Below are 56181 nucleotides of genomic sequence, written 5' to 3' on the forward strand. Positions count from 1 at the left end.
GTTCCGGTAGTCCTCGCGCATGCCCTTCCAGTCGATGCCATGACGGTCACCCAAGGTGGCCTCGGCGATGCCGGTGAGGATGGCCACCTCGGACCGGAGGTGCGCACTGGCAGGCTTCAACGGGCCGCGAGAAGAGTGCACCGAGCAGGTGGAGTCCTCGACGGAAATCCACTGCGGACCCGAGGCTTGCACGTCCTGCTCGGTGCGGCCGAGTGTCGGGAGGATGAGGGCAGTCTCGCCACAAACGAGATGCGAACGGTTGATCTTCGTCGAGATGTGCACGGTCATGCGCATACCGCGCATCGCCTCGAAGGTGACGTCGCTGTCCGGCGTCGCCTGAACGAAGTTGCCGCCGAGTCCGAGGAAGAAATGGGCTTTACCGTCACGCATCGCGCGGATCGAGTCGACTGTGTCGAGACCGTTCTCGCGCGGTGGATCGAAACCGAATTCGGCCTCGATGGAGTCGAGGAAGTGCTGCGGGACTCGCTCCCAGATCCCCATGGTGCGATCGCCCTGCACGTTGGAGTGGCCGCGGACGGGCAGCAGGCCGGCGCCGGCCTTGCCGATATTGCCCTGTGCCAGAGCCAGATTGGTGAGCTCTTTGATGGTGGCGACGGCGTTGCGGTGCTGGGTCAAACCCATGGCCCAGCAGAAGACGGTGGCCTTCGAATCACGAAGCATACGTGCAGCCTCGGTGATGACTTCCCTTGTCAATCCGGTGGATTCGGTGACGACGTCCCAGTCGAGGGCGCGCACGTTCTCGCGCCACGCGTCGAACCCTGCGGTGTGGGCCTCGACGAACTCGTGGTCGAGTGCATCCCATTCGACGAGCAACGACCCGAACGCTTGGAACAGCGCCAGATCTCCGTTGACTCTGATCGGCAAGTGCATGTCGGAGAGGTCCGTACCGGGACCGACCATTCCGCGGACGGTCTGCGGGTTCTTGAAGTTCACCAGACCGGCTTCACGCAGTGGGTTGATCGAGAGGATCTTCGCGCCGTTCTGCTTCGCCTTCTCGAGCGCCGACAACATGCGGGGATGGTTGGTGCCCGGATTCTGGCCGGCGAGGATGATCAGCTCGGCGTCGTATACGTCGTCGAGCGTCACGCTGGCCTTACCGATGCCGATGGTCTCCTGCAATGCGATCGAGGTGGACTCGTGGCACATGTTGGAACAGTCGGGCAGATTGTTGGTACCGAATGCCCGCGCGAAGAGTTGGTAGGTGAAAGCCGATTCGTTCGATGCTCGACCCGAGGTGTAGAAAATTGCCTCGTCGGGGTCGGGGAGCGATCGAAGTTCCTCGCCGATGAGCCCGAACGCGTCGTCCCACTCGATCGATTCGTAATGCTGACTGCCTGGCCGCTTCACCATCGGATGGGTGATGCGCCCCTGCTGCCCGAGCCAGTGTTCGCTGTGGCCGTCCAGGTCGGCGATGGTGTGAGAGGCGAAGAACTCGGGGGTCGCACGCGTCGTCGTCGCTTCCTCGGCCACCGCCTTGGCGCCGTTTTCGCAGAACTCGGCGACGTGACGATGGCCGGGGTCGGGATCCGGCCATGCGCAACTCATGCAGTCGAAGCCCTCGGCCTGGTTGAGATCGAGAAGAGTCTTGGCCGTCCGAACCGGACCCATGTGGCCGAGCGCGCGTTTCATCGACACCGCGACGGCGGTCAGGCCCGCAGCATGAGTCTTCGGTGTGCCGATGTCGAGCTCGGTTTCGTGACGCTCCATGCTGAGTCCTTTCGGGTCGGGCGAAGCCGCTACTTGCCGAGCATCCTGGCAACCAAGTCCACGTAGGACTGTTTCGCCGAATCCTGGCTCGTTCCTTCGAGCTTCGCCCATGCGTCGAACTTGGCGCGATTGACCATGTCCAGTCTTCCCGGGCGCTTACCCTCGGCATCGCCTTTCGAACCTTGCTTGAACAACGAATACAAGCTGAGAAGGTTGTCGTTGCTGGGCTTGGAGGTCAGCGTCTTCACGTCGATCTGGGCCTGCTGAAACGACTGCTCGAGATCGGACACTGTTCGGCTCCCTTGTTTTGCGACGCAGTTTTGCGACACATGCTCCTGTCGAACGATCATGGCACGCGAGCGGCGTGCTGATGGGCCGTTCGTCCGGCATCGGCGACGAGGCGGACGCAATGAGCGAGAAACTTCTCCCGCGTCGCAGTGACGGTTCCGTCGAGGTATCCGACGAACAAGGAGGTAAGCGCTCCGACGACACCGATGGCGACCAAATGCTGGTCTTCGGCGTCGAGGCCGGTCAGTTCCGTACGAACCAGGTCGACGAAGGTGGGGACGAGGGCGGTTCCGCTTCGGCTGATGGCAGGCTCGGACAGTGGTGCCAGCAGTAAGACTCGGCCCACGGCGGGATCGTCGAGGACCAGTTCGACGAAGACGCGGACCGGTGCTGCGGCCCTGTCCTCTTCGGTGGAGGTCGCGACGGCGGTCTCGATGGCAGCACGGGCCCGAAGGCCGACGTGGGCGTAGACGGCTCGGACGTACTCGTCGCGGTCGGTGAAGCTCTCGTAGAAGTATCGCTCGGTCAGGGAGGCGCTCCGGCAGGCCGCACGGACGCTGACTGCGGGTCCGCCCGGGGAGCCGAGGAGTGCAACACCGACGTCGAGCAGCGTCGTGTAACGGTGCCTTCGGCGTTCGTCGATGTTCACGAGTCACCTCGTCTCTATTGACTACGGATGTTGTCGAATCCTAGTCTGACAACATGTGTAGTCAGTCTGGGGTCGATCGGCCGATTCCGCTGGGGCCCGAGTCGTTGACGTGGAAGTACTTCGGCGATTGGCGCGGCATGCTGCAGGGGGTATGGGCCGGATCCATGCAGAACATGCATCCCGGGCTCGGTGCAGGCGTCGAGGAGCATTCGATCTTCTTCGACGAACGTTGGCAGCGCTTGTACCGATCGCTGTATCCGATCGGCGGCGTGGTCTTCGACGGCGATCGGGCCGAACGAACTGCGCTGGCCGTCCGTGGATATCACGACAACATCAAAGGCGTCGACGCCAAAGGTAGGCGCTATCACGCGCTCGACCCGGACACCTTCTACTGGGCGCACGCAACGTTCTTCATGGGGACCGTTCTGACGGCGGACCACTTCATGGGTGGCCTCGGTGAAGAACAGAAACGCCAACTGTTCACCGAACATGTTCAGTGGTACCGGTTGTACGGGATGAGCATGCGGCCGGTCCCCGAGACTTGGGAGGACTTCCAGGTGTACTGGAGGTACATGTGCCGCGAGGTATTGGAAGACAACAAGGCCACTCGCGACGTCCTGGATCTGTCGGGGCTCGGGCCGCCGCCGTACGCGTCGTGGATTCCAGCGCCGATCTGGGCCGTTCTCCGGCGACCGGTCGCGCGAGGTTTCGTGTGGCTTACCGTCGGTCTCTACGATCAATCGATACGAGATCTGTTGGGCTACAACTGGACCGAGCGTGACGTGCGAATCTTCTCCACCGTGGGAAAGCTGGTCGACAAGGCATTCGCCGTGGTGCCTCGTCGATACCGTATGCACCCGAGAGGACGAGCCGGTTGGGACCGCGCGACCGGACGCATTCCGGCCGACGCGGCACTACCCCAAACCCCGGCACGCAATCTTCCGCCGATCGGTGAGCGGAACGATCCGAAGCACTACAGTCCTCGGGTCTAGAGGTTCCGCTCACCTGTCCACAGAAGCGGCCTAGGCATCCCACCAGGGCCGCAGTGGGAGACCGGCTTCACCCTTGGGTCCGAGCTTGACGCCCAGAACCTGGTGCAGCTGAACGACATTGCGTTCGAATCCCAGACGTGAGCCGGCCATGTAGAGGCCCCAGATGCGGGCGGTTCCTTCGCCGGCCTCGGCGACGCACGCGTCCCAGTTGTCGACGAGATTGCGGCACCACGCGGCCAGCGTGAGGGCATAGTGCTCGCGGAGGCTCTCCTCGTGCCGCACTTCGAGGCCGACATCCTGCATCTCGCTGATGATGCGCCCCGAGCCGGTCAGCTCACCGTCCGGAAAGACGTACCTGTCGATGAACGATCCGGCTTTGGCGTGGCTTCGATTGTCGGGGCGGGTGATGCTGTGGTTGAGCACTCGGCCACCGTCGCGCAACTTCGACTGGATGAAGCTGAAATACGCTGGATAGTTGCTCACCCCGATGTGCTCGGTGAGGCCGATCGAAGACACCGCATCGAAATCGGTCTCGGCGATGTCGCGGTAGTCGGAGAAGCGAACCTCGGCGAGTTCGGAGAGCCCTTCGTCGGCAATGGCCTTCTGTGCCCAGTCTGCTTGCTCGCGTGAAAGAGTTGCGCCGATGACCTTGACGCCACGTCGTGCGGCATAGCGGACCATCGAGCCCCAGCCGCACCCGATATCGAGCAGTCGGTCGCCTTCCTTCAATCCGAGCTTCTCGAACACCAGCCGGTACTTGTTCTCCTGTGCCTCCTCGAGGGACTGCTCCGGTGAGGTGTATGCGGCACAGGTGTAGGTCATCGATTCTCCGAGTACGTACTCGTAGAACGTATTCGACACGTCGTAATGGTGCGAGATCGACTCGGCGTCACGAGTCTTGGAGTGGCGCAAGCCCTCCGCGATTCGACGCCACCGCGGAATCGCCTCCTGTGGCGGCGGCGCGATGGGACGCAACAAGTCCCAGCCCAGAGAGCGGGTGATCGTGGCGAGTGTGAGGGCGGACGGCCTGCGGAAGTGCAGCTCGTCTCCCATCACCCGCAACAACTCGTACGGATCTCCCGGATGTACGCCCTCGGCCTCGAGGTCGCCGGATACGTAGGCGCGGGCCATGCCGAGGTCACCGGGGGCGGTCGCCAAATAGGTGGTGCCGCGCGGACTCTTGAGCTTGAGTCCGAGCGCGGCATCCTCCGGACCGGCGGCGCTGCCGTCGTAAGCGCTGAAACGGAGGGGGATGTTTCCGTCGGAAAGCAGCTCGAGAATCTCCGAGATGGTGAGCTTGTGGGTGCGGCTCGCGTCGCTACTGGTGGATTCTTTCAACGTTGTCATTTTCCTTGCACCGCTTTCGAGTACATGTCCAACAGACGTGACTTCGGATCGTACTTTTTCTTCAGTTCTTCGAACTTCTCGCCGCCGTACAGCGCGGCAAACTCTGCCTCGGAGTAATAAGCATCCGAGTAGAGCGATTTATGCCCATCGAAGTCGGTGACCTTGTGTTCGATGGCACGATTGGTGGCACCTTCCGGTTGGCCGGGAACGATAGGGACCGAGGACCAGAAACCGATGTTGACGTACGTCTTGTCGGGTTCGAGGGGATACAACGGCCATGGTCGCGCACCCTCGGCACCGTCCGGTGCCGGATCGCGAAGGCGCAACGGGCACAACCACAATGGCTCGATGGGGATTTCGTCGAGGAACCAGCGCAGAAACGGAGCGGTGTTCTCGATGGGAACTTCGACGTCCTGAACGACGCGCTCTCGCGGTGGGTTTCCTTTGCGGGCCTCGAGGCGGTCGGCGATGTCGTATTTGCGGTCGAGGCCGATGAGCTTCCAGTAGAAGCTGGAGCGTCGATACTTCTTCGGCCAGAGGCGTCGAATTTTCGGGTTCTGGGTGCCGAAGGCACGTGAGCACCAGAACCAGTCGGTATCCCAACGCCACAGGTAGTCGTGAATCGTCAGTCGATCGGTCTTCGGTTCGGGGCCGTCGTGCTGGATCGAGCGGTAGAAGACGTCGGGGCCGGCGTGGTACTCGCTGACCGGGCCGGGCTCGGCCGTTTGGGTGCCCAGTGTCAGGTAGCTTTCGTCGGCGGAGAACACGACGCCGTCGAGGTAGTGGACTTCGATGCCGTCGTACGTACGCTCGGAAACGATGGTGTCCATCGTCGACTGCATCGTGTCGAGGTCGTGGAAGCGCACGTGACGGAGAGCGACGAACGGCTTTACCGGTTCGAGTTGAATTTTCAGTCGGGTCGAGTATCCGAGGGTGCCGTACGAGTTGGGGAAACCCCGGAACAGTTCGGCGTTCTCACCGCCCGGCGTCGCGGTGATGATCTCGCCGTTTCCGGTGAGGACGTCGATCTCGAGAACGGATTCGTGTGGAAGTCCGTTGCGGAAAGAGGTGCTCTCGATCCCGAGGCCGGTGACGGCACCGCCGAGCGTGATGGTTTTCAGCTGGGGAACGACAAGCGGGGCCAGGCCGTACTGCAGCGTCGCGTCGACCAAATCCTCGTAGGTGCACATTCCGGCCACATCGGCTGTCCGATCCGTCGGGTTCACCGTGATGACTCCGGTCAGCCCCGATACATCGAGTCCGGGGGCGGTCGAGCCTGCTCGTGCTCGAAAGAGATTCGAGGTCTTCTTCGCCAGGCGCACCGTCGCGTCCTCGGGGATTGCTCGGTAGCTTGCGAGTAGTGCGTCGAACCCGGCGCGATACGCGGCGAATCCGATCTCTCGAGGTTCGGGTCGTCGTCTCGTCAGCACGTTCACGGAAGCCACAGGCTGACGCTATCTCTACTGCAGGTCGAGGGCCACCGAGAATGCGTCCTCGTACGTAAAATTTCACGTAAACGTTGCTCGAAAGCGTCATTGTAAACGGACTAATCGGGCAAATAGATTCGTCTTGCATGTCTTTTGCACGGCTAAATAAAAGTTGGTGAACCCTGTCACATCGCCGCATACCGCTGGGCTGGCGCTGCTTCGACGAAGGGCAGGATGGTGCTTCGATCTCGAAACGGATTCATCGAAGGGGACAGATCATGGCTCGGGTAAGTGCAAGTAGCTCCATCACCGTCGCTCAGGGGCCCGACAAGGTATTGGCCGCGCTCGCCGACTACGAAACGGTGCGCCCGCGCATTCTTCCCGAGCAGTACCTCGACTACGTAGTTGTCGAGGGTGGTCAGGGCGACGGCACGGTGGCCAAGTGGACACTGCAGGCAACCTCGAAGCGCTCGCGCAACGTCCTGGCCACCGTGACGGTCGCGGGATCGAAGATCACCGAGCGGGACGCCAACTCCACGATGGTCACGACCTGGACGATCACCCGGTCAGGTACGGGGTCCGAGGTAACGACGACAACCGAGTGGAAAGGCGCAGGTGGCATCGGCGGATTCTTCGAAAAAACTTTCGCACCGCTCGGACTGAAGAAGATCCAGGCGCAGACGTTGGCGAACCTGGAACGCGAAATTCGATAGAACGCCGTACGGCGACACGCACGTGTATGGATGCTGGGCCGCGCTCCCCTGAGCGGGGCGCGGCTAGGCTGAGATGTGTAACCGAACCGAGAGGACACCACAGTGCAACCCGGTGAGCAGCCCGACATCGCGTCGATCATGCAGCAGGCGCAACAAATGCAGCAGCAACTGATGGCCGCACAAGCCCAGATCGCGGAGATCGAGGTGAGCGGGCAGGCGGGCGGAGGATTGGTCACCGCAACGGTGAAGGGCACAGGCGAACTCGTCGGCCTGACGATCGACCCGAAGGTCGTCGACCCGGACGACGTCGAAACACTGCAGGATCTGATCATCGGTGCGATCGCCGACGCGTCGAAATCCGCTCAGACCGTAGCGGCAGACAAGCTCGGTCCGCTCACTGGTGGGCTCGGTGGCGGTTCGCTCGGCCTTCCCGGCTTCTAGGGCCGACACGTGTACGAAGGTCCTGTTCAGGATCTGATCGACGAACTCGGAAAACTTCCAGGTGTCGGACCCAAGAGCGCTCAGCGCATTGCGTTTCATCTGCTGAGCGTGGAACCACCCGACATCGATCGGCTACTGAAAGCACTGCAACGGGTCCGCGACGGCGTCCAGTTCTGCACGGTGTGTGGCACTGTCTCCGACAAAGAGCTGTGTCGAATCTGTGCCGACCCTCGACGCGATCGCAGCATCATCTGCGTCGTCGAAGAGCCCAAAGATGTTCAGGCAGTGGAAAGAACACGGGAGTTCAAAGGCCGTTACCACGTGCTCGGTGGTGCCCTCGATCCCCTGAACGGCATAGGCCCCGACCAACTTCGCATTCGAGAGTTGTTGGTGCGAATAGGAAACCAGGACGACGGCGTCGATGTATCCGAGGTGATCATCGCCACGGATCCGAACACCGAGGGTGAGGCAACGTCGACGTATCTGGCCAGGACGATGCGCGACTTCCCAGGTCTGTCGATCACCCGGCTGGCCTCGGGTCTACCGATGGGTGGGGATCTCGAGTTCGCGGACGAGCTCACCTTGGGTCGGGCACTGACGGGGCGTCGAGTGCTCTGACCTGATCAGCGCGTTCGATTCCGCCGGCCTTTCACGGACCAGCGGGAGGCCCTAGCGGCTGAGCCGCTCCTTCCGCAGTTGGGTGACCTCGGGGAGTTCCAACGGCGCCAGCGGCGATCCGAGCGCACGTTCGAGGAGGTAGTCCGCCAACTCGGGATTGCGCGCGAGTACCGGTCCGTGCATGTACGTCCCGATCACAGAACCCTGTACGACGCCTTCGCGGCCGTCACCGACACCGTTGCCGACGCCGTGCGTGACCTTCCCCAGTGGGGAAGCGTCGGCGCCGAGTGTCGTTCCACCACGGTGGTTTTCGAAGCCGGTCAGATGCGAAGTGAGCCCGGAGAGCACAGGTTCGGTGACGACCTCACCGATCGACCGCGTCGCCTGCGGCTTGGTGGTGACGTCGAACAGTGACACGCCGTCGACGCGCTCGCCGGAGGATATTTCGTACCAGTGTCCGAGGACCTGAATGGCCGCGCAGATCGCGAGGACGGGAACACCGCGTGCGGCCGCATTCTGCAGTCCGGGGTATCGGGAGAGGTGACGCGTCGCCAATCGTTGCGCCGAGTCCTCGGCCCCGCCCAAGGTGTAGACGTCGAGTGACTCGGGGACAGGGTCCTGCAAGGTGATGTGGACGACTTCGGCATCGATACCGCGCATGCGAAGACGCTGCCGGAGAATCAGCGCATTGCCGTTGTCTCCGTAGGTTCCCATGACGTCGGGCAGGACGAGCCCGATCCGAACGGTGGACTCAGACATCGTGCACCTCGCGTGCGAGCGCGCGGCCGAGGTCGCGGAACGCGGTGTAATTGGCCAGCACTTCCACGCGTCCGGGCGGACAGGATGCGATGGCCCTCAGTGGATCTGTCACGGTCGTGTGTGGGGAACCGGCGTAGAGCAGGCGGACGCCGAGATCCGTGGCGCGTTCTCCGGAAGCAACGACGGCGACGTTCTCGAAGTGTTCGAATCGTACGTCCCACAGCCAAGAGAGGTCTTCCCCATCGGGAACCTGACCGTTTACGGCGATGACCAGACCGTCCACGGTGGGGTCGATCATCGACATGGCTTCCTGCCATCCCGCGGGATTCTTGGCGAGAAGCAGACGCACGGAATGACGTCCGTACTGGACTGTCGAGTAACGGCCCGCGACCTCGTCCACTCCTGACGCCGCGGCAACGGCCTCGACCGCGCTCGCACCGAGAGTCACGGCAGCGGCGACGGCTTGAGCTGCGTTACCGCGGTTGGCTCTACCCGGTAGAGCCAGGCTCATCGGAATCTTCAGACTGTTCGGCCCGTACAGATTTTCGTCGTCGAGCCACCAGTCGGGCGTCGGACGCTCGAAGGCCACGCCGTTTCCGACGTCGCCGCCGGTGCTGTACCAGTGGTCGCCGTCCCAGACGATCGGTTCTCCGGTCCTCGGGCAGCTGACGGAGTCTCCAGCCCAGCCGCCTCCTGCCGCCACCCATACGACGTTGGGGGCATCGAACGCGGCAGACGTGACGAGGACGTCGTCACAGTTGGCGATGACGACGGTCTCGGGATGCCGTGCGAGACCGGCGCGCAGCTTGCGCTCGATCATGTTGATCTCGCCGACGCGATCGAGCTGATCGCGGCTGAGGTTCAGTAGTACTACAGCGTCGGGGGATACCGCGTCGCACACGTGGGGGACGTGGAGTTCGTCTACTTCCAGCGCAGCGATCGGTGCATCGAGATGCGCGAACAGGGCCGCAACGATTCCGGCATCCATGTTGGCGCCGTCGGCCTGGGTGGCTACTTCTCCGAGGGGAGCGAGTGCCGCCGCCGTCATCCGCGTCGTCGTCGACTTTCCATTGGTACCCGTCACCACAACCGTGCGACGGCCGGAGCCGAGGCCGGTCAGGATGTCGGGGTCGATCTTGAGGGCGACGAGGCCCCCGATCATCGATCCCTTGCCCCGGCCTGCCTTGCGTGACGCCCACGTTGCAGCCTCGGCTGCTCGTAGTGCCAGCCTTCCGCGTGCACCTATCGCCGCTCTGCGCTCACCCGCTCGAACCATGCGCCGAGTCTGGCACAGACTGGCCGATGAACTCTCCTCGGAAGTTGCCTCGGACCGCTATCTTGATTTTGGAACATGTTCTAAAAACGATGAAGGGACTACTTTTCATGGCTCCAACTGCCGATGTCATCCGCAAGACGGTCGACGCATACGTCCAGGCCGTCGCGCACGGCACTGTCGACGACGTCTTGGCCTTGTACGCGAAGGGAGCCACGGTGGAAGATCCGGTCGGCACCGAGGTCAAGACCACCGAGGCCTCGATCAGGGAGTTCTATGCCGTGGTCGAATCGATGGAGCAGACCGGAGAGGTGCTGACGGTGCGGATCGCGGCGAGCACAGCTGCGTTCCACTTCAAGCTGACAACCAAGTTCGGCGACAAGATGCTCGAGATCTCGCCGATCGACGTGATGGAGTTCGACGACGAGGGCAAGATCACTTCGATGCGCGCAATCTGGGGTCAGGAAGACATGGTTCAGCTTCCCTGAACCGAGGTCGATCACGCCCCGGGTTCACAGCCCCGGCCGTTCCCCGAGTTCCGGTCATTCCACCGAGACAGCCACCGATGACGACAGCTGCTCCGATCAGAGACAAGGCACTCGGGGACTCGTCGAGGAAGATCCACGCCCCGGCGATGCCGACGACGGGGACGAGCAGGGAAAACGGTGCGATGACACCCGCGGGGTGGCGACTGATCAGTACCGTCCAAAGACCCGATCCGGCGATCGTGCCCAGCAGCACGATGTAGGTGAGACCGGCGAGCGCCGGCCAACCCGACGAGCTGAACGAGTCACCGAGGGCACGCCACCCCGTGGATGGTCCTTCTACGGCAGCCGAGAGTGCAAGCATCGGAAGCGGCGGGATCACGCACATCCACAGCATCAGCCGCATCGGTTCTCTCGACCTGGCAAGCCTGTTGCCGAGGTTGCCGAACGCCCAACCGAGGCCGGCGAGCAACGTCAGTACGACGGGCAGCAACGACGCGGCCTGTGCTCGGTCCCAACCGATGAGGGACATTCCCACGACGGCGACGGTGATACCCACTATTCGGCGCCGACCGACGTGCTCACGAAGTAGCAGAGCGCCGAGGACGATCGTGAACGGCGCCGAGGATTGCAGCACGAGTGAGGCGAGCCCGGTGGGCATCCCGGCATTCATCGCTGCGAAGAGAAAAGCGAACTGTAGAAACCCGAAGCCGAACCCGTAGAGCAGAAGCCATGCGATCGGTACCTTCGGCGGACGAACGAACAGCAGTACCGGGATCGCGATGACGAGAAACCGAAGACCGGCGAAGAAGAACGGCGGGAAGTGATCGAGCCCGACCCGAATGGCAAGAAAGTTGAGCCCCCACAGCACCGCGACAGTGAGCCCGAGGAGTCGATCGCGGTTGTTCACGGTCACTATCGTGACCGGTAGAAAACATCAGCACAATCTAATAAATCCGCATGAATGATTAAGCTTTACTTCATGAACGTCGAGCGCTTGCGGATCCTTCGGGAGCTGGCCGACCGCGGGACGGTCGCGGCATCGGCTTCGGCACTGTCCTTGACCCCGTCCGCGGTGTCCCAGCAGCTCAAACTGTTGGCCAAAGAAGCCGGTGTGACACTGTTGGAACCCGACGGCCGAAGGCTGCGATTGACCGATGCCGGGCACGCACTCGTGCTGCGCGCCGACGAGGTCATATCAGCACTGGACAGAGCTTCAGCGGAGATGGCCTCGTACGGCAACTCCCCGCGTGGACGCGTGCGCGTCGCGCTGTTTCCATCGGGCGCGGCGCTACTGCTTCCTGGTGTGCTGGGCAGATTGAGCGGGAGCGGAACTCGCGTCGACGCCAGCGACGAGGACCTCCCCGCATCGTCCGTATCGGCGCTTCTTGCGGACTACGACGTCGTCTTGACTCATCGTGATGACGTTGCCCCGGCGACCGCGGCCATGCGTATCGAAGTCGTGCCGCTGATGCGTGAACCGATCGATCTGGTGTTGCCACCCGATCATGCACTGGCAGGACAGGGTTCGGTAGATGTGCGGCAGCTGGCGGAAGAGCGTTGGATCAGCGTGCGTGGCGGCTTCCCGGTCGACGACGTGTTGCTCTCGGTCGCTGCAGCTACCGGAGTGCAACCACGAGTTGTTCAGCGCATCAATGATTTTCGAGTGACCGAAGAACTCGTGGCCCGCGGTCACGGCGTCGCGCTGATGCCACGTTTTGCGGTGGTGCATCCGCGGCTGGTGCGACTGCCGTTGAAGGGTGTGAAGGCCGGACGGATCTACGAACTCGCGACGAGGCCGGGAGCGCACAGGCTCCCGGCCGTCGCCGCGGTCATCGAGGCTTTTCGTGCGGAGGCTTCGCAGGTGACCGGAAATGCATGACGTGCCATGCCTATCCGGTCAGATGCGAAGAATCTGCCTACTGTAGTGCCTTGGCTTTCAGTTGCGAGAATTCCTCATCGGTGATGGTTCCGCTGTCGAGAAGTGCCTTGGCATGTGCGATCTCCTCGGCGGAGGTGCGTCCAGCGACCTGCTTGATGTACTGCTCTTGTTCGTCCTTCATGTGCTGCATGGCCGCTACCTGACGCTTGGTCATATCGCCACCCTTGGCGATCAGGTAGATCAGCGCAGTGATGAACGGTGCCACGATCAGGAAGAAGACCCAGATGGCCTTGACCCATCCAGAGCTCTTGTGATCCCTGAACAAGTCTCCGATGATCGAGAACAGCACCATGAGATAGGCGATGAATGCGAAGCTGACGATGATCAGCCAAAGGAAATCCCAGAACGAATCCACGATTCGATGCTCCATTTCGAGTGAGACCAATTTCCGGTGAAAGAAATTGGTGAAAGGCCTTGCGCCTTAGTGTCGCACTCATCTGCGAGCAAGATCATCATCCGAAACAGGTGAATTCACCCGTGTCGGATGATGCCGCCGTCGGTGAATGCAAGGAAATATCATTTCGATGAGTGAGACGGTGTTCGACATAGGGCCGGTTGGCCTGTTGGTCATGACTTTTCCCGGCGATCGAGCAAATCCCAAGGTGGTGGAGGCGCTGCAAAGCGTGATCGCCCAGGGGTCGGTGTCGCTTCTCGATCTGGTGTTCATCGGGCGAAGACCGGACGGAACCTATCGTCAGGTCGATGTCGACGAGAAACTCGAAGACGTGGGTCTCGAGATCCTCTCGCTCGAAGCCAAGGCATTGATCAGCGACGAGGACCTCGACGTCGTGCGTGAGTCCCTTGAACCGGGGACCTCCGCCGCAGTTCTCGTCTACGAGCAGACCTGGGCCCGAACCTTCGCGAATGCAGCACGCGCGGCAGGTGGCGAAGTCGCACTGCACGTTCAAATTCCACGCGAAACAGTCGAAATTGCGCTCGCTGCAGCGCTGGTTTAGGAGAAACACATGGTATTCGGACGAGGACGAGTCGGCAGGCCTGGGCTACTGGGGACGGTAGCCCGCACCGCGGTCGTCGCGGGGACGGCAAATGCGACGTCCAACGCGATGAACCGTCGCAGACAATCGCACGAGGAGCAACAACAGGCGCCACCGCCACCACCGCCACCAGTAGCCGCACCTCCAGCCGAGGACGACCTCGTCGGCAAGATCCAGAAACTGGCTGCGCTGCGCGATGCAGGCGTACTCGACGCGAACGAGTTCGCGGCAGCGAAAGCAAAGCTCCTCGCCTGATCCCCGGGGGCGGTGGAAAAAATACGGGCCCTTCTCCGCCTAGGCGGAGAAGGGCCCGAGTGATCGGCCGAAGTTACTTCAGGGCGCGATTGACCGCGGAAACGAGAGCACGCAACGATGCAGTTGTAATCGACGTCGCGATACCAGCACCCCACACCGTCACGGCAGTGCCGGAGGGGCCGGTGACCGAGGCCTCGACGTAGGCAGCTGCCTGGGCGTCGTCGCCCGCAGACATCGCGTGCTCGGAGTAGTCGAGGACGCTGATCTCGTAACCGACCGTCGACAGCGCGTCGACGAAAGCAGCAAGGGGGCCGTTGCCGGATCCGGTGATGTCCTGCTCGACGCCGTCGAGCAAGATCGTCGCGACGATGCTGTCGGTTCCGCCGTCCGTTTCGGCCGCGATGACGCGCTGCTTGATGCGCTCGAGCGGACGTACCGGACTCAGGTACTCCTCGGCGAAGACATCCCACATTTCCTTCGGGGACACCTCGCCACCCTCGCCGTCGGTAATGCGCTGAACAGCCTGCGAGAACTCGATCTGCAGCCGCCTCGGCAGCGCGAGACCGTGATCGGACTTCATGATGTAGGCGACGCCGCCCTTGCCGGACTGCGAGTTCACGCGAATGACGGCTTCGTAGGTGCGGCCTACGTCTTTCGGGTCGATCGGCAGGTAGGGGACCTGCCAGGTGATCTCGCCGACATCCGAGTTCTGTTCGTCGGCAGACACTTTCATCGCGTCCAGGCCCTTGTTGATGGCGTCCTGATGGCTTCCTGAAAATGCCGTGTACACCAGGTCTCCGCCGTAGGGGTGACGCTCGTGAACGGGGAGTTGGTTGCAGTACTCGACTGTTCGACGCACCTCGTCGATGTTCGAGAAGTCGATCTGCGGATCGACGCCGCGGGTGAAGAGGTTCAGACCCAAGGTGACCAGGCATACGTTGCCGGTGCGTTCACCGTTGCCGAAGAGGCATCCCTCGATACGGTCTGCGCCCGCCTGGTAGCCGAGCTCGGCAGCAGCCACGCCGGTTCCGCGATCGTTGTGCGGGTGCAGTGACAGGATCACGCTGTCACGGCGGTCGAGATTTCGGCTCATCCACTCGATCGAGTCCGCGTACACGTTCGGCGTGGCCATCTCGACCGTTGCAGGCAGATTCAGAATGATGGGCTTGGCTGGTGAAGGATCGATGACGTCGACTACGGCGTCACAGACCTCTTTGGCGTAGGCGAGCTCGGTCCCGGTGTAGGACTCCGGGGAATACTCGAATCGCCAGTCGGTGTCCGGGTACTTCTTGGATTCCTCGAGGCATTTACGTGCGCCGTCGGTGGCGATCTTCTTGATCGTGTCGCGCTCCGCACGAAACACCACACGACGTTGCAGAATCGACGTCGAATTGTAGAAATGCACGATGACGTTCTGTGCACCTTCGCACGCGAGAAATGTGCGCTCGATGAGCTCGGGTCGGCACTGCGTCAGAACCTGAATCGTCACGTCGTCGGGAATGGCGCCGTCTTCGATTATCTCGCGGACGAAGTCGAAATCGGTCTGGCTCGCCGAGGGGAATCCGACCTCGATCTGCTTGTAGCCCATACGGACCAGCAGGTCGAACATACGTCGCTTGCGTGCCGGACTCATCGGGTCGATGAGCGCTTGGTTACCGTCCCGCAGATCGACCGCGCACCACTGCGGAGTCCGGTCCGTCACCTTGTCCGGCCACGTGCGGTCGGGGAGGGTGATCGGCTCGACCTCCTCGGCGAACGGCAGGTACCGGTACGTCGGCATCGAGGAGTTCTTCTGGGTGTTCCACGCAGGCTGGTCGCTGGGAGCGGGCCGCGAGGGAGGAGTAATCGTTCTCGAGGTGAATGCGTCGGCTGGTGACATTGGCTCAATCTCCGAAGTTACTGGCTGAAATGGTTATCGACCGGCGCGAAAAACCCCGCGACGGGAAGCCAGTCTGATTCAGACCCCGTCGCGGCGATCGAGGAGGAGCGCACGCTGCATGAATAGAAGTGTACTACCGCGAGCGCAAACCTCGTGCCGGGGTCGGCAAGGAAAGTTCAATCGGGAAGTCTTCGCAACTCCACGACGGTCAGTCCCAACGCGTCGAAACGCGCAAGCATCCCGCGCAGGGCAGTCTCGTCGTCCACCGGACCGAACAACCGGGTGAACGGCATCGGGACTTCGGTGGTGGCAAGATCGGGGAAGGCAGCCTGCGCACGTTCGGACAGCTCACCCTCGACGAGGAATTCGTACCGAACTCTGCGGGTGTTGATATCGGCGGGCTGAGCCATGGTGCTGCTCCTTCGCGGTCCGCTGCTGGCGTTACTACCAGGTTCCGCGCCCCCGGCCGCCGCGGCATCACCCGCAGATGGTGAACCCGCCCCACGTCTCCGATCGGCGCATCACAGCAGACCGAGTTCGTGCGCGGCGGAAATCGCGTCGCGTCGTGATCTGACCTCGAGCTTGCGGTAGATGCCACGCAAATGCGTCTTGACGGTGTTGACGGACACGAAGTGATCGGACGCGATTTGCTCGGCCGTACGCCAGGACGGCAGTTCGCGGAGCAATTCCAGTTCGCGGGGTGTCAGTGCGTCCGACATCCTCGACTCGGCCGCAGGAGGATGCCTCGGTACTACTTCGCGGGCGCGATCTGCGAATGGTTCGAGCAGACCGAACCGTCCGCGATTGTGCGTGAGAAGGTCCCGCAAAGCGGCGCCGCCCTCGGCGAACGGCAGCAGTATCGCCTCGGGTTCGGCCTCGGCAAGAGCGCGGCACACGAGCTCGAACGCGCGTGCCGGATTGCGTCGTACCAGCGCGACCTTTGCAGCAGTGATTGCAGCGCGGATGGTAGTTGTGAAGCTGGCGCATGGGAGCTGACCGCCCAGGATCGCCGCCAGTTCGGAGTCCGCGACGTCGAAGCGTCCGTGCACGCGGTGGATCTCGGCGGACAACAGGGCAACCTCGCCGACCTTGCCGAGCCGTCGCCTCGTGACAGCTATCAGCTCGGTTGCCCAGAGGGTTTCGCCCGCCGTCAGATATCGACGCTGAACCATCGGCGCCAGCAGTGCCTCGTAGGCGGGGACCACCGGCTGAACCGACTCGATCCACTCACGGCCTGCGGCGCTCACCTCCTCGATCGTCCCGTTCAGTACGAGGGCCGCGCGCTTTCCGTACTGCGCGACGGCGGAATCAGCGGATCGACCGATGCTCGACCACACATCCTCCGGTGCCACGGACGTCGGCGTCATACGGATATGGGCAACGAGAAGTTCGAGCGATTCGGCGACCGAGAAGAGCGGAGTATCGGTCAGTGAGTGTAGGCGTGCGTAGGTGACGGCGCGCTGGCCACGAGCAAGGGCCTCGGTCAATCTACCGGTGAGAAAGCAGATCCCGGCAGAGGTCACCAGGCAGGTCGTGACAACCGCCGGAAGATTTCCAGCCCGACCGTTCGCTACCGCGTCCTCGAGGCAGCGCTGTGCCTCGGTGGGTCGACCGAGATGCAACTCGGCGAGTCCGGCGATCAGCAGCGCGTACGAATCGAGTTCGGGCGAACCGGATTCGCCGAACTCCAGCTCGCGTAAGCGACATAAAGCGTCCTCGATGTCGTTGCCGACGTGCACCCTCGCATGAACCTCGAGAGTTCGACGCAAAATCTCGAAATCGAAACTTGCAAGCTCGTCGAGTGGCCTGCGCCGGAGCGCCGTCAGCGTCGAGGTTGCCGGCGCAACACTTCCGATGGCCAATAGTGCTGCAGCGCTGATCAACTGAACAATATCGTGTCGACGTACCGGAGCCGGGCTGTCGTCGATAGCGGTCAGAACCTCCGAAGCGTTGCCTCGCAGTACGAGTCCGAGACCGGACTCGCTGACGATGTCGAGAATCGATTTCGAATCACCAGCGTGCACGCTGTGCTGCAGAGCCTGCAGGGGCTGCCGGTAGTCGCTGAACCAGGATGATGCGACGCGCTCGAGGCTTCTGATCTGCCCGGCGCCGAGGCGACAGATTTCGGCACGAAGATAGCCACGCATCAGCGGGTGATATCGATAGGTGGGTTCCGATCCGGGGATCTGATCGATGAGAAAGTTCTGCGCAAGCAGGTGATCGATGGTGGCCTGCGCACCCCCGAGGCCGGTCAACTTCTCGGCGAGATCGGTTGTGAACCATTCGGGTACGGAGGTCTCGATCAGGAACGTACGAGCATCGTCGGGGAGTCCGGCCAAGATCTCGTTCACGAGATAGTCGGCGACCGTGTGCTGTGTTCCGGTGAAATCGTCGATGAGTTCGGGAGAATTCGCGCCACCGCTCAGCGTCATCGCAGCCAGCCTCAGACCCGCTGCCCAGCCCTCGGTCCGGTTCATGACCTTTACCAGATCGCCTCGGGCAAGGGCGATTCCGGATCGCTGGAACATATCCGACGCCTCATCGGTGGTGAATGCCAAGTCTGCTGCGGAGATGTCACGGACGAGTCCGTCGAGCCGCGGTTTCTGCAGTGCGAGTGGAGGTTCGAATCGTCCAGCGACGATGATCCGGAGATTACATGGGGGCCAACGCAGAAACGCACCCAGAAGGGCCAGTACTTCACGGTTGTGCAAGAGATGGGCGTCGTCGAATATCAGGCAGATCTGTGCGTCGACGCTTTCGATGGCCTCGACCAACAGTGCGCTGAACTCCGAGTAGGACGGATCCCCCACGGATGGAAGGGATTCGACAGCAGAAGCGAGGTGGGGCGATCCACACTGGGCGAGCGCCGAGACGAAGCACGCTCTGAGCACGGCCACGTCGTTGTCGGATTCGTCGATGGTGATCCACGCGAGAAGGGTGTCGTCTCCGGCGTCGATCGTATGGACCCAATCGACGAGCAGGGTCGTTTTGCCTGAACCGGCGGGCGCCGTGATCACGGCGATGGGGCTGCGGTCACCTGTCGGTTCGAGCATGGTCAGGAGGCGCCGTCTCCGAATCGTGGCGCCGGATCTCTGTGGTTTTCGGCTTCGCACTCTCGGTGCGGCGCAATGCAGCGTATTCATATACGACTGGCTCCCGACGAAAAGGCCACACGGAGGTTTGCTGGATGCGTCGATAATATTGCACTCGAGGTGATCTTGGGTGATTAAAGCGATATTCGATACTGGTTGGTATGTTTCCCCCCTCAATGCATACCTGCTGCCTTTTATGGGGATTAATACTGGATACGTCGAATGATCAATGCGAAATATGCCGCCATGCGGTCTCCTTGTTCGAAATGTGTGTGTGCCCCATTTGTCGCGAATGTCACCGCTTGTGCAGTGACCAGCCCACCCGCACTACGTCGCCGCAGGTGGAGGGCTCCGGCGGGCACTCCCCGGAACACCCAAGGCTGCTGGCGACGGCATACCTCGGTAAGGTGGCGGGGCCAGATGCACCACAAACACACACTGAAATGCACCGGAGGTACACACGCGTGGCTCTCATCGTCCAGAAGTACGGTGGATCGTCGGTGGGATCCGCCGAACGTATCCGACGCGTCGCTGAACGAATCGTCGAGACCAAGAAGGCCGGCAACGACGTCGTCGTCGTGGTCTCCGCCATGGGCGACACCACCGACGAATTGCTCGACCTCGCCAAGCAGGTGTGCCCAGCCCCACCCGCCCGTGAAATGGACATGCTGCTCACCTCGGGTGAGCGGATTTCCAACGCACTGGTCGCGATGGCTATCCACTCCCTCGGCGCCGAGGCTCGTTCCTTCACCGGATCGCAGGCGGGCGTCGTGACTACCAGCGTGCACGGCAACGCCAAGATCATTGACGTGACACCAGGTCGTGTCCGCGACGCACTCGACGAAGGTGCGATCGTGCTCGTCGCCGGATTCCAAGGCGTCAGCCAGGACAGCAAGGACGTCACGACACTCGGCCGCGGTGGTTCCGACACCACTGCCGTCGCACTCGCCGCTGCGCTGAATGCCGACGTCTGCGAGATCTACACCGACGTCGACGGCATCTTCACGGCCGATCCGCGCATCGTTCCCAACGCCCGCCACCTGAGCGCAGTTTCGTTCGAAGAGATGCTCGAAATGGCGGCATGCGGCGCCAAGGTGCTCATGCTGCGATGCGTCGAATATGCCCGTCGATACAACGTTCCCGTACATGTTCGGTCGTCGTACACCACGAAACCCGGAACAATCGTCTCCGGATCTATGGAGGACATTCCAGTGGAAGAAGCCATTCTCACCGGCGTCGCACACGATCGCAGTGAAGCGAAGGTCACCGTCGTCGGCCTGTCCGATGCACCTGGCTACGCAGCCAAGGTCTTTCGCGCCGTCGCCGATGCCGAGATCAATATCGACATGGTGTTGCAGAACGTATCCAAGATCGACACCGGCAAGACCGACATCACCTTCACCTGCCCGAAGTCCGACGGTCCGAGAGCCGTGGAGATGTTGACCAAGCTGCAGGGTGAGATCGGCTTCGCCCAGGTGCTCTACGACGACCTGATCGGCAAGGTCTCGCTCGTCGGTGCAGGCATGAAGACCCACCCCGGTGTTACAGCGACGTTCTGTGAAGCACTCGCCGACGCCGGTATCAACATCGACTTGATCAGCACCTCGGAGATCCGCATCTCGGTACTGGTCAGTGACACCCAACTCGACGAGGCAGTGCGCGTACTGCACGCCGCCTTCGATCTCGGCGGCGACGAAGAAGCTGTCGTGCACGGCGGAACAGGAAGGTAGGGGAGATGACAACAGTCGCAGTAGTAGGCGCCACAGGTCAGGTCGGTGCTGTCATTCGAACCTTGCTGGAGGAACGCAACTTTCCCGCCGACACTGTGCGGTTCTTCGCCTCGGCGAGATCAGCGGGCAAGAAACTTCCGTTTCGCGGGGAAGAGATCGTCGTAGAGGACGCGTCGACGGCCGATCTTGCAGGCATCGACATTGCACTGTTCTCCGCCGGAGCCACGCTCTCACGTGCGCAGGCACCACGGTTCGCCGCAGCAGGCGCAGTCGTCATCGACAACTCTTCGGCATTCCGTAAGGACCCCGAGGTGCCGCTCGTCGTCAGCGAAGTCAATCCGGAGGAAGCGAAGAACCCTCCTAAGGGCATCATCGCGAACCCGAACTGCACCACCATGGCCGCGATGCCGGTCCTGAAGGTGCTGCATGACGAAGCAGGCCTTCGGCGCCTCATCGTCAGCAGTTACCAGGCAGTGTCGGGCAGTGGGCTTGCGGGCGTCGAGGAACTCGCGACGCAGGCACGCGCCGTCATCGGTGACGTCGAGAAGCTGGTGCACGACGGATCTTCGGTGGATTTTCCGGCTCCGAACAATTACGTAGCGCCGATCGCGTTCAACGTTCTTCCGCTGGCCGGGGCGCTGGTGGACGACGGATCAGGCGAGACCGACGAGGATCAGAAGCTGCGTAACGAATCGCGGAAGATCCTCGGACTCCCGGACCTGCTGGTCAGTGGCACCTGTGTGCGCGTTCCGGTGTTCACCGGGCACTCGCTGTCGATCAACGCGGAGTTCGCGAACCCGCTTTCGGTGCAACGTGCTCGTGAGCTTCTCGCAGCGGCACCGGGCGTGACGTTGGTGGATGTGCCGACGCCGTTGCAGGCTGCAGGCAAGGACGATTCCCTCGTCGGGCGTATCCGTCAGGACCCGGGCGCTCCCGAAGGCCGCGGACTCGCACTGTTCGTATCGAGTGACAATCTTCGTAAGGGTGCTGCGCTCAACACCATTCAGATTGCCGAACTGCTGGTCTAGATCTACCCGATCTGCTCCCCGGTTGCGCGCTCGAGCACAAACCGGGGAGCAGATCGCGGTGGGCTCAGCCCAGCCGCTGCCCGTCGCCCGATCCGTCGAAAAGATGCGCATGGGCCTCGTCGAACCGTACGTGCACGACCTGGCCCTTCTGCGGTGGATCGCGCCAGTCGGCGCGCGCGACGATCGTCTGCGTCCGGCCATTGATATCAGCGCGACCGAACACGAAAGCTTCCGAGCCGAGTTCCTCGACGATGTCGATTTCGAGCTTCACTCCCGAGTCTGCGATCTGCACGTGTTCAGGCCTGATACCGAACACGACCTCCGCCCCGGACGACGCCGCAAGGGCCTCGCGCTGAACCGGAATGACTTGATCACCGATCTGCACCCCGCCGTAGGTAATCGGCAGCGTGAACAGATTCATCGACGGCGAACCCATGAAACCCGCGACGAACACGTTGACCGGAGTCCGGTACAGCTCACGCGGTGAAGCGCATTGCTGCAGCACTCCACCCTTCAAGACTGCGACGCGGTCTCCCATCGTCATCGCTTCCACCTGATCGTGCGTCACGTACACGGTGGTGGTGGCCAACCGCCGTTGCAGTTGTGCGATCTGGGTACGCGTCTGTACCCGCAACTTGGCGTCGAGGTTGGACAGTGGTTCGTCCATGAGAAATACCTGCGGTTGACGCACGATCGCTCGGCCCATCGCAACTCGCTGCCGCTGACCACCGGAGAGTGCTTTCGGCTTCCGGTCGAGGTAGTCCTCCAGGTCGAGAAGCCTCGCGGCCTCGAGCACTCGCGTGTTGATCTCTTCCTTGCTCGCCTTCGCGAGCTTGAGCGCGAAGCCCATGTTCTCCGCGACGCTCATGTGCGGATAGAGCGCGTAGTTCTGGAACACCATGGCGATGTCGCGATCCTTGGGCTCGGCGTCGGTGACGTCCTTGCCTCCGATGAGGATCCGTCCGCTGTTCACTTCTTCGAGACCGGCAAGCATCCGGAGCGAGGTGGACTTGCCGCAACCGGATGGGCCGACGAGGACGAGAAACTCGCCGTCCTCTATCTCCAGGTCCAGTGCGTCCACCGCAGGCGCATCCGAGCCGGGGAAAAGCCTGCTCGCGCGATCGAACGTAATCGATGCCATGTTCTGTTAAATCCCTCCACCGGCAGGAACGTGCCGGACGATCCGAGTGTGGGGTATCGACGGGTGCCGACGAAGGAACATAGTATGGGCGCGGTCACATCGGTGGGGCGGGAGGGTAGCCCGCGGAACGACCCAGATAGGCGGGAGGGTAGCCCGCGGAACGACCCAGGAAAGCGGGAGGGTAGCCCGCGGAACGACCCAGGTGGGCGGGAGGGTAGCCCGCGGCATGACACGGCATGACACGGCACGGGCGAAGGGTGTGGATGTGGACGGTATTTCGCGCAGGTCGGTCTTTCGGAGTCTCGCGTTGGTTGCTGCTGTTGCCGGGGGTGCAGCGCTGCCGTCGAGTTCGGTAGCTCGGCGGGCTTTTGCCGACGATATCTTCGGCGGCCGTAGCCCTTTGCTGTTCCATTCGCCCACGCTTGCTCCGTTTCGTGACGAGTTGCCGAGGCTGCCGGTGGTCGGGGGTTCGCAGGTGTCGCTCGATGCGCGCAGCGCGATGCATTCTTTCCACGCCGATCTCCCTGCCGGTCCGACGTTTGGTTACGGCGAGCTCGATTATCTGGGCCCGACCATCGAGTCCGTGCAGGGACAGCCGTGGACGTTGAACTACACCAATCGCACCGAGGGGAATCCGCTTGCAGCCGATGTGGATACCTCGCTGCACGGGATGAGCGAGCAGGACCGGCAGATGACCCCGACGTCGCTGCATCTGCACGGGAGTATCACTCCGCCGGACAGCGACGGTAACTCCGAGATGCTCGTCCGCCCGGGTGAATCTCTCACTCATAGGTTTCCGGGGCTCAATGAGGCCGCAGGGCTTTGGTACCACGATCACGCGATGTCGATGACGCGCATCAATGTCTACGCGGGTCTGGTCGGAATGAATCTGGTTCGGGATCAATTCGATTCGGGTCTCGCCGACAATTCTCTGGGGTTGCCGTCCGGTGAGTTCGAAGTGCCGTTGGTATTGCAGGAAAAGATCATGAATCCTGACGGCAGCATGAGCATCAGGTCCAATATCACTGTTCCCCAGGGGAAATGGGAAGGTGGCGGGACCGGGGACGTCGGCGTCGTCAATGGGAAGATCTGGCCGACGATGGAAGTGGCGCGTGGGCTGTACCGTTTTCGCGTCGTCAATGCCGGCTCCTACAGTGTGTGGAATCTGTTCTTCGGCAACAGGATGCGATTCTGGGTGATCGGGAACGACGGCGGGCTTCTCGATGCGCCGGTGCAGACCGACAGTATTAGGCTGGCGCCGGCCGAACGGGTCGATGTGCTGGTCGATTTCGGCTCGCTGGCACCCGGCGAACTGGTCGAGCTCCGTAACGACGAGCCGCCACCGGCCCAGGCTGCATCGTTGGGGGCGGTGCCGATGCCGTTGTTCTGTCAGTTCAGGGTGGCGTCGGGCCGAGGATATGTCGGTGACGTCATGACGATGTATCGCGGCGGCAAAGGCCAGCCACCTCTGCTGCCGATTATTCCTGCTGCGCAGGTTCAGCGCACGGTCACTGTCAATCAGCCTTCGGCAGGGTTGTCGTTGGCACCGCCGATGATGACGCTGAACAACCTTCGCTACAGCGACCCGGATATCGAGATGCCGACGCAGGGCGTCGTAGAACAGTGGAACATCGTCAACACCACCCTCGAGCCTCACCCGATTCACCTGCATCTGGTGCACTTCCGCACGCTCGGCCGAGCATCGGTGGATCTGACGGCTTACATGCGCGAGCGTCCTCGCCCCGATATCGGCGTCAAGTGGGCGCCCGACGTCGAGAGATATGTGACCGGCCCGCTGTCTCCACCGGCCGCGTGGGAGTCGGGCGCGAAGGACACCGTCAACACTTACCCGGGGACCGTCACGCGAATTCTGGTGCGATTCCCCACGGCCGACGAGCTCGGATTCGATCCTGACGCAACTTTCGCTGGCCCTGCACCTGCACACGAAGGCGGCCATTCAGGTCACGAGGCTGGTGGGCAGGCGAGCTCGACCGAGCTGCAGGGTTACATGTGGCACTGTCACATGCTCGACCACGAGGACCACGAGATGATGCTGCGTTACCGACTGCGTGCCTAGTCGCGTCGATGCCATACGGAAAGCTCAGGCCGAGACGACCCACCCGGTTGCTATCGACTACGCGGCGGCTGAGGCAGCTACTCTCGGCTTCCGAGTTCCTGCCCCTGCCAGTTACAAGCCGCTGGTCAACGCACTAGCTGCGGGCGGGGTGGTGATCGTCGGACCGCGACAGGGCCGACGGGTGATGGCCGCTGCGGAGACCCCGAGGCGGATGATAGTTGGCGTAAAACTCATCTTCACCCGCCCCAGTACCTCTTCATCTCCCGCCTCGCCAGGCCTTCAACCAACCTGCGCTACGGACTCCGGATTTGGAAGGGCAGCTTTACTTTTGGAGGGTCGACGGCGGGACCGCATGCAGGCTTCACGTCCACCGTTCGACGAACGCACCCACGGCGGTGTTCGCGGTGTCGGGGTGTGATGCGGTCAGGAAGTGTTGTCCCCCGTCGACGATCTGGAGTTCGGCTGAAGGAGATTGCGTGAACTGTGAGATTCCATGCTCGGCGTTGGCGACGGAGTAAACCTGATCGGCAGTGCCTTGTACCCACAGCACTGGGCACTTCACTTCGTTGAGGCGTGCCTCGAGGCCATCCCGATCGCGGAGATTGACCGTGCTCGTCCGGAGTCGGCGCCGGCCCTCGTCTCCGGTGTAGTTGGATCGGTAGGTTTTCAGCCAAAAATCGCGTTCTTCCTCGGAGACTACTTCGCCCAAGCCGGCGCCGAGGACTGCGTTTACGAAGTCGTCTTCTACCACCCAGTCGTCACTGACAGGCGTCGATAGTGCATCAATGGATGGGCTGCAGAATTCTGACCCGTTCCAGCAACCTCTGTCCATGCTCGCTTGGCTCTCGAAGTCCATGGAGGTGCCAAAGATAACGATTCCCTGGATGACATCAGGAGCAAGCATCGCCATTCGCGTGGCGATCCATCCTCCTTGGGAGGTTCCGAGCGCGAATGATTCTTTGATGCCGAGCGCTTCGAGGACCTGCAGGTTCGCGACTGCGCTGTCCCAGTAGGTGAACTGACGGTAGTTGGCGCGGGTTGCGCCGTGACCGTAGGGCTCGATGGCCAGCAGGTTCATAGCCGCATTGAGCTCTGCGTTGGCGAATTGAGGGCGGTACAGCTCCACGGACGTGGTGAACGAGTTGGCCATGACCATGGTTGGCAGGGACGCATCGTATTCGCGTCCGAACTTGTAGCCGATGGTGGATCCGCCGAGGTGGGGGATATCGATAGTTTTCGTAGTCATCGAGGTCCTTCCGGGTTCGAGTGAGGAGGGGATTCGATCGGGCTGGAGCCGACACACGCGGGCAAAAAGGTGGTCTGCTGTCAGTAGGAGCGACAGGCTCTACTAGAGATTTCCGGGATCAGGGTCCTCTAGGTAGTCATGGAGGACTCGGCCCATTGAATATGTGAATGTCACGTCGCCGTATAGGAGTGAGGTGACGTTCAACGGGGTGGTCGGAGCGAGCTTCGCCGCGGGATGCCCGTCGGGCATCGTAAACGTGATGTCGTCGACCGACGCGTCGAAGAGTTTGACGGTGAACGGGAGAGGAAGCTCGATGAGTTGACTCAGCGCCGCGTACCCGCCAGACGGTTCTGGGATCTGGCGGTGACTGTAGTAATTCAGATGCCCGCCGAGGTTGCCGACGTGTGTGTCGGTGACGCTTGCTGACACCGTGATGGCTGCGCTGTTCTCGATGCTCAGGGTGGAGGTGAGCTTGCTTCCCTCCAGTTCCGCGGTTCGTGTGCCGAGCATTGCTGGGATGCCGGAGGATTCTCGCGCGTACGAGATGACTCGCTGGGAGCTGTTCCAGTAATACGCGAAGTATCGGCCCGGAATCGCCATGGCGCCGTCGGCTGCAAGACTGTCGTGCCCGTCGATTTCAACCGTCAGGTACGTCAGGGAGAACCCCCCAAACCCGCTGCTCTGGTCGGCTTCGATGTCGTACATATTCATCTGAACTGTGTTGTTTTCGTGCGGAACAAGGCCAGGGGGAAGAATTTCCTGTAGCGCTTCGCGGTCGGCTTGATAGCCCACGATCACCATGCGTGCATCGCGGATGAGTTGGGGAGCCTCGGGTGCCCACACGGTGGGGGGCATGCCCCGATACGGAACCTTGGTCATGATGGATCTCATTCCTGCTTGTCGGTGAATGCGTCTTCCCAGAGCCGCACGGTCTGGACCGGCGCCTCGACCATGGGGTAGTGGCCGGCGTGCTCAATGGCGACCATCGAAGCGTTGGGGAGCGAGTCGGCGGTTTCTTGCAGGTACTCCTTGCTGACGAATGGGTCGCTCTCCCCATAGGCCAATATGACTCGGCCGTGGTATCCGGGGAGTTCGCTGCCAAAACTTGCGTTGCTCCAGTTCGCCAAGTAGGCCTCCCACACTTCCCGGTCCAGAACCGTTTGCGATCGCGCCACCAGGTTTTGAAGCTGAGCGTCACTGAGGTGCGGAGCCAGTCCGCCCAACGTCGGGCCTGGATCGGAGTACGCAGATGCGAATCCCTCGTACGTTGCCTTGTCGAACGGGGTCCCGAAAGGCGAGACGGGAGTCAGCGCGACCACTGAGCTCACACGATCCGAAGCCACAGTTGCTATTCGGAGGGCGGTCGCGCCGCCCATCGAGTGGCCAAGGATCGCGAACTTGTCCCAGCCAAGGTCGTCGGCCGCAGCTAGAGCCGCCGCCGCCATGCCATCGATGCCGTCTGTAGGCGAGTCAGCGTCGGAACGGTTCGGGCCATAGCCGGGGAAGTCGACAAAAGCGTAAGTGAATTTGTCGAGATTCGTCTCCAATCGGACCGCGGCCTACACGGCACTATCAAGCGCCCACCCGTGCAATACGAGCACCCGGATATCGCCAGAACCTTCCACGAATGGGGTCATACTTCCTCCTCAAGCGACCGAGCGCTCGCTCGGTATTACTGGCTGACTATATGAGCCAGTTCACACTTTGTCCACGGTTAGACGAGACTCACGAGAAGTGTCCGCGAAGCGCTCTCTGTGCCTCACGTAAAACTCCCGCGTAGCGGTGAGCGTGGGCATCCGCATCGGCGAGCAGGTGCGTGGATTCGACGGTGCCGTAAGCGTCAGCCCAGCAGGAGAGCGTCACGGCGGCTTCGCGGGTGGTATTGCCGCGGTCGGTCCGTCTATCAAACGGGTGAGCTTGACATATTCGCACTTGATGCCTTCGACGATGATCGGGATCTCACCGAACTTACAATCAGTCTGGACTGTTTGTTGATTTGGGGCTACAGTCGCTCATGTGACCCAGAGCACTCGACCGCCGGAGCGGCGTACGCAGGCACAACGCACTGCAGGTACTCAGACGAAATTGCTCGACGCGGCAATCGACTGCCTGGTAGAGAAGGGTTTCGCGCAGACCAGCACACAAGAGATCGCACGGCGTGCCGGCGTGTCCCGCGGAGCGCAACTACACCACTTCCCGACCAAAGAATCGCTTGTCACTGCCGCCGTCGGACATCTGGTGGACAAGCGATTGGCCGAAATCCTCGAGGCCAACTCCGATGGCACCCGGGGCGTCGAACTGCTCAGCGAAGCATTCTCCGGACCGCTGTTCTACGCCGCCCTCGAGCTGTGGGTGGCCGCGCGAACCGACCCGATATTGCACGAGGCCATGGTCCCGTTGGAACGCAAGGTCGCCGACGCCATTGCCGGCGGTGCCGCCGAGATCATGGGCAAGACCATGTCGCCCGAATCCATCGAGCTGAGCGTGGAACTCGCTCGCGGACTGGCGGTGTCTTCGATATTTCGCACCCCCGACGCCGACGCCCAGCTGCGGGCCCGACTTCTCCCGGTATGGGAGGCAAAGGTGATCCAGTCATGACAAGTACCGAATCAGTCCTTGCCGAGGAATCCACTGCTGCTGAAAAATCCGCGTTGCCGAAATCGGTACACGTACTTGTGGTGGGAGCTGGGTTTGCCGGCATCGCCGCGGTGTCGCGCATACTGCGGGACGACCCTGACGCCGATGTACTCGTCATCGAGCGGGCGCACGACGTCGGCGGTACATGGCGTGACAACACGTATCCGGGATGCGCATGCGACGTCCCGACCTCGCTGTACTCCTTCTCCTTCGCGCCGAGCCCCGAGTGGTCGCACACCTTCGCGCGTCAACCGGAGATCTACCGCTACCTGCGCGGGGTCGTCGACAAGTCGGGACTGGGCAACAGAATCATTACCGACTGTTCGCTCGATTCGGCGAGATGGGATGCGGCGCAGAACCTCTGGATCGTCGAGACGAGCAAGGGCATCGTGCACGCCGACGTCCTCGTTGCCGCCACGGGGGCACTGTCGACCCCGAAGTTTCCTGACGTACCTGGACTGGAGAAGTTCACCGGCACGGTATTTCACTCGGCGACGTGGGATCACGAACAGGACCTGACCGGTCGCCGCATAGCGGTCATCGGCACCGGTGCATCCGCTGTCCAGTTCGTTCCCGAGATCGTCGACCGCGCCGAACGGCTGACGGTATTTCAGCGAACGCCCGCCTGGGTAGTGCCTAGGCTGGACCGCACGCTCAGTAAAGTCGAACGCACGCTGTATCGGAAGTTTCCGGCTGTCCAAAAGGCAGTACGGGGAACGATATACAGCTACCGTGAGCTCTACGTCACCGCGCTTGCGCACAACCCCTGGGTGCTACCGGCGGTGTCGGTGGTCGCCAAGGCTCATCTGCGCAGGCAAGTGAAGAATCCTCGAACGCGAGCCGCGCTGACTCCGGACTTCACGATCGGCTGCAAGAGAATGCTCCTGTCCAACGATTGGCTCTCCACTCTCGATCGGACCGACGTCGACCTCGTGACCAGCGGGCTGACCGAAATCACCGCCGATTCCGTGCTCGACGCGTCGGGAAATCACTATCCGGTGGACACGATCATCTTCGCCACCGGGTTCACCCCGACGGAACCTCCGGTATCGCACGTGCTGACCGGCCTCGACGGGCGCACCCTCGCCGAGCATTGGGACGGCAGCCCCAATGCGTTCCGCGGCACCACCGTGCATGGGTTCCCCAACCTGTTCCTCATGTACGGGCCCAATACCAACCTCGGCCACAGTTCGATCGTGTACATGCTCGAGTCGCAGGCGAACTATCTCGCCTCCGCACTCGAAAAGATGCGAGAGGGCGGGATAGCCAGTGTGGAGGTAACCGAAGCGTCTCAGCGGCAATATAATTCGTGGATTCACGACTCGTTGGCGGGGACGGTGTGGAATTCGGGCGGTTGCTCGAGTTGGTATCTCGATGCCGAAGGCCGCAATCCGGTCATGTGGCCGACGTACACCTTCACCTTCCGAAACTCGACTCGCACCTTCGATCTTGCGGACTATGCGAGTGCGGTAGCAAGGAAAGGTGTTCGGGTATGAGCGATTACGACGTCTTGGTCATCGGATCAGGGTTCGGCGGTAGCGTGGCGGCCTTGCGTGCAGTGGAGAAAGGATACCGCGTCGGAGTGCTCGAATCCGGCCGACGCTTCACCGACGACGAACTACCGAAGACCAGTTGGCGACTCCGAAAGTACTTGTGGGCGCCCGCTATCGGTTGCTACGGCGTGCAAAGAATCCATTTGCTTCCCGATGTCCTCGTGATGGCGGGCGCGGGCGTGGGCGGCGGTTCGCTCAACTATGCCAACACCCTGTACCAACCCCCGCGCCGATTCTTCGAGGATCCGCAATGGGGACACATCACCGACTGGCATCGGGAACTCGCGCCGTACTACGACCAGGCCAAACGGATGTTGGGCGTGGAGACGAACCCGACCATCACTCCCTCCGACAAAGTCATGAAGGAAGTGGCCGAGGATATGGGAGTCGGTGACACGTTCACCAGCACTCCGGTCGGAGTCTTCTTCGGAACGCCAGGACAGGAGTCGGCGGATCCGTTCTTCGGTGGCGTCGGACCAACGCGCACCGGGTGTACCGAATGCGGATCGTGCATGACGGGATGCCGGATCGGGGCCAAGAACACTCTTGTCAAGAATTATCTGTACCTAGCAGAAAAGGCTGGTGCACAGGTACTTCCGTTGACGACGGTCACGGCCGTGCGGCCCGCGGCAGGCGGCGGATACGAAGTTTGCACACGCAGGACCGGAGGCAAGCTTCGCCGAAGCGTCACTGTGCTGACGGCCGACCAAGTGGTCTTCGCCGCCGGTACCTACGGGACCCAGAAGCTGATGCTGGCGATGAAGGAGACTGCGGCACTGCCGAATCTTTCGAACAGGATCGGCTCACTGGTACGGACCAATTCCGAAGCAGTGCTCGCTGCGACAGCACGTGGCCGTGAGGTCGACTATACCGAAGGCGTCGCGATCACCTCCTCGTTCCATCCCGATGATCACACGCATATCGAGCCGGTTCGATATGGCAAGGGCAGCAATGCAATCGGGCTTTTGCAGACCGTTCTGAGCGACGGCGGTGGCAAAACGCCTCGTATTCTGAAGACTCTCGGTGTGGCATTGCGGCATCCTGGAGCGGCGTTTCGCAGTCTGTCCGTTCGTCATTGGTCGGAGCGGACGGTGATCGCGCTGGTAATGCAGACCGACGACAACTCGCTCGAGCTCGGCTCCAAGGCCGGTGTCTTCGGCAGGCGCCTTACCTCTCGGCCCGGAGCCGGCGACCCGCCACCGCAGTGGATCCCGCAGGGGCACGAGGCAATCAGACTGCTCGCGGACAAGATCGGTGGCGACCCTGGCGGGTCCATGGCCGAGATCGTCAACATCCCGATGACTGCCCACTTCCTCGGTGGATGCGCTATCGGAGACTCGGTCGATACGGGCGTCGTCGACGCTTATCACCGCGTCTACGGACACGTTGGTCTCCATGTCGTGGACGGGTCGGCCGTCAGCGCCAACCTCGGTGTCAACCCGTCGCTCACGATTACTGCCCAGGCCGAGCGCGCTATGGCGTTGTGGCCGAACAGGGGTGAACCGGACCGACGTCCAGAATTGGGAAGCGGTTATCGCGAGGTCCTCCCGACGTCGCCGAGAAGCCCGGTAGTACCTACCGCTGCTTCTGGCGCACTGCGACTGCCGTTGACCGTCGTATCGGTCGATGCTCCCGGAGGTACGACATGTGGAGCGTGACCGAATCCGAATCGGCGAGAACCGAGTGGCCGGAGAGCCCGCCACCGCCGTGGCCCGCCGAAGTGAAGGCCACCATCTGGTGGCACCGGGCTCGGCCCGCCGGGCGTGCGCTACTGAAGGGTCGGACGATTCCGATCACGATGGTGATGGTCATCGATTACCTGAACTCACCGGTCGGGCCGTACCGCGAGGTTCTCGCCAGTCCGGTTTTGCAGCGTCCGGGCCGTGGAATGGGGCCGATGCCACGAATATCGGTTCCGTTCATCGCTGTCGACTCCGAGACTTCGGTGCACGGGGGCCGCACACACTGGCATCTGCCCAAAGTTCTCGCGGACTTCGGCGGCGACGTACTTGCCGACGCCTCGGTGTCTGGTGAAGGGGCGTCGGGAGACGGATGGTCTGTCCGCACGAAGGCGAAAGGTATCGGCCCGAGCTTCCCCATCAAGGGTGTGCTCGGGTTCGCGCAGCCCTCGGACGAGGGTTCGCTTCTGGCGACTGCACGTTTGACGGGTAAGGCCCGGTTGGCGAGGGTCCAGGTCGACGCGTCGGGTCCGAGCTTGGGCAAGTGGATCACTCCGGGCACCCATTTCGGGCTGCAGATTGTCTCCGGCCGGATGGCCACGGGGGTATCGTCCCTGCTCAGCAGTGGACAGGTGTAGTAAGCCTGCCTTTTCTTGACTAATTCCAGAAAGGGGGCATACTCGAATGCATGCCACTGAACGACGCCACACTCGAACCCACCGCGCAATTGCGCTCGGTGGGTTTGCGAGTGACGGCGCCACGGGTGGCGGTTCTGACTGCGGTTGCAGCCCAGCCGCATTCGGATGCAGATGAGGTAGCAGCAGTGGTGCGATCCCACCTCGGCTCGGTGTCCACGCAAGCGGTGTACGACGTACTTCGTGCTTGCGTCGGTGCCGGACTTCTCCGACGGATCGAGCCTGCAGGTTCGTCTGCGCTGTACGAAAGCAGAACCGGCGACAATCACCACCACCTGGTCTGCCGCGTATGCACAACAGTGGTCGACGTCGATTGCGTCGTCGGCCGATCACCATGCCTCGACCCGTCGGAGTCTCATGGATTCGTCGTCGAGGAAGCCGAAATCGTGTTCTGGGGGCTCTGTTCCGACTGCGCATCGACACACGATTCGCGGTTGAACTCGAACATGGCACCTTCGGCTGCATCCGCTCGAAACGCCATCCCGACGCAGGCGGCGTCGAACCACGCCTTCCGAGTCAGCCCCTCGGTAGGCGACCACCCATCAACGTAGGAGGCTGCGCATATGACCAAGCCGACCACCAGTAACGCTGGAATTCCGGTAGCCAGTGACGACCAGTCCTTGACTGCAGGTACGCAGGGTCCGATTCTGCTCCACGACCACTACCTCATCGAGAAGATGGCGCAGTTCAACCGCGAGCGTGTCCCGGAGCGCGTAGTTCACGCGAAGGGCTCGGGAGCATTCGGTGAACTCGAAATCACCGGCGATATAAGCAAATTCACGAAGGCCAAGGTTCTTCAGCCCGGTGCGAAGACCGAGATGTTGGCGCGATTCTCCACGGTGGCCGGCGAGCAGGGTAGCCCCGACACCTGGCGCGATCCGCGCGGATTCTCGCTCAAGTTCTACACCGAAGAGGGCAACTGGGATCTCGTAGGCAACAACACCCCGATCTTCTTCGTCAAGGATCCGATCAAGTTTCAGGACTTCATTCGGAGCCAGAAGCGCATGCCTGACTCCGGATTGCGCGACCACAACATGCAGTGGGATTTCTGGACACTCTCTCCCGAGACCGCACACCAGGTCACGTGGCTCATGGGAGACCGCGGCATCCCGAAGTCGTTCCGCCACATGGACGGATTCGGTTCGCACACCTATCAGCTGATCAACGAGGCCGGCGAGCGCAACTGGGTGAAGTTCCACTTCAAGACCGATCAGGGCATCGACTTTCTGACGCAGGCCAAGGCTGACGAACTCGCCGGGACCTCGCCCGATCATCACCGTCAGGATCTGTTCGGCTCCATCAAGAAGGGCGACTTCCCCAGCTGGACGCTCAAGGTGCAGATCATGCCGTACAACGAGGCGGAAGACTACAAGTTCAACCCGTTCGACCTCACCAAGGTCTGGTCGCAGAAGGACTACCCGCTGATCGAGGTCGGTAAGATGACCCTCAATCGCAACCCGGAGAACTTTCACGCCCAGATCGAGCAAAGCTCGTTCGAGCCGTCGAACGTCGTTCCAGGCATTGGCTTCAGCCCGGACAAAATGTTGTTGGGCCGCGTCTTTTCGTACGCCGACGCACACCGCTACCGGATCGGCACCAACTACGCGCAGTTGCCCGTCAATGCGCCGAAGGCTCCGGTCAATTCGTACTCCAAAGACGGGTCGATGCGGTATTCGTTCAACTCCGCCGACACCCCGGTGTACGCGCCGAACTCCTACGGCGGTCCGCAGGCAGACACGAAGACCTACGGCGACGACGGATCGTGGGACTTCGAGCCGAGATTCGTGCGCACCGGTTATATCGAGCACCCGCAGGACGGTGATTTCGTTCAGGCAGGCACGCTCTACCGCGAAGTCATGGATGACGCGCAGCGGGAGAGGCTCGCAGGCAACATCGTCGGGCACGCTCTCAACGGTGTGACCGAAGATGTCCTGATTCGGGTCTTCCAGTACTGGTCCAACGTGGACCCAGAACTCGGCAAGAAGGTCGAAGAAGGCGTCCGTGCAGGTCAGTCCGAGAGCGAACCCACAACGAGCCAGTCGCCGACCACTCCTGGCGACGAGGCCGCAGAGGTCTAGTCGCTCACCGCTCCTTCTCTCCGACTCTTATCAGGAGGCACATCATGAACAACCCCATCACCAGTTCACTCGACGCCGGACAGCAGAAGATCGCAGGCGACGCGCTGCAGGGCACCGTCGTGGACCTGATCGACCTGTCTTTGATCGCCAAGCAGGCGCACTGGAACGTTATCGGAAAGAACTTCCGTTCGGTCCACCTCGCTTTGGACGAGCTCGTAGCCGCAGCGCGCGAGTTCACCGATTCGTCGGCCGAGCGCGCCACCGCTATCGGGGTCAGCCCGGACGGCCGCTCCGCCACGGTTTCGGCGTCAGCGGGAACCAAAGGAATCGGTGACGGCTGGACGAAGGACGAGCAGGTCATTGCGGCAGTGGTGGACAACCTCACCGCTGTGATCGATCGCCTACGCGGCCGCATCGCTGATACCGAGGCGGCCGACCCGGTCACCCAGGATCTGCTGATCGCCATCACCGCACGACTCGAGCAGCTGCACTGGATGTGGCAGGCACAGGTCGGTTAATCGTCCCAACGCTACGAAAGAGGGCCCCCGCATGCGGGGGCCCTCTTTCGTGTTTCGTGGCCGTAGGCGTCGGGTACGACGGTGGAATGAGCGAACCCTCGAGTGGCCAAGGTTCAACTGCGGTGCTGTTCGATATCGACGGCACGCTCGTCGACTCGAACTATATCCATGTCGATGCCTGGTCCAGAGCATTCTTCGAGGCAGGCGTTGCCGTGCCGGCCTGGCGCATCCATCGCTGCATCGGAATGGACGGTGGCAAACTGCTGGAGTCGCTGGTCGGATCTGCTGACAGCGACATCGCACGTGAGGCGAAGAGCCTTCACAGCGAGTACTACCGACAGGCAAGTCATCGCCTGCAGATTCTCCCCGGTGCGAGGGACCTGCTGAAACGGCTCGAAGACCGCGGATCGATCGTCGTGTTGGCGACGTCGGCACCCGAATCCGAGCTTGCTCTGCTACGCGATCTGCTCGACGTCGAGGACATCGTTGCGGTCGTGACGTCCGCAGAGGACGCCGAGGTGGCGAAGCCGAGTCCGGAGATCGTGGAGGTTGCACTCGCCCGCGCCCACGTATCGGCGGGCAGCGCGGTCATGGTCGGTGACAGTGTGTGGGACATGAAAGCCTCCAGCACGGCCGGGGTGGTCTGCGTCGGTGTTCGGTGTGGGGGCGTTCCCGATGCCGAACTACGCTCTGCCGGTGCGGAAGAGGTGTACGAGGATCCCGCCGATTTGCTCGGCCGGCTCGAGTCCAGTGCGATCGCAAGGTTGACCGAAGTATGAGTCGTGAGCACGGGTACATCGCAATCGAGAACTATGCCGCCATCGGCGACGGACGAACGGTAGCCCTGATCGCAACGGACGGCCGGATCGATTGGCTGCCCATCCCCAATCTCGACTCGCCGCCGACGTTTGCGGCACTTCTCGACGCCAAGAATGGCGGAAGATTCGAACTGTCACCGGCCGGACCGTTCACGGTCGAACGTGAATTCGTCGAAGGCACCAACGTTTTGACCTCCACCTACCGAACCGCCACCGGTTCGGTGCGAGTCACCGATTCACTCAACACCGGAGTGGCGGGCCGATTGCCGTGGCTGGAACTGGCCCGTCGAACAGACGGTCTCGAAGGTGAAGTCGATATGGTGTGGCGGGTTGCGCCGGGAACGATGCTGGGCAAAGCATCGCCGTGGGCCTACGACACTTCGCACGGGACCGTCCTGCGTGTCGACGGAGTGACCTTGGCCGTGCGAACCCTCGAGGCCGACGACTTGACGGTCGAAGAACAGAACATCCACGGTGTCTTCACCACCAGTGCTGGATCGCGGCACCTCGTAGGCCTGGCCGGCACCGAAAACGAACCACTGCACATCCCGGACCCTCGGGAGGTCGACCAAGGCGTCGACAGAACCATCGCGAATTGGCGTGCGTGGACCGACGAATTCCAGTACGACGGCCCGTGGGCGGCACACGTGGCTCGAAGTGCACTCGCGCTGAAGTTGTTGCTTCACAGCCCCTCCGGGGCCATTGCCGCCGCAGCGACGACGTCGCTGCCGGAGAATCCTGCGGGAGGTAAGAACTGGGATTACCGCTACGCGTGGGTCCGCGACACCGCATACACACTCAGAGCCTTGATTCGGTTCGGGCTGCGCGAAGAAGTGCACGCAGCCGTTGCGTGGCTACTGGAAGTCATCCGGGCCAACGATCCTCTGGTCAATGTCTTCTACACCCTCGGTGGTGAATTGCCTGGCGGGACCGAACAACCCGACGTGCCGGGTTGGCGTGGGATCGGGCCCGTCGTGAACGGCAATCGGGCCGCAGACCAACTGCAGCTGAGCATCTTCGGAGATCTCTTCTCGATCATTCGGTTGTACGTCGACGCGGGCAATGTGCTCGATGCCTCCACTGGTCGACTCCTGGCAACGATCGCAGACCAGACGTGCGACTCCTGGCAGCGACGAGATGCGGGAATCTGGGAACTCGAGGAGGAGCAGCATTTCACGAGTTCGAAGCTCGGATGCTGGCAGGCACTCGACTGTGCTGTCTACCTTGCCGAGAACGGCCAGATCCCCGGCATCCCCGACAGGTGGAGAGCCGAACGAGAGCGAATCAGGGCGTACATCGAAGAGAACTGTTGGTCGGACGAGCGGCAGTCCTACATTGCCTATCCAGGCGCGGACGGGCTGGATGCTTCGGTACTGCTGGCGGCGGAGATGGATTTCGATCGCGGAGAACGTATGTCCTCGACCATCGATGCGCTTGGTGCCGAACTCGGCGCCGGACCACTGCTCTACCGCTACACCGGTGTCGAAGCAGAAGAAGCGACGTTCGTTGCCTGCGCCTTCTGGCGAGTCTCCGCCCTGTCCTGCGTCGGGCGAGACGACGAAGCGATGGACCTGATGGACGAGCTGGTTTCCATGTCCAACGACGTCGGTCTGTACAGCGAAATGATCGATGCATCGGATGGCTCCTTTCTGGGTAACTTCCCGCAGGGATTGAGTCATCTGGCGCTCGTGAACGCGGCACTGACCATCGCACGCTCGCACGATGCCACCACGAACCGATAGGAGACAGGCGCTATGGAACTGGGAATAGACGGCCGAATCGCGCTCGTGACGGGTGCGGACTCCGGAATCGGTTGGCAGACCGCACAGATGTTGCTAGCGGAGGGTGTCAAGGTCATGATCAGCGACAAGGACCAGGACGCCTTGGACAAATCCGCATCCGAACTCGTGGCCGAACCGGGGCAACTGCATGCCTTCGCCGCAGATGTCACTGATACCGCGAGTGTGCAAGAGCTTGCAGCGCACACTCGAAAACATTCCTGCCCGCGCTCCGACGAGGCGGCTGGGGACGGATCGTCCTGCTTACCTCCGAGGACGCAGTGCAACCCTACGACGACGAATTGCCCTACTGCTCAGCGAAAGCCGGTGTTCTCGCGTTGGCCAAGGGGCTCTCGCGTAGCTACGCATCCGAGGGCCTACTCGTCAATGCCGTCTCACCTGCCTTCATCCACACGCCTATGACCGACGCGATGATGGACAAACGTGCCCAGGAAAAAGGCACCGATCGTGAAGGCGCCATCGAGAGCTTCCTCCAGGAAGAGCGTCCGTACATGGAACTCGGTCGGCGAGGCGAACCCGAAGAGGTCGCGTCGGTCATCACCTTCCTGTGCTCCGATCGCGCCAGCTTCGTCAATGGATCCAACTACCGAGTCGACGCCGGCTCCGTCGCAACCATCTAGGAGAAACCGATGACCAACTTCGGCTACACATTGATGACCGAGCAGAGCGGCCCCAAAGAACTCGTGAAGTATGCGGTCGGCGCCGAGAAAGTCGGTTTCGACTTCGAGGTTGCCAGCGACCACTATTCACCCTGGCTGTCCTCCATGGGGCACGCGCCTTATGTCTGGACCACACTCGGCGCCGTCGCGCACGCGACCGAGCGCGTCGAGCTCATGACCTACGTGACGTGCCCGATCATTCGTTACCACCCTGCCGTCGTCGCGCAGAAAGCCGCGACCATGCAGATACTCGCCGACGGCAGGTTCACGCTCGGACTCGGCAGCGGGGAGAACCTCAACGAGCACGTCGTCGGTGAGGGATGGCCATCGATCGACAAACGTCAGGACATGTTCGTCGAAGCGTTGGAGATCATCGCGCAACTTCATACAGGCGAGCTGATCACCTACGAGGGCAAGCACTTTCGCGTCGATTCCGCCAAGATTTGGGATATGCCCGACGACGGCATCCCGATCGGAATCGCGGTTTCGGGAGAAAAGTCCATCGAGAGATTCGCTCCGTACGGTGACCATTTGATCGCCGTCGAACCCAATGGCGACCTGGTGAAGCAATGGACGGAGAAGCACTCCGGGCGCTCGCGCACCATCGGTCAAATCCCGATCTCTTGGGATCCGGACAAGAACGCTGCAATCGACCGCGCGCACGACCGCTTTCGTTGGTTCGCAGGCGGCTGGGCCGTCAACGCGGACCTCCCGACGACGGCCGGGTTCGCTGGAGCGACGCAATTCGTCCGCAAGGAAGATGTAGCCGAAACAATTCCTTGTGGACCGGACCTCGATGCGATCGTCGAGTCCGTCAAGCCGTACTGGGAGGCTGGTTTCACCGACATCGCACTCGTGCAGGTAGGCGACGAAACCCAGGAACGATTCCTCGAAGAGGCCGCAGGTCCGCTGTTGGAGAAGTTGCGCGCCGCTGCGAACTGAGTCGAGAACGCAAAAGTCCTGGCCTTGTGGAAAGGCCAGGACTTTTGCAATTCATCGATACTTTGTCGGGGTGGCGGGATTCGAACCCACGACCTCTTCGTCCCGAACGAAGCGCGCTACCAAGCTGCGCCACACCCCGTGTACCGCCTCGGAGAGTCTAGCTTACGACTGCCTCAGAACGCGAAACGCCCTCGTCCGATCCTTCGCGAGGACCCTGACGCGGGGCCGGGGTCAGCGTCAACAGTGTCGCTTCGGGCCGGCAGCAGAACCGGGCCGGCGCATAGGGAGACGTGCCGACGCCCGCCGAGACATGCAGCTGGGTATGTGCGCCCCACTTCGACGGACCCTTCACGCGAGAGCGATCGAGCTCGCAGTTGGTGACGAGAGCACCGTAGAACGGCAGGCAGACCTGACCGCCGTGAGTGTGTCCGGCAAGGATCAAGTCGTATCCGTCGTCGGCGAAACGATCCAGCACGCGTGGCTCGGGGGAGTGCGTGATTCCCAACCGAAGGTCTGCGAGGGGATTCGGCTGGCCGGCGATGGTGTCGTACCTGTCTCGCTCGAGATGAGGATCGTCGACACCGGCCGAGGCGATACGTACGCCCGCAACTTCGAGTTCTCGGCGCACATGCGTCACGTCGTGCCAACCGCGTTCGGAGAAGGCCGCCCGCAGATCACGCCACGGCAGTGCTTCGCCGAGTACCTTCTTGCGATCTTTCTTGAAGTACAGGAGTGGATTCTTCGGCTTCGGCGCAAAGTAGTCGTTGCTGCCGAAGACGAACAGTCCCGGCCGAGACAGCAAGGGACCGAGAGCTTGAACGACGGCAGGAACCGAGCGTGGATGCGACAGGTTGTCACCGGTATTGACCACCAGGTCCGGTTCCAGGCTGTCGAGTTCGCGGAGCCAATTCTGCTTCGAACGCTGGCCGGGCATCATGTGTAGATCGCTGATGTGCAACACCCGAAGCGAAGACGAACCAGGTTCCAGGACCGCCATCGACGTTTCCCGCAAAGTGAACGCATTACGTTCGATGAGGGTCGCATATCCGATACCCAGTGCCGCCGCGCCCGCCGTCGCAATCGCTGCGCTTCTGATGGGGGCCTCCGAGGCAGCGGCGCGAGTACGTTCTGCTGCTGCGAGGAGTCGGGCCGATGTAGTGATTTTCACGGACACGTCTTCCACGATACGTCAGGTGGTGCAATCGACGTGCGGGCCAGGGCACTGCCCGCGTAGCGTTCTGATACATGTCCGAACTGAAGTCCCAGCTGCGAACCGACCTGACCACCTCCATGAAGGCCAGAGACAAGCTTCGAACCGCGACCATCCGCATGCTCCTCGCCGCGATCCAAACAGAGGAAGTATCCGGCAAACAAGCCCACGATCTCACCGACGACCAGGTAATCAAGATTCTTGCCAAGGAGTCGAAGAAGCGCGGTGAGTCCGCAGAGATCTACACCCAGAACGGCCGAGGTGAGTTAGCGGCTACCGAACATGCCGAGGCACAGATCATCGACGAATACCTGCCGACGCCATTGACCGACGCCGAACTGGCCGATATCGCGGATACCGCACTTGCCCAGGTTGCCGAGCAATTGGGTGAGCGTCCCGGGATTCGGCAGATGGGTCAGGTCATGAAGGTCGCGACCGAACTCGCCAAGGGCAAGGCCGACGGCACTCGGATCTCCAAGGCTGTCAAGGACCGCTTGTAAGTTCGAACTCCGGCAATCCGCACGAGGTCCACCCACCGCGTAGGTGTACCTCGTGCGGATCGATTGCGTCCTAGCGCGGCACCGTGACGCCGGGGATGGCCGGAATCGGAAGGTTGGGCGGTATTGCCGGAATCTGGATGTTGGGAAGCTCCGGTAGTGCTGGAAGCGACGGAGCCGGTGGTGCCTGTCGAACGGATCCATCGCTCACGTAGATCGTGATCATCGCACCGGGGATAGCCGACCCCGAGGGGGACATTCCGGTGACCGTTCCTCGTGCTGCAGCGTCGGACGTGCTCACCACGGTGACCTGAAAACCTGCCGCCTGCAGGGTCGCGGTCGCGGACGACTGGGTGGAGCCGGTCACGTCAGGAACCTGACCATTGGCGGATCCACGAACGTATTTCTGATCGACGGCAGGCAGCGAGACCGGACCGAAGTTGTTGGCGACTGGATTGACGGCCTCGTACCAGGTACGAGCCGGCTCGTTGCCGCCGTACAAGTTGCCGTCGCCACACGGGCGCAACGGGAACGAGCAGATTTCGCCGGGGCTCGGGGAGTCTCCGTAGGTGTACACCGCGGCGGCGTAATTATTGGTGTAGCCGAGGAACCCCGAGGACATGTGCGACTCGGTCGTGCCCGTCTTGCCGGACATCGGCAAGTTCCAACCAACCGATCCTGCAGCGGATGCGGACGTGCCACCGGGCTGGTCGTCCTTGCTCATCGCATTGGACAAGGTGTTGGCCAAGCCAGGCTCGACAACCTGCTCGCATGCCTGCTGCGTCACCGGTACTTGCTTGCCCTTACGGTCGAACACCGAATCGATCGGTGTCGGCGGGCACCACTTGCCCGAAGACGCGAGGGTAGCTGCCACATTCGACAACTCGAGCGGATTGACCCAGGTGGGCCCGAGCGTGAAAGAGCCGAGATTCTGGTCCTTCTGGAAGTCGGCCATACTCCGCTCGTCGAAACCGGAAGTGTTCGGTGCAGCGTAGGACCGAAGGCCGAGGCGCACAGCCATGTCCACCGTCGGCGTCACTCCGACGGACTCGATCAACTTCACGAACGCCGTGTTCGGAGATTTCGCCAGTGCATCGGGAACCGAGAGCGACGCGGGGTAGTCGCCGACGTTCTCCACGCAATACGTGTTGGCAGGGCAACCCTTTGCGCCGCCGTCGCCCATGCCTCGGACCTCGGCCCGTCTGGGGACCTGCAAGGTTGCGCTGGTACCGAGGCCGCGCTCCATCGCGGCGGCCGTGGTGAACACCTTGAAAATGGATCCTGCGCCGTGTCCGACGAGCGAGTACGGCTGCGGCTGCACCGTCTCGTCCGCGCCGGAATCGAGACCGTACGTACGGCTGCTGCCCATTGCCAGGACGCGATGGGCATCCTGGCCGGGTGCGATGACGTTCATGACGGTCGCGACGCCGTCGAGTGTCGGTCTGGTATTGGCTACCAGCGAGGCTTTGGTCGAGTTCTGGACGGCGGGATCGAGGGTGGTCTTGATCAGATATCCACCCTGGTCGATCTGCTCTCGGCTGATACCTGCATTGGCTAGGTATTGGAGCGCGTAGTCGCAGAAGAACCCGCGGTCGCCGGCAGCAATGCACCCGCGGGGCAGGATTTGCGGTTCGGGGAGTACACCGAGCGGCTCGGCCCTCGCTGCCTGGAATTCCGTGGCGCGTTCGGGGATGTTCTGGATCATCGTGTCCAGGACGGTGTTGCGCCGCTCGAGGACGCCTTGCTCGTTGGTATACGGATTGAGTGCCGAACTCGACTGCACCATGCCCGCGAGCATGGCCGACTGCTTGGCGTCGAGCTTGCTGGCGTCGATGCCGAAATATGTCTGTGCGGCGTCCTGAATCCCGAACGACGAGTTACCGAACGGGACGAGGTTCAGATAGCGGGTGAGGATCTCGTCCTTGGTCAGCTCTTTGTCGAGGGTGAGCGCCATCCGGATCTCGCGGATCTTGCGGGCAGGCGTCGTCTCGATAGCTGCCCGACGCTCGGCGTCGGTCTTGGCAACGACGAGCAGGTGATAGTTCTTGACGTACTGCTGATCCAGTGTCGACGCACCCTGCTCGACCTGACCGCTGGTGGTGTTGGTCAGAAACGCGCGGAGCGTGCCCTGCCAGTCGACGCCCTTGTGTTCGGCGAACCGCTTGTCCTCGATCGAGACGATGGCGAGCTTCATCTCGTTCGAGATCTTCTCGCTCGGCACTTCGAATCTTCGCTGCTCGTACAACCACGCAATGGGGTTGCCTGCACTGTCGACCATCGTCGAGACCGCAGGGACGGATCCCTCGACTAATTCGGCCGAAACATTGTCGACGGTATCGGCCGCGCGGTTGGATGCGTATCCGAACCCGCCTGCCAGCGGAAACATGACGCCGGCCAACAACGCACCCGCAAGGGCTGAACATCCGGCGAGCTTCGCCACGGTTTTTCCAACTGACACAGGCACAGCGTACGTGGACGACGGCGTCTCTCCCAGTGGACACGGATCTGCGCGCGCGACTTGCGTCCCTTCTCGAGCTTCGATCCCTGCCGAGGTACCTCGAGAATTTGCTCAGCCGCAGGTAGAGACGGCCGTACCAGAAAGTTGCCCTGTCCGTCTTGCGTTCACGGCTGGTTTTACCTAAATTATGAGCACGGTGTGATTCACATAACACTTGTATATGAATGTGGGGCAGCTCTTAGGTCGATGTGCTTCGAGGTGAAGTTCGAGGTCGAAAGAGCTTGTGGAACGTCCAGCAAGGATGTTCGAACTGCAAAGGGGATCCGCACATGAACATGACAGCAGCGCCGACGCGGCTCGATGTGGAAGAAGCCGAAGCGCGTATTGCGTGGGTGGCGCAGGCAAGGTGCTCGGGCATGGACCCGGACCAGCTCTTCGTGAGGGGTGCAGCGCAGCGCAAGGCCGCAACGATCTGCAGGCACTGCCCGGTATTGATGCAGTGCGGCGCGGATGCGCTGGACAACCGCGTCGAGTTCGGGGTGTGGGGTGGAATGACGGAGCGTCAACGACGCGCGCTGCTCAAGCAGCATCCCGAGGTCGACTCGTGGTCCGAGTTCTTCGAAAGTCAACGACAGACACAAGCAGCCATCTGAAGCGGCTGACGTCGTGTTCTGCGCTATGCGGTGCCGGTGAGTTGGTCGGCCACAGCGCGTAGGGCATGTAAGTCCGAGACTTCGAAGGGCAGTGACGGGACCCCGACGATAGGGACCCGGGGATGAGCCGCTGTGAAGCGGCGCAGCAGACGAAGCTCGCGCGTGGCAGTCACCGCGCGAGCCGCGTGGATCCGTAGCACTGCAGCGGTCAGAACGGCCGAGGCATCGTCGTCTTCGTCCAGCTGATCAGCGGCCGTGGCGGCATGGTCGGCAGGCAACGCCGACAGGGTCGGATGGGTTCGGTTGAGGATCAGCCCCGCCAACGGCATGCCCTCGCTACTGAGGCGATCCACGAAGAACGCAGCCTCACGCAACGCGTCGGGCTCGGCCACGGCGACGACGACGAAGCTCGTCCCGCTCTCCCGCAATAGTTGGTAAGTGAGAGTCGCGCGTTCCCTGAACCCGCCGAACATCGAATCCAGTGATTGAACGAATGCCGACGCATCGTTGAGCATCTGGCTCCCGATGACTGTCGAGACTCCTCTCAACGCCAAACCCATCGCACTGGTGACGATCCTCGTCAAACCTCGACCGGGTGCCATCAGTAGGCGGATGAATCGACCGTCCAAGAATGATCCGAGGCGCTGTGGGGCGTCGAGGAAGTCGAGAGCGTTACGTGACGGCGGAGTGTCGACGACGATGAGATCCCATGTGGAATCGGCCGCGAGCTGCCCCAGTTTCTCCATCGCCATGTACTCCTGCGTGCCGGAGAACGAGGATGCGACAGTTTGATAGAAGGGGTTGGCCAACACTTGTTCCGCTTTTTCCGGAGTCGAGTGCTCGATGACCATCTCGTCGAACGTTCGACGCATATTCAGCATCATCGCGTGCAGTTCGCCCGTGGCGCCCGCCGCGAGTTTCACCGGCTGCGGGGTGTTGTCCAGTTCGCCGACACCGAGAGCCTGTGCGAGTCTTTTGGCTGGATCGATGGTGAGTACCACGACCTTCCTGCCCTGCTCGGCCGCGCGAAGGGCCATCGCTGCTGCCGTGGTCGTCTTGCCCACACCGCCGGCGCCACACACCACCACGATGCGTGAGGAGTCCTCGAGGAGAATTCTGGAGACGTCGAGGACATCCGTTGCGGAAGAACTCATTTGACACCCTGTTCTGTGAGCTTGGCTGCTAGTTCGTACAGTCCGCCGAGGTCGATTCCCCCGCCGAGCATCGGCAGATGCATTCGCGCCGTGTCCAGCTCGTCGAGTTGGCTTCCGCTCTCCACCTGCGCAGCAAGTGTCGAAGCATGTTCGATCGTTTCCGTGAGAAGACCGGCAAAGTCACTGTCGGACAATGCTATTGCAGCCCGTTTGAGTCCCTGCTGGATCAGCTCGGCGTCGATGACGCCCTCGGCTGCGTCCGCGAGTGCGTCCGAAGGAAGAAAGGTCGGCTCCGTACGGTTGACGATGACGGTTCCCAGTCTCAGATCTGCGGCCTCGAGTTCCCGGACTGCGTCGGCAGTTTCCTGCACCGGAAGAGCCTCGAGCAGTGTCACGAGATGGACGACGGTCTCTGACGAATGCAGCAGGCGGACAACACCTTCGCTCTGCGAACGGACCGGCCCACCCTTGGCCAAATCCGCCATCGCCTTGGTCACGTCGAGAAAATTGCCGATGCGCCCGGTCGGCGGTGAGTCGACGACGACCTCGTCGTACGCGCGGTTTCCGGCCCTGTCCGTTCTGACGACGCACTCCTTCACCTTGCCGGTGAGGAGAACGTCACGTAGGCCGGGTGCGATGGTCGTCGCGAACTCTATGGCACCGATCTTGCGCATCGCTCGGCCGGCGAAGCCGAGGTTGTAGAACATATCGAGGTATTCGAGAAATGCAGTTTCGATGTCGATAGCGAGCGCGAAGACCTCACCGCCACCCTCTGCCGAAGCCACGCGGGTCTCGACGGGCGGCAGCGGCGGCACGTCGAAGAGTTGCGCGATGCCCTGCCTGCCCTCGACCTCCACCAGCAGTACGCGTCGACCGCCCGCTGCGAGCGAAAGTGCGAGAGCGGCGGCCACCGTCGACTTACCGGTTCCGCCTTTGCCGGACACGAAATGCAAGCGAGCGGCTGCGGCCTTGTCCGGCCAAACTGACAAACTAGAGGTACCCACATCACGACCATATAGACGAATCGCCCATTGCCTCCCGGGAACACGGCACGAGCTCACCATCTCCGGTCTTGATCTGGTCCGTGATCCAGGACGGATGGGACGCCGGTGCATCCTCGATGCCGACTAGGCTTGTCGGTATGAGCGAAAAGATTATCTGGGAGTACTTCACCGCACCGGTTCTGATTCACGCCACGAAGCAGATTCTGGACAACTACGGTTCCGAGGGCTGGGAGCTCGTGACCATCATGTCGGGCCCCAATGGCGGGGACTCGCTCGTGGCCTACTTCAAGCGCCCGAAGGCCTGACGGTATGGCCGACTGGTCCGCGCGACTGGCCGAACTGGGCATCGAACTGCCCGCCGTCGTCCCGCCGTTGGCGGCATACACGCCGGCGGTTCGGACGGGAATGTACGTCTACACCTCCGGCCAGTTGCCGATGGTCGACGGCAAGTTGACCTGCACCGGCAAGGTCGGTGCGGAGGTCTCTCCGGAGGAAGCCGCAGCAGCAGCGCGGACGTGCGCACTCAACGCGCTGGCCGCGATCCACTCGCTCGTCGGGATCGATCGCATCGAGCGCATAGTCAAAGTTGTCGGCTTCGTTGCGTCGGCTACCGGTTTCACCGGTCAACCTCCGGTGATGAACGGGGCGTCGAATCTGCTCGGTGAAATATTCGGAGATGCAGGCGTGCATGCGCGCTCCGCGGTCGGTGTAGCCGAATTGCCTTTGGGTGCAGCAGTCGAGGTCGAGCTCATCGTGGAACTCACCCCCGAGGCCTGAGCGCCGCGAGGTAAAGATCCTCGTGCCATTTCTCTCTTCGTCCTAAGGTACGTCTATGACCCTTGCTCACCCTGCCTACGGAAAGCTACGACAGGTGACCGACACAGCTGCTGTGTTACTCGCCGACAATCCGGGCAAGATGACGCTCGATGGCACCAATACGTGGATCCTCCGCGCCCCTGGCAGCCAGGACTGCGTCGTCGTCGACCCCGGTCCGAAGGACTCCGAGCATCTCGACGCGGTTGCCGGGGTGGGCAACGTGGTTCTCGCGCTTGTCACGCATCGGCATCGGGACCACACCGCAGGGCTGAAGAGGTTTCACCGCAAGAGTGGCGCGCCGATCCGAGCCTTCGAGTCCAAGTACGTCCATGGCGACACCTCACCGTTGACCGACGGAGAGGTGATCGTCGCGGCCGGCCTGTCCATCTCGGTACTGGCGACGCCGGGGCACACAGCCGATTCGTTGTGCTTCGTCCTCGATGACGCCGTCCTGACCGGTGACACCATTCTGGGACGCGGAACTACGGTGCTGGATCCGAAAGACGGCACCCTCGCCGACTACCTGGACTCGCTCGACCGCCTCGAAGAAATAGGCGAGGGCAAGGTCGCGCTGCCAGGGCACGGCGCCGAGATCGCCGACTTCCCCGAGGTAGTGCGGTTCTACCGAAAGCACCGACTCGATCGGCTGGCCCAAGTTCGTGCAGCACTGCACGAACTTGGTGCCGATGCGAAGCCGATGCAGGTGGTCAAGCACGTCTACTCGGACGTGGACAAAAAGCTGTGGCCTGCCGCCCGCATGTCGGTCAAAACACAGCTGGCGTACCTACGCGAGAACTAGCTCTGAATTTCTAGCGTGCCCGGCGAGCGAGGCGCTCGGAGTCCGAGATCAGCACGCTCTTGCCTTCGAGGCGCAGCCATCCGCGGTGCGCGAAATCGGCCAGTGCCTTGTTGACGGTCTCACGTGAGGCGCCGACGAGCTGGGCGATCTCTTCCTGCGTCAGGTCGTGGGTGACGCGGAGTGACCCGGCTTCCTGGGTTCCGAATCGCTGAGCGAGCTGCAGCAGTGCTTTGGCGACGCGTCCGGGCACATCGGTGAAGATGAGGTCCGCGAGGTTGTTGTTGGTGCGGCGGAGTCGGCGGGCCAGCACGCGAAGAAGCTGCTCGGCAATCTCCGGACGCTGATCGATCCACGCTTTCAGGGCGTCGCGGTCCATGCTGACGGCACGAACTTCGGTGACCGTGGTTGCCGTGGACGTACGTGGGCCCGGGTCGAAGATCGAGAGCTCACCGAACATGTCCGACGGACCCATGATGGTCAGCAGGTTTTCGCGACCGTCGGGGGAGCGGCGGCCGAGCTTGATCTTGCCGGAAACGATGATGTACAGCCGATCACCCGGCTCACCCTCGTTGAAGACCACATGTCCTCGGGGGAAATCGACCGGCTGCAGCTGCTTGGTCAGCGCTGCTACCGCAGAGGGCTCGACTCCTTGGAAGATGCCGGCCCGTGCCAGGACGTCGTCCACTTGCGCTCCTTTTGGGATGTCGTCGATTCAGTTTCCCGGATCGACAAGCGTTTCAAACGGCGCGGGTTGCCTACCCGAAGGCCGGCAACGCCACACCAATAATCGAACATGACAAGAATCTCGGTGAAGTCTACTTCGCCGAGTCCGATATCGAGTGATCGGCGCCACGGAACCGTCGAGGAGAATCTACGGACCCGGGGTAGTTCACCGGATCTTCATCTCGAAACGGGCATGTCGGGCGTTACGGACCGCTCAACTGGCGCGCTGGTCCAGCAGTGCCTCGGAGTCCTTCGCAACATGGGGGCGGCTCTTGCGGTTGTTGAGCTTCGCGAGAGCGTTGGGGAAGCCGTCGTTGGCGAGCGTTGCCACCTCGGAACTACTGGCCTGATCGAGAAACTCCTCGACGTCGTGCTCACGAACCGCCAGCTTGCTCAGTTTGCCTTCGACTCGCTCCATAGCGAGCGAGAAGAGCATCAGGAGTACTGGAAAAAGCACCACGGCGAGTCCTTGCATACGGGGAAGTTAACACCGAAAAAGTCTCGATAAGAACACAGTGCGGATAAGATGCCGATTCTTGTCCGTACAGTTGTGGAGTGGATTCGACAGCCTCGAAGGCCTTCGACGTGCGTAAACGCGAAGAGACAAGACTTGGGCTCGTCAGACGCGCCCGCCGCATGAATCGGGAGCTGGGGAGGGCGTTCCCGCATGTCTACTGCGAACTCGACTTCACCACCTCCCTCGAACTGGCCGTCGCTACGATCTTGTCGGCCCAGTGCACCGACAAGCGCGTCAATCTCGTCACGCCTGCTTTATTCGTGAGATATCGCACTGCGCGGGACTACGCCGAAGCGGACAGAACGGAACTGGAGGAGTACATCCGCACAACCGGTTTCTACCGCAACAAGACGAACTCACTGATCGGTCTCGGAGCGGCTCTTCTCGAGCGGTTCGACGGGGAAGTTCCAGCCAACCTGAAGGACCTGGTGACGCTGCCCGGCATCGGCCGTAAGACCGCCAATGTGGTCCTAGGAAATGCATTCGACGTTCCCGGCATCACCGTCGATACCCACTTCGCTCGACTCGTTCGACGCTGGCAATGGACCGACTTGGAAGACCCGGTCAAGATCGAGCATGCCGTCGGCGAACTCATCGAGCGCAAGGAATGGACACTGCTCTCACACCGCGTGATCTTTCATGGACGCCGCGTATGTCACGCCCGGAAGCCTGCGTGCGGGGTGTGCATTCTGGCCAAGGACTGCCCGTCCTACGGAATCGGTCCGGTGGACAAGACGCAGGCGGCCGCTCTGGTCAAGGGGCCGGAGACCGAACATCTCCTCGCGCTCGCCGGAATCACACCGTGAACAAGTCCGCACTGCGCTGGTCACTGGTAGCACTGATCGTCGTCGTCGGGATGATCTATGCCCTGTGGCCGCGCGATACGAACCCCGGTCTGCAACCGCCGGTCGGTGGCCTCGCGACTGGCCAAGGGCCTACCGCGGGCTCCCCGGGCGGTTCTGTCGATTCCACCGAGGGGCTCGCCTCGTTGCGGGAGCGGGCGCAGCTGGAGCCGTGCCCTACTCCAGATCCAGGAGCTCCCGCACCGACAGGCCCGTTGACGGGGATCGTGCTCGGGTGTGTCGGCGACGGCAGCAGTATCGACGTAGGCCAGGCACTGGCAGGTAAGCCCGCCTTGATCAATCTGTGGGCGTACTGGTGTGGACCGTGCGCGGAGGAACTCCCTTATCTTCAGCAGTACGCAGATACTGTGGCCGACCGACTGACCGTCCTCACCGTTCACCAGGACCGCAACGAAGGCAACGGCCTCGCCAAGCTCGCCGACTACGGTGTATCGCTGCCCGGTGTCCAGGACGAAGCCGGCCGCATAGCAGCCGCCGTCGGCGCGCCGCCCGTCCTCCCGGTATCGATTCTGATCGACGCGGATGGCAATGTCGCCAAGGTGCTGCCGCAACCGTTTCGAAGTGTCGAAGAGATAGCAGATGCAGTCGAGAACGATCTCGGACTCGCACGATGAGCGCCCCGTCCTGGCTTCGCAGTGTCGTCGAGGCGGTCGGCGGTGAACGAGGCTTGCTGGATACGACAGGCATCAACCCGGTACTGCAGCGCACTGCCGCCGCCGGTGAGTCGACGCGTCCGGCATCGGTCCTCGTACTGTTCGGTGGCTCGCCCGAGCCGGACCACACCGCGCGAGGCGGACTTCCCGCCGACGCCGATGTGCTGCTGACCCAGCGAGCGTCGACGCTGCGCCAGCACAGCGGACAGATCGCGTTCCCCGGTGGCGCCACGGACCCCGGGGACGTATCTCCGGTCGCAACAGCTCTGCGTGAAGCCGAGGAAGAGACCGGTTTGGATCCTGCAGGTGTGCAACCGCTCGCGACGATGCCGGGCATCTATGTGCCGCCGTCGAGATTCGACGTAGTCCCAGTCCTTGCGTACTGGCGAAGGCCCAGCGACGTCCGAGTTGTCGACACCGGCGAGTCCGCCCGAGTCGTTCGGGTGCCGATCCGAGCACTACTGGATCCAGACAACCGTTTCCAGGTCCGGCACCCGGCGGGCTATCAGGGTCCGGCCTTCGCCGTCGACGGAATGCTGGTGTGGGGATTCACAGGCGGTATTCTGGCGGGCCTGCTCGCAGTGTCCGGCTGGGAGACCGAGTGGGACACCGGCGACATTCGTGATCTGGAGGCCAGCTTGGCAGCTGTAGGGGCGGGGCTCGATCAGTGAGCGGGTCCGGCTGGGTAGACCTCGTCGTTCTCGCGGTGGCGTTGCTGGCAGCGATGTCGGGATGGCGACAGGGTGCAGTGGCGTCGGCGTTGGCATTTCTCGGTGTCGTACTCGGTGCCGTCGCGGGAATTCTGATCGCGCCGCATGTTCTGTTGCACGTCGACGGCGCTCGGATGCGAGTATTCGTCGGAATCGCGCTGATCGTCGTGTTGGTGATCGTCGGCGAAGTGTCGGGCATGGTGCTCGGCCGAGCGCTGCGCAGCGGAATACATTCACGTGGCGCTCGATCGATCGACAGTGTCGTCGGCGCCGGCCTGCAAGCCATGGCCGTCCTCGCTGCAGCGTGGTTGCTCGCTATTCCGTTGACGTCGTCTTCGCAGCCCGAGGTTGCCGGGGCGGTTCGCGGCTCGAAGGTGCTGGGCAAGGTCGACGAAGTGGCCCCACAGTGGCTTCGTGAAGTACCCAAGGAATTCTCGGCACTGCTCGACACCTCGGGACTTCCCGATGTCATCGGCCCATTCGGGCAGACCCCGGTAGCGGAAGTTGCCGAGCCGGATCAAGCGCTGTTGGCGAACCCTCTGGCGAACCAACTGCATGCCAGCGTTCTCAAGATCAGCGGCCTGGCCCCAAGTTGCCAGAAGGCATTGGAGGGCTCCGGATTCGTCGTAGCCCCCGAGCTCGTGATGACCAATGCGCATGTTGTCGCCGGCACCGAAGGCGTCACCGTCGACTCGGTGGGCACGGTGTTCGACGCCGAGGTCGTGCTCTTCGATCCCCAGGAAGATGTGGCGATCCTGCGGGTACCCGGTCTTCGTGCTCCGGTATTGAACTTCGCGCCCGACCCGGCCGTCACCGGAGACAGTGCACTGGTTCTGGGATATCCGGGCGGCGGACCGTACACGGCAAGTCCCGCCCGCATCCGAGAAACCCTGAACTTGAAGGGCCCGGACATCTACCGAACCGGAACGGTTCAACGCCAGGTCTACACCGTGCGAGGCAGCGTGCGGCAGGGCAATTCGGGTGGCCCGCTCGTCGCGGAAGACGGGCAGGTTCTAGGTCTGGTCTTCGGTGCCGCCGTCGACGATCCCGACACCGGATTCGTACTCACCGCACCCGAAGTATCCGACGAGCTCGAGCAGAGCCTCGTGAGCCCGGTCGCAGTCGGAACTGGCAACTGCATTCTCTAGGTTCGGGTGCGGGAGACGCGTCGAACCTAGAGCGCCAACAAGGCCAGCAAGTGTGCGGTGACTTCGGCAGGAGCTTCCTGGTGCGCGTAATGACCGGCCCCGAGCACAGTATGTAAGCGCTGATCTGGGGCCCAGCGACCCTCGGTGGCTACCGATCGAGGTAGCACGTACGGATCGAGTTCGCCTCTGATCTGGAGTACCGGAATGCGCAACCGGGTGTCCATGGCCTGCATGAACTTTCGACCGTCGGAACGAAACTGACTTCGAAATGCCCACCGTTGGTACTCCAAGGCGCAATGTGCCGCGCCTGGAATGCGCATCGCCGAGCGCATCTGCTTCGCTGTGTCGACGAACTCGTCCGAGTCCCGCCAGCCGGCCCCCGCCCGCGCTCGGAGGAGTTGCTCGACGGCGGCGCCATTGTGTTTGGTCAGCGTGCGTTCGGGCACCAGCGGCACCTGGTATCGCAAGAACTGCGGGAGCAGTGCAGCTCGTTGGGCCTTGTTGCGCAGGACTGCCTGGCGCAACGCGATGGGGTGCGGCGACCCGACCAAACCGATCGATCGGACCATTCGTGGATGCAGCGCGGCAGTGGCCCAGCACACCAGACCGCCATCGGCGTGCCCGACGAGAGTTGCTTCGCCGTACCCCAGCGCTCGGATCAAGCCGACGACGTCGCCGGCCAGCGTCCACCCGTCGTATCCACGCGGTGGCTTGTCGGTGTCTCCGTATCCACGGAGGTCGACAGCGACAGCGCGGAAACCCGCCTCGGTCAGCGAGGTCAATTGGTGACGCCACGACCACCAGAAATCTGCGAAGCCGTGCAGTAGAACTACCAGCGGGGCATCGGCTGGCGCGTCATCGGTCTCGACGACGTGGAACCGGATGCCATTGGCATGAATGTCGCGGTGTGTCCACGGACCGGCGAAACGGACAGTGGACGGATCAGGCCGGTTCATTCTTCTTGCCCCGCTACCGACGTCGCTATTGCTTGTACCCGGGAATTGCCGGTGTCGACTCGTGCTGGTGCGGCAGGACGGTCGAGGCCTGCTTGAGCGACTCGATCGTCTTCTCCGGCTTACGGAGCTTCTTGACGCGCCGATACCCGAGGAACCCGAGCAGGGCGGCCACGAGCAGCATGAAAACGAAGACGATGAGGAAGGCGGCCCATCGCGGCAACCAGATGTCGAGCGTCTCGGCCAAGAAGAAGAAGAAGAAAAATGCGCTGAAGACGACGACAGCGAGAGCCAGGATGAAAAAGAGGCTGCCTTGTAGCCCCTTCTTGATCTCGCCCGTGACCTCGGCCTTGGCCAGTGCGACCTCGGCGCGGACCAGCGTCGACACCTGCGTCGTCGCATCCTTGACAAGGTTCCCGATGCTGCCGGTACCCGGTGCGCGGTGGTCTACCTCCGTCAGTGGAATGGACGAAATCGTGTTCGGCACCCCGTCCGGATAAGCATTGCCATTACCGCGATTGGTCACGCTCAACTTCTCGACCCCTCCACTTGCTGGTGCTGATTGGTTCCAAGATGTCGTCTTGCGACGCCGTCTCGACTGCTTTCTTCGGATAACACTAGTGCCGACCCGACGCACTCTGCCTCACAGTCGCAGCGAGCCCTGTGATGGCGCTCTCAGATTAACGGTGAATGCTTCGGCGGTGCATCCGGGCGTCACCTGTAATTCTCAGGTTTTCATCAGGTAATTTGCGTTCTACATACCCCCCTCTTCAGGAGTCCTAACCGTGAGCACTACCTCGGCCGTCCCAAGTGACGGCACCGCTGCTGCCCCGGAGGTACCACGGTCTCGCATCGTCGTCGCATCCATGGTCGGCACGTCGATCGAATTCTTCGACTTCTACATCTACGCGACTGCCGCAGTATTGGTCTTCCCCAAGCTGTTCTTCCCCGCGGGGAACGAGACGACGGCGCTGCTGGCGTCGTTCGCGACGTTCGGACTCGCTTTCGTTGCACGCCCCATCGGCTCCGTTTTGTTCGGCCATTTCGGCGACCGCATCGGGCGCAAAGCGACGCTCGTCGGTTCACTGCTGACGATGGGGGTGGCGACCTTCGCGATCGGATTGCTGCCCACCTATGCGGCAGCAGGACTGTGGGCGCCCGCACTGCTCGCGATCATGCGGTTCACGCAGGGTGTCGGACTCGGCGGCGAGTGGAGCGGCGCAGCGCTGCTCGCGACCGAAACAGCCAAGCCCGGCAAGCGCGCCTGGGCCGCGATGTATCCGCAGTTGGGGGCACCCATCGGTTTCTTCTTCGCCAACGGCATCTTCCTGCTGTTGGTCGTCATCACCGGCTACGACTCCGCCAACTCCGCAACGGATCACGCATTCCTCACGTGGGGATGGCGTGTGCCGTTCCTGCTGAGCGCCGTCATCGTCATCATCGGTCTGTACGTGCGACTCAAATTGGAAGAGACGCCGGTGTTCAAGCTGGCTGTCGCGCGTGGGCAGAAGGTAAAGACTCCGCTCGCCCAGGTCTTCCGTACGAGCTGGCGCCAGCTGATCCTCGGCACGTTCATCATGCTCGCCACCTACACGCTCTTCTACATCATGACGACGTGGGTGGTCAGCTACGGCACCGGCAAGGTCTCCGACGCCGGTGGCCCGAAGATCACCATCGCGTACACCGACTTCCTCGAGCTTCAGCTGATCGCAGTGCTCTTCTTCGCCGCACTGATTCCGGTGGCAGGTTTGCTCGCCGACAAATACGGTCGACGCCCGACCCTCATCGTCATCACGGCCGCGATCATTCTGTTCGGTCTGTCATTCCACTGGTTCGCCGCACCGGAAAGTGCGACGGCCGGTCGGATGCTCGTGTTCATGTGCATCGGACTCGGATTGATGGGTCTTACCTTCGGTCCGATGAGTGCCGTTCTGCCCGAACTCTTCCCGACCAACGTGCGATACACGGGATCGGGAATCTCGTACAACACGGCGTCGATCCTCGGTGCGGCAGTGGCGCCGTTCATCGCGACCTGGCTGGTGAGCAGCTACGGCGTCGGATGGGTCGGGGTCTACCTGGCGGTCGCCGCGGTTCTGACGTTGATCGCGTTGATCCTCATGAAGGAAACCCGCGATCAGTCACTGACGGACTAGACGTGAGTGGGCATCATCCCTAGAGGGATGATGCCCAGTCACCGGTCGCTAGCGACCCTTCTTGATCGAATCGAAGACCTTCGGATCGACGAGAGTCGATACGTCACCGAGTTCGCGGCCCTCGGCGACATCACGCAGCAGGCGTCGCATGATCTTGCCGGAGCGAGTCTTCGGGAGTTCGGGAACGATCGAGATCTCGCGAGGGCGAGCGATCGGTGAAATCTCTTTCGACACCTGAGCTTTGAGCTCCGCGATCAGTTCGTCACCGGTATTCTCGATTCCTGCGCGTAGGATCACGAACGCGACGATGCCTTGACCGGTGGTCTCGTCGGCGGCACCGACGACTGCAGCCTCGGCGACACCGTGATGGCTCACGAGCGCTGATTC

Annotated in this window: 56 protein-coding genes, 1 tRNA gene and 1 pseudogene (2 of these 58 only partly in view); 32 read left to right on the forward strand and 26 right to left on the reverse strand. The window is 62.1% G+C overall.

The annotated features are described in order from the left end of the window. The 3 genes in view from ABIB36_RS07105 to ABIB36_RS07115 are tightly spaced (at most 56 nt apart) and all read right to left on the reverse strand, a layout consistent with a single transcriptional unit that may run on beyond the window. Positions 1-1728, reverse strand: the 5' portion of a protein-coding gene (locus ABIB36_RS07105; protein ID WP_084345680.1) for an FdhF/YdeP family oxidoreductase. The gene continues 621 nt to the left of window position 1, outside the view; the window shows 1728 of its 2349 coding nt (coding positions 1-1728); the start codon lies at positions 1726-1728; its stop codon lies beyond the left edge, outside the window. Positions 1729-1757: 29 nt separating this feature from the next. Beyond that, on the reverse strand, positions 1758-2018 hold the full coding sequence (locus tag ABIB36_RS07110; protein WP_256895493.1) for an acyl-CoA-binding protein: 261 nt from the start codon (positions 2016-2018) through the stop codon (positions 1758-1760). A gap of 56 nt (positions 2019-2074) precedes the next feature. Then, entirely contained in the window at positions 2075-2665 is a 591-nt protein-coding gene (locus ABIB36_RS07115; RefSeq protein WP_084345678.1) for a TetR/AcrR family transcriptional regulator, read from the reverse strand. A gap of 53 nt (positions 2666-2718) precedes the next feature. Between ABIB36_RS07115 and ABIB36_RS07120 the strand changes: the two genes are divergently transcribed. Then, positions 2719-3657, forward strand: a complete 939-nt coding sequence (locus tag ABIB36_RS07120; RefSeq protein WP_084345677.1) for an oxygenase MpaB family protein — start codon at positions 2719-2721, stop codon at positions 3655-3657. 30 nt (positions 3658-3687) lie between these two features. Here the strand turns inward: ABIB36_RS07120 and ABIB36_RS07125 are convergent, their stop codons facing one another. Together ABIB36_RS07125 and ABIB36_RS07130 are read right to left on the reverse strand one after the other, a co-directional pair. Then, positions 3688-5004 (reverse strand): class I SAM-dependent methyltransferase, encoded by a 1317-nt coding sequence (locus ABIB36_RS07125; RefSeq protein WP_084345676.1) that lies wholly within the window; start codon positions 5002-5004, stop codon positions 3688-3690. Next, positions 5001-6431 carry an FAD-binding protein gene (locus ABIB36_RS07130; RefSeq protein WP_502944899.1) on the reverse strand — a complete coding sequence of 477 codons (1431 nt, stop codon included), beginning with the start codon at positions 6429-6431 and terminating at the stop codon, positions 5001-5003. Before ABIB36_RS07130 ends, ABIB36_RS07125 begins: the two co-directional genes overlap by 4 nt. Positions 6432-6709: 278 nt before the next feature. Here ABIB36_RS07130 and ABIB36_RS07135 point away from each other — a divergent pair, with 278 nt between their 5' ends. The 3 genes from ABIB36_RS07135 to recR all read left to right on the forward strand — a co-directional run bounded on the left by ABIB36_RS07135 (position 6710) and on the right by recR (position 8203). Next, entirely contained in the window at positions 6710-7144 is a 435-nt protein-coding gene (locus ABIB36_RS07135) for an SRPBCC family protein (protein WP_084345675.1), read from the forward strand. Positions 7145-7246: 102 nt separating this feature from the next. Next, complete coding sequence (locus ABIB36_RS07140) at positions 7247-7585, forward strand: YbaB/EbfC family nucleoid-associated protein (RefSeq protein ID WP_084345674.1); 339 nt, start codon at positions 7247-7249, stop codon at positions 7583-7585. A gap of 9 nt (positions 7586-7594) precedes the next feature. Further along, positions 7595-8203, forward strand: coding sequence for a recombination mediator RecR (gene recR / locus ABIB36_RS07145; RefSeq protein ID WP_084345673.1), 609 nt, complete (start codon positions 7595-7597; stop codon positions 8201-8203). A gap of 51 nt (positions 8204-8254) precedes the next feature. Here recR and ABIB36_RS07150 read toward each other — a convergent pair whose 3' ends face one another. Together ABIB36_RS07150 and ABIB36_RS07155 are read right to left on the reverse strand one after the other, a co-directional pair. Next, positions 8255-8962, reverse strand: a complete 708-nt coding sequence (locus tag ABIB36_RS07150) for a type 1 glutamine amidotransferase (protein ID WP_084345672.1) — start codon at positions 8960-8962, stop codon at positions 8255-8257. Further along, a complete protein-coding gene (locus ABIB36_RS07155) occupies positions 8955-10238 on the reverse strand; it encodes a Mur ligase family protein (RefSeq protein ID WP_084345671.1) in 1284 nt (427 codons plus the stop codon). Before ABIB36_RS07155 ends, ABIB36_RS07150 begins: the two co-directional genes overlap by 8 nt. Before the next feature lie 107 nt (positions 10239-10345). Between ABIB36_RS07155 and ABIB36_RS07160 the strand changes: the two genes are divergently transcribed. Then, a complete protein-coding gene (locus ABIB36_RS07160) occupies positions 10346-10723 on the forward strand; it encodes a nuclear transport factor 2 family protein (protein ID WP_354560223.1) in 378 nt (125 codons plus the stop codon). Here ABIB36_RS07160 and ABIB36_RS07165 read toward each other — a convergent pair. Beyond that, complete coding sequence (locus ABIB36_RS07165; protein WP_084345913.1) at positions 10671-11630, reverse strand: EamA family transporter; 960 nt, start codon at positions 11628-11630, stop codon at positions 10671-10673. The genes ABIB36_RS07160 and ABIB36_RS07165 overlap by 53 nt on opposite strands. Positions 11631-11702: 72 nt before the next feature. Here ABIB36_RS07165 and ABIB36_RS07170 point away from each other — a divergent pair, with 72 nt between their 5' ends. Continuing rightward, positions 11703-12602 carry a LysR family transcriptional regulator gene (locus tag ABIB36_RS07170; protein ID WP_354560006.1) on the forward strand — a complete coding sequence of 300 codons (900 nt, stop codon included), beginning with the start codon at positions 11703-11705 and terminating at the stop codon, positions 12600-12602. Between the two features lie 37 nt (positions 12603-12639). Here ABIB36_RS07170 and ABIB36_RS07175 read toward each other — a convergent pair whose 3' ends face one another. After that, a complete protein-coding gene (locus ABIB36_RS07175) occupies positions 12640-13032 on the reverse strand; it encodes an SHOCT domain-containing protein (RefSeq protein WP_084345668.1) in 393 nt (130 codons plus the stop codon). Between the two features lie 154 nt (positions 13033-13186). Between ABIB36_RS07175 and ABIB36_RS07180 the strand changes: the two genes are divergently transcribed. Further along, positions 13187-13618, forward strand: a complete 432-nt coding sequence (locus tag ABIB36_RS07180) for a DUF6325 family protein (RefSeq protein ID WP_084345912.1) — start codon at positions 13187-13189, stop codon at positions 13616-13618. 9 nt (positions 13619-13627) lie between these two features. Then, positions 13628-13912, forward strand: coding sequence for an SHOCT domain-containing protein (locus ABIB36_RS07185; protein ID WP_354560004.1), 285 nt, complete (start codon positions 13628-13630; stop codon positions 13910-13912). A gap of 73 nt (positions 13913-13985) precedes the next feature. Here the strand turns inward: ABIB36_RS07185 and leuA are convergent, their stop codons facing one another. From leuA to ABIB36_RS07200, 3 genes are all read right to left on the reverse strand, one after another. Next, positions 13986-15791 (reverse strand): 2-isopropylmalate synthase, encoded by a 1806-nt coding sequence (gene leuA / locus ABIB36_RS07190; RefSeq protein WP_354560002.1) that lies wholly within the window; start codon positions 15789-15791, stop codon positions 13986-13988. A gap of 176 nt (positions 15792-15967) precedes the next feature. Next, positions 15968-16201, reverse strand: a complete 234-nt coding sequence (locus tag ABIB36_RS07195; protein ID WP_084345665.1) for a DUF8691 family protein — start codon at positions 16199-16201, stop codon at positions 15968-15970. A gap of 111 nt (positions 16202-16312) precedes the next feature. Further along, positions 16313-18844 carry a winged helix-turn-helix domain-containing protein gene (locus tag ABIB36_RS07200; RefSeq protein WP_354560000.1) on the reverse strand — a complete coding sequence of 844 codons (2532 nt, stop codon included), beginning with the start codon at positions 18842-18844 and terminating at the stop codon, positions 16313-16315. 503 nt (positions 18845-19347) lie between these two features. On the opposite strand from ABIB36_RS07200, the gene ABIB36_RS07205 reads away from it, so the two are divergent. Together ABIB36_RS07205 and ABIB36_RS07210 are read left to right on the forward strand one after the other, a co-directional pair. Then, complete coding sequence (locus tag ABIB36_RS07205) at positions 19348-20613, forward strand: aspartate kinase (protein WP_084345663.1); 1266 nt, start codon at positions 19348-19350, stop codon at positions 20611-20613. Between the two features lie 5 nt (positions 20614-20618). Further along, a complete protein-coding gene (locus ABIB36_RS07210) occupies positions 20619-21641 on the forward strand; it encodes an aspartate-semialdehyde dehydrogenase (RefSeq protein WP_354559998.1) in 1023 nt (340 codons plus the stop codon). Positions 21642-21705: 64 nt separating this feature from the next. Here the strand turns inward: ABIB36_RS07210 and ABIB36_RS07215 are convergent, their stop codons facing one another. Continuing rightward, the gene (locus ABIB36_RS07215; RefSeq protein WP_354559996.1) at positions 21706-22782 is read right to left on the reverse strand and encodes an ABC transporter ATP-binding protein; all 1077 of its coding nucleotides are present in this window, start codon (positions 22780-22782) and stop codon (positions 21706-21708) included. A gap of 226 nt (positions 22783-23008) precedes the next feature. On the opposite strand from ABIB36_RS07215, the gene ABIB36_RS07220 reads away from it, so the two are divergent. Further along, positions 23009-24859, forward strand: coding sequence for a multicopper oxidase family protein (locus ABIB36_RS07220; RefSeq protein ID WP_354559994.1), 1851 nt, complete (start codon positions 23009-23011; stop codon positions 24857-24859). Positions 24860-25220: 361 nt separating this feature from the next. On the opposite strand, the gene ABIB36_RS07225 is transcribed toward ABIB36_RS07220, so the two are convergent. From ABIB36_RS07225 to ABIB36_RS07235, 3 genes are all read right to left on the reverse strand, one after another. After that, on the reverse strand, positions 25221-26105 hold the full coding sequence (locus ABIB36_RS07225; RefSeq protein WP_084345661.1) for an alpha/beta fold hydrolase: 885 nt from the start codon (positions 26103-26105) through the stop codon (positions 25221-25223). A gap of 102 nt (positions 26106-26207) precedes the next feature. Then, positions 26208-26984, reverse strand: a complete 777-nt coding sequence (locus tag ABIB36_RS07230; RefSeq protein WP_084345909.1) for an acetoacetate decarboxylase family protein — start codon at positions 26982-26984, stop codon at positions 26208-26210. An 8-nt stretch (positions 26985-26992) separates the two neighbouring features. Next, positions 26993-27652, reverse strand: a complete 660-nt coding sequence (locus ABIB36_RS07235; RefSeq protein WP_354559992.1) for an alpha/beta fold hydrolase — start codon at positions 27650-27652, stop codon at positions 26993-26995. A 469-nt stretch (positions 27653-28121) separates the two neighbouring features. Between ABIB36_RS07235 and ABIB36_RS07240 the strand changes: the two genes are divergently transcribed. From ABIB36_RS07240 to ABIB36_RS07290, 11 genes and pseudogenes are all read left to right on the forward strand, one after another. Continuing rightward, a complete protein-coding gene (locus ABIB36_RS07240; RefSeq protein ID WP_084345658.1) occupies positions 28122-28703 on the forward strand; it encodes a TetR/AcrR family transcriptional regulator in 582 nt (193 codons plus the stop codon). Next, positions 28700-30238 (forward strand): flavin-containing monooxygenase, encoded by a 1539-nt coding sequence (locus tag ABIB36_RS07245; RefSeq protein WP_354559989.1) that lies wholly within the window; start codon positions 28700-28702, stop codon positions 30236-30238. The genes ABIB36_RS07240 and ABIB36_RS07245 overlap by 4 nt, the downstream gene beginning before the upstream one ends. Then, positions 30235-31953: a GMC oxidoreductase gene (locus tag ABIB36_RS07250; RefSeq protein ID WP_354559988.1), complete on the forward strand. Its 1719-nt coding sequence runs from the start codon at positions 30235-30237 to the stop codon at positions 31951-31953. Before ABIB36_RS07245 ends, ABIB36_RS07250 begins: the two co-directional genes overlap by 4 nt. Next, a complete protein-coding gene (locus ABIB36_RS07255; protein WP_084345655.1) occupies positions 31941-32612 on the forward strand; it encodes an acetoacetate decarboxylase family protein in 672 nt (223 codons plus the stop codon). The genes ABIB36_RS07250 and ABIB36_RS07255 overlap by 13 nt, the downstream gene beginning before the upstream one ends. A gap of 50 nt (positions 32613-32662) precedes the next feature. Next, positions 32663-33220, forward strand: a complete 558-nt coding sequence (locus tag ABIB36_RS07260; RefSeq protein WP_084345654.1) for a Fur family transcriptional regulator — start codon at positions 32663-32665, stop codon at positions 33218-33220. A gap of 12 nt (positions 33221-33232) precedes the next feature. Continuing rightward, on the forward strand, positions 33233-34747 hold the full coding sequence (locus ABIB36_RS07265; protein WP_084345653.1) for a catalase: 1515 nt from the start codon (positions 33233-33235) through the stop codon (positions 34745-34747). A gap of 44 nt (positions 34748-34791) precedes the next feature. Further along, on the forward strand, positions 34792-35265 hold the full coding sequence (locus ABIB36_RS07270; protein WP_084345652.1) for a Dps family protein: 474 nt from the start codon (positions 34792-34794) through the stop codon (positions 35263-35265). A gap of 86 nt (positions 35266-35351) precedes the next feature. Beyond that, positions 35352-36044, forward strand: coding sequence for an HAD family hydrolase (locus ABIB36_RS07275; RefSeq protein ID WP_084345908.1), 693 nt, complete (start codon positions 35352-35354; stop codon positions 36042-36044). Then, positions 36041-37825 (forward strand): glycoside hydrolase family 15 protein, encoded by a 1785-nt coding sequence (locus ABIB36_RS07280; protein ID WP_084345651.1) that lies wholly within the window; start codon positions 36041-36043, stop codon positions 37823-37825. Before ABIB36_RS07275 ends, ABIB36_RS07280 begins: the two co-directional genes overlap by 4 nt. 87 nt (positions 37826-37912) lie before the next feature. Next, positions 37913-38502, forward strand: a pseudogene (locus ABIB36_RS07285) (SDR family NAD(P)-dependent oxidoreductase). 9 nt (positions 38503-38511) lie between these two features. Continuing rightward, positions 38512-39483, forward strand: coding sequence for an LLM class F420-dependent oxidoreductase (locus tag ABIB36_RS07290; protein ID WP_354559984.1), 972 nt, complete (start codon positions 38512-38514; stop codon positions 39481-39483). A 65-nt stretch (positions 39484-39548) separates the two neighbouring features. Here ABIB36_RS07290 and ABIB36_RS07295 read toward each other — a convergent pair. Next, a tRNA-Pro gene (locus tag ABIB36_RS07295) sits at positions 39549-39622 on the reverse strand. Positions 39623-39640: 18 nt separating this feature from the next. Further along, positions 39641-40666, reverse strand: a complete 1026-nt coding sequence (locus tag ABIB36_RS07300) for a metallophosphoesterase (protein WP_502944893.1) — start codon at positions 40664-40666, stop codon at positions 39641-39643. 62 nt (positions 40667-40728) lie between these two features. On the opposite strand from ABIB36_RS07300, the gene ABIB36_RS07305 reads away from it, so the two are divergent. Further along, on the forward strand, positions 40729-41193 hold the full coding sequence (locus ABIB36_RS07305; RefSeq protein WP_084345641.1) for a GatB/YqeY domain-containing protein: 465 nt from the start codon (positions 40729-40731) through the stop codon (positions 41191-41193). A gap of 70 nt (positions 41194-41263) precedes the next feature. Here the strand turns inward: ABIB36_RS07305 and ABIB36_RS07310 are convergent, their stop codons facing one another. After that, on the reverse strand, positions 41264-43630 hold the full coding sequence (locus ABIB36_RS07310) for a penicillin-binding protein (RefSeq protein ID WP_084345640.1): 2367 nt from the start codon (positions 43628-43630) through the stop codon (positions 41264-41266). Positions 43631-43983: 353 nt separating this feature from the next. Here ABIB36_RS07310 and ABIB36_RS07315 point away from each other — a divergent pair, with 353 nt between their 5' ends. Next, entirely contained in the window at positions 43984-44301 is a 318-nt protein-coding gene (locus tag ABIB36_RS07315) for a WhiB family transcriptional regulator (RefSeq protein WP_247596322.1), read from the forward strand. Positions 44302-44324: 23 nt separating this feature from the next. Here ABIB36_RS07315 and bagB read toward each other — a convergent pair whose 3' ends face one another. Together bagB and bagA are read right to left on the reverse strand one after the other, a co-directional pair. Next, on the reverse strand, positions 44325-45455 hold the full coding sequence (bagB, locus tag ABIB36_RS07320) for an ArsA family ATPase (protein ID WP_084345638.1): 1131 nt from the start codon (positions 45453-45455) through the stop codon (positions 44325-44327). After that, positions 45452-46459, reverse strand: a complete 1008-nt coding sequence (gene bagA, locus ABIB36_RS07325; RefSeq protein WP_256895490.1) for an ATPase BagA — start codon at positions 46457-46459, stop codon at positions 45452-45454. Before bagA ends, bagB begins: the two co-directional genes overlap by 4 nt. A gap of 137 nt (positions 46460-46596) precedes the next feature. Between bagA and sp36 the strand changes: the two genes are divergently transcribed. The 3 genes from sp36 to ABIB36_RS07340 are packed head-to-tail and all read left to right on the forward strand — an operon-like array spanning position 46597 to position 48074. Continuing rightward, positions 46597-46764: a Sp36 family protein gene (sp36, locus tag ABIB36_RS07330; RefSeq protein ID WP_088944003.1), complete on the forward strand. Its 168-nt coding sequence runs from the start codon at positions 46597-46599 to the stop codon at positions 46762-46764. A gap of 4 nt (positions 46765-46768) precedes the next feature. Then, positions 46769-47236 carry a RidA family protein gene (locus ABIB36_RS07335; protein WP_084345636.1) on the forward strand — a complete coding sequence of 156 codons (468 nt, stop codon included), beginning with the start codon at positions 46769-46771 and terminating at the stop codon, positions 47234-47236. Positions 47237-47291: 55 nt separating this feature from the next. Beyond that, a complete protein-coding gene (locus tag ABIB36_RS07340; RefSeq protein ID WP_084345635.1) occupies positions 47292-48074 on the forward strand; it encodes an MBL fold metallo-hydrolase in 783 nt (260 codons plus the stop codon). 10 nt (positions 48075-48084) lie between these two features. Here ABIB36_RS07340 and ABIB36_RS07345 read toward each other — a convergent pair whose 3' ends face one another. Beyond that, positions 48085-48759 (reverse strand): Crp/Fnr family transcriptional regulator, encoded by a 675-nt coding sequence (locus ABIB36_RS07345; protein WP_019662947.1) that lies wholly within the window; start codon positions 48757-48759, stop codon positions 48085-48087. 252 nt (positions 48760-49011) lie between these two features. Further along, complete coding sequence (locus ABIB36_RS07350) at positions 49012-49272, reverse strand: hypothetical protein (protein WP_084345634.1); 261 nt, start codon at positions 49270-49272, stop codon at positions 49012-49014. A 161-nt stretch (positions 49273-49433) separates the two neighbouring features. On the opposite strand from ABIB36_RS07350, the gene nth reads away from it, so the two are divergent. Genes nth through ABIB36_RS07370 form a run of 4 tightly spaced genes read left to right on the forward strand, consistent with a single transcriptional unit; the run spans position 49434 to position 52688 of the window. Further along, positions 49434-50120 (forward strand): endonuclease III, encoded by a 687-nt coding sequence (gene nth, locus ABIB36_RS07355; protein WP_354560221.1) that lies wholly within the window; start codon positions 49434-49436, stop codon positions 50118-50120. Next, positions 50117-50791, forward strand: coding sequence for a TlpA family protein disulfide reductase (locus tag ABIB36_RS07360; protein ID WP_354559979.1), 675 nt, complete (start codon positions 50117-50119; stop codon positions 50789-50791). The genes nth and ABIB36_RS07360 overlap by 4 nt, the downstream gene beginning before the upstream one ends. Then, positions 50788-51501 (forward strand): NUDIX hydrolase, encoded by a 714-nt coding sequence (locus ABIB36_RS07365; RefSeq protein WP_084345632.1) that lies wholly within the window; start codon positions 50788-50790, stop codon positions 51499-51501. The genes ABIB36_RS07360 and ABIB36_RS07365 overlap by 4 nt, the downstream gene beginning before the upstream one ends. Further along, entirely contained in the window at positions 51498-52688 is a 1191-nt protein-coding gene (locus ABIB36_RS07370; RefSeq protein ID WP_084345631.1) for a MarP family serine protease, read from the forward strand. Before ABIB36_RS07365 ends, ABIB36_RS07370 begins: the two co-directional genes overlap by 4 nt. A gap of 26 nt (positions 52689-52714) precedes the next feature. On the opposite strand, the gene ABIB36_RS07375 is transcribed toward ABIB36_RS07370, so the two are convergent. Beyond that, the gene (locus tag ABIB36_RS07375; protein WP_084345630.1) at positions 52715-53644 is read right to left on the reverse strand and encodes an alpha/beta fold hydrolase; all 930 of its coding nucleotides are present in this window, start codon (positions 53642-53644) and stop codon (positions 52715-52717) included. Positions 53645-53669: 25 nt separating this feature from the next. Then, positions 53670-54173, reverse strand: coding sequence for a phage holin family protein (locus ABIB36_RS07380; protein WP_084345629.1), 504 nt, complete (start codon positions 54171-54173; stop codon positions 53670-53672). A 253-nt stretch (positions 54174-54426) separates the two neighbouring features. Here ABIB36_RS07380 and ABIB36_RS07385 point away from each other — a divergent pair, with 253 nt between their 5' ends. After that, positions 54427-55794 carry an MFS transporter gene (locus ABIB36_RS07385; protein WP_354559976.1) on the forward strand — a complete coding sequence of 456 codons (1368 nt, stop codon included), beginning with the start codon at positions 54427-54429 and terminating at the stop codon, positions 55792-55794. A gap of 48 nt (positions 55795-55842) precedes the next feature. Here the strand turns inward: ABIB36_RS07385 and acs are convergent, their stop codons facing one another. Continuing rightward, a protein-coding gene (gene acs / locus ABIB36_RS07390; RefSeq protein WP_354559974.1) for an acetate--CoA ligase crosses the window boundary here: on the reverse strand, positions 55843-56181 show its end. 1608 nt of this gene lie beyond the right edge of the window; the window shows 339 of its 1947 coding nt (coding positions 1609-1947); its start codon lies off the right edge, out of view; its stop codon occupies positions 55843-55845.

The sequence above is a fragment of the Rhodococcus sp. UYP9 genome, from assembly GCF_040547235.1.
In the GTDB taxonomy this organism is placed as follows: domain Bacteria; phylum Actinomycetota; class Actinomycetes; order Mycobacteriales; family Mycobacteriaceae; genus Rhodococcoides.

What these genes read in the sequence shown, in the direction of transcription:
- ABIB36_RS07155 (WP_084345671.1), bottom strand. Translation starts at nt 10,238, where the DNA reads ATGGTTCGAGCGGGTGAGCGCAGAGCGGCGATAGGTGCACGCGGAAGG.
- ABIB36_RS07220 (WP_354559994.1), top strand. Translation starts at nt 23,009, where the DNA reads ATGACACGGCATGACACGGCACGGGCGAAGGGTGTGGATGTGGACGGT.
- ABIB36_RS07120 (WP_084345677.1), top strand. Translation starts at nt 2,719, where the DNA reads ATGTGTAGTCAGTCTGGGGTCGATCGGCCGATTCCGCTGGGGCCCGAG.
- ABIB36_RS07225 (WP_084345661.1), bottom strand. Translation starts at nt 26,105, where the DNA reads ATGACTACGAAAACTATCGATATCCCCCACCTCGGCGGATCCACCATC.
- ABIB36_RS07315 (WP_247596322.1), top strand. Translation starts at nt 43,984, where the DNA reads ATGACAGCAGCGCCGACGCGGCTCGATGTGGAAGAAGCCGAAGCGCGT.
- ABIB36_RS07150 (WP_084345672.1), bottom strand. Translation starts at nt 8,962, where the DNA reads ATGTCTGAGTCCACCGTTCGGATCGGGCTCGTCCTGCCCGACGTCATG.
- ABIB36_RS07250 (WP_354559988.1), top strand. Translation starts at nt 30,235, where the DNA reads ATGAGCGATTACGACGTCTTGGTCATCGGATCAGGGTTCGGCGGTAGC.
- ABIB36_RS07365 (WP_084345632.1), top strand. Translation starts at nt 50,788, where the DNA reads ATGAGCGCCCCGTCCTGGCTTCGCAGTGTCGTCGAGGCGGTCGGCGGT.
- ABIB36_RS07185 (WP_354560004.1), top strand. Translation starts at nt 13,628, where the DNA reads ATGGTATTCGGACGAGGACGAGTCGGCAGGCCTGGGCTACTGGGGACG.
- ABIB36_RS07210 (WP_354559998.1), top strand. Translation starts at nt 20,619, where the DNA reads ATGACAACAGTCGCAGTAGTAGGCGCCACAGGTCAGGTCGGTGCTGTC.
- leuA (WP_354560002.1), bottom strand. Translation starts at nt 15,791, where the DNA reads ATGTCACCAGCCGACGCATTCACCTCGAGAACGATTACTCCTCCCTCG.
- ABIB36_RS07340 (WP_084345635.1), top strand. Translation starts at nt 47,292, where the DNA reads ATGACCCTTGCTCACCCTGCCTACGGAAAGCTACGACAGGTGACCGAC.
- ABIB36_RS07135 (WP_084345675.1), top strand. Translation starts at nt 6,710, where the DNA reads ATGGCTCGGGTAAGTGCAAGTAGCTCCATCACCGTCGCTCAGGGGCCC.
- bagB (WP_084345638.1), bottom strand. Translation starts at nt 45,455, where the DNA reads ATGAGTTCTTCCGCAACGGATGTCCTCGACGTCTCCAGAATTCTCCTC.
- sp36 (WP_088944003.1), top strand. Translation starts at nt 46,597, where the DNA reads ATGAGCGAAAAGATTATCTGGGAGTACTTCACCGCACCGGTTCTGATT.
- nth (WP_354560221.1), top strand. Translation starts at nt 49,434, where the DNA reads ATGAATCGGGAGCTGGGGAGGGCGTTCCCGCATGTCTACTGCGAACTC.
- ABIB36_RS07160 (WP_354560223.1), top strand. Translation starts at nt 10,346, where the DNA reads ATGGCTCCAACTGCCGATGTCATCCGCAAGACGGTCGACGCATACGTC.
- ABIB36_RS07255 (WP_084345655.1), top strand. Translation starts at nt 31,941, where the DNA reads ATGTGGAGCGTGACCGAATCCGAATCGGCGAGAACCGAGTGGCCGGAG.
- ABIB36_RS07175 (WP_084345668.1), bottom strand. Translation starts at nt 13,032, where the DNA reads ATGGAGCATCGAATCGTGGATTCGTTCTGGGATTTCCTTTGGCTGATC.
- ABIB36_RS07275 (WP_084345908.1), top strand. Translation starts at nt 35,352, where the DNA reads ATGAGCGAACCCTCGAGTGGCCAAGGTTCAACTGCGGTGCTGTTCGAT.
- ABIB36_RS07215 (WP_354559996.1), bottom strand. Translation starts at nt 22,782, where the DNA reads ATGGCATCGATTACGTTCGATCGCGCGAGCAGGCTTTTCCCCGGCTCG.
- ABIB36_RS07270 (WP_084345652.1), top strand. Translation starts at nt 34,792, where the DNA reads ATGAACAACCCCATCACCAGTTCACTCGACGCCGGACAGCAGAAGATC.
- ABIB36_RS07305 (WP_084345641.1), top strand. Translation starts at nt 40,729, where the DNA reads ATGTCCGAACTGAAGTCCCAGCTGCGAACCGACCTGACCACCTCCATG.
- ABIB36_RS07180 (WP_084345912.1), top strand. Translation starts at nt 13,187, where the DNA reads ATGAGTGAGACGGTGTTCGACATAGGGCCGGTTGGCCTGTTGGTCATG.
- ABIB36_RS07350 (WP_084345634.1), bottom strand. Translation starts at nt 49,272, where the DNA reads ATGCAAGGACTCGCCGTGGTGCTTTTTCCAGTACTCCTGATGCTCTTC.
- ABIB36_RS07260 (WP_084345654.1), top strand. Translation starts at nt 32,663, where the DNA reads ATGCCACTGAACGACGCCACACTCGAACCCACCGCGCAATTGCGCTCG.
- ABIB36_RS07230 (WP_084345909.1), bottom strand. Translation starts at nt 26,984, where the DNA reads ATGACCAAGGTTCCGTATCGGGGCATGCCCCCCACCGTGTGGGCACCC.
- ABIB36_RS07335 (WP_084345636.1), top strand. Translation starts at nt 46,769, where the DNA reads ATGGCCGACTGGTCCGCGCGACTGGCCGAACTGGGCATCGAACTGCCC.
- ABIB36_RS07170 (WP_354560006.1), top strand. Translation starts at nt 11,703, where the DNA reads ATGAACGTCGAGCGCTTGCGGATCCTTCGGGAGCTGGCCGACCGCGGG.
- ABIB36_RS07200 (WP_354560000.1), bottom strand. Translation starts at nt 18,844, where the DNA reads ATGCTCGAACCGACAGGTGACCGCAGCCCCATCGCCGTGATCACGGCG.
- ABIB36_RS07245 (WP_354559989.1), top strand. Translation starts at nt 28,700, where the DNA reads ATGACAAGTACCGAATCAGTCCTTGCCGAGGAATCCACTGCTGCTGAA.
- ABIB36_RS07280 (WP_084345651.1), top strand. Translation starts at nt 36,041, where the DNA reads ATGAGTCGTGAGCACGGGTACATCGCAATCGAGAACTATGCCGCCATC.
- ABIB36_RS07375 (WP_084345630.1), bottom strand. Translation starts at nt 53,644, where the DNA reads ATGAACCGGCCTGATCCGTCCACTGTCCGTTTCGCCGGTCCGTGGACA.
- ABIB36_RS07195 (WP_084345665.1), bottom strand. Translation starts at nt 16,201, where the DNA reads ATGGCTCAGCCCGCCGATATCAACACCCGCAGAGTTCGGTACGAATTC.
- ABIB36_RS07290 (WP_354559984.1), top strand. Translation starts at nt 38,512, where the DNA reads ATGACCAACTTCGGCTACACATTGATGACCGAGCAGAGCGGCCCCAAA.
- ABIB36_RS07125 (WP_084345676.1), bottom strand. Translation starts at nt 5,004, where the DNA reads ATGACAACGTTGAAAGAATCCACCAGTAGCGACGCGAGCCGCACCCAC.
- ABIB36_RS07265 (WP_084345653.1), top strand. Translation starts at nt 33,233, where the DNA reads ATGACCAAGCCGACCACCAGTAACGCTGGAATTCCGGTAGCCAGTGAC.